This is a genomic window from Escherichia sp. MR (genome assembly GCF_005280595.1).
Taxonomy (GTDB): Bacteria; Pseudomonadota; Gammaproteobacteria; order Enterobacterales; family Enterobacteriaceae; genus Escherichia; species Escherichia ruysiae.
Genome location: NZ_SZVK01000025.1, coordinates 1 through 55,980, shown reverse-complemented (window position 1 = coordinate 55,980; position 55,980 = coordinate 1). Strand labels below are relative to the sequence as shown.

Genomic DNA, 55,980 nt, shown 5'->3' with positions numbered 1-55,980 from the left:
GAAAGCGTGCGTATTGCCTGAAAACACAACCCGCTACGGGGGAGACTTACCCGAAATCTGATTTATTCAACAAAGCCACAGTATGCGGGTAAAGGCCGCCCTTTTAATGTCAATACTGACAGTCGCGATGAACAATGGACTCCCAAACTGGGGTTGGTCTACAAACTGACGCCATCGGTATCCTTATTTGCTAATTATTCGCAAACATTTATGCCGCAATCGTCAATTGCCAGCTACATTGGCGATCTTCCACCGGAATCATCTAATGCTTACGAAGTCGGGGCAAAATTCGAGCTGTTCGATGGTATAACCGCAGATATTGCGCTGTTTGATATCCATAAACGTAACGTCTTGTATACCGAAAGTATTGGTGACGAAACCATCGCCAAAACGGCAGGCCGAGTTCGTTCAAGAGGGGTAGAGGTCGACCTTGCGGGAGCATTAACTGAAAATATTAATATAATTGCCAGCTACGGCTATACCGATGCTAAGGTTCTGGATGATCCTGATTATGCAGGAAAACCATTGCCGAATGTTCCTCGTCATACCGGTTCGCTATTCCTGACCTATGACATTCACAACATGCCAGGCAATAACACACTGACGTTTGGCGGTGGCAGACATGGCGTAAGCCGTCGTTCGGCAACCAATGGGGCTGACTATTATCTGCCAGGCTATTTCGTTGCCGATGCCTTCGCCGCATACAAAATGAAATTGCAGTATCCGGTCACTCTACAATTAAACGTCAAAAACCTGTTTGATAAAACGTATTACACCTCTTCCATCGCCACAAATAATCTGGGCAACCAGATTGGCGATCCTCGTGAAGTGCAATTCACGGTGAAAATGGAGTTTTGATAAAAAAGCCCGGTATACGATTGTATACCGGGCTATGTTTTATTCTCCTGACGGGAGGATTATCAGACCTCAATCTCCGCCATATCGCCTTTCTCTTGCAACCAGTTACGGCGGTCTTCCGAGCGTTTCTTCGCCAGCAGCATGTCCATCATCGCGTCAGTACGCTGATCGTCTTCATCATCAATGGTTAACTGCACCAGACGGCGAGTATTCGGATCAAGCGTAGTTTCGCGCAATTGCATAGGGTTCATTTCCCCCAGCCCTTTAAAACGCTGAACGTTCGGCTTGCCTTTCTTGCGTTTTAATTGCTCAAGTACGCCCTCTTTCTCTTCTTCTGTCAGCGCGTAATAGACCTCTTTACCCAGATCAATACGGTAGAGCGGTGGCAGAGCAACGTAAACGTGACCATGTTTCACTAGCGTGCGGAAGTGTTTTACAAACAGCGCGCAGAGCAGCGTGGCAATGTGCAGGCCATCGGAGTCCGCATCCGCGAGGATACAGATCTTGCCGTAACGTAGCTGGCTAAGATCATCGCTGTCAGGATCAATACCGATCGCAACCGAAATATCGTGCACTTCCTGCGAGGCCAGTACTTCATCGGAAGAGACTTCCCAGGTGTTAAGGATCTTACCTTTCAACGGCATGATCGCCTGATATTCACGATCGCGCGCCTGCTTGGCAGATCCGCCTGCAGAGTCCCCTTCCACGAGGAACAGTTCGGTACGGTTAAGATCCTGCGCGGTGCAGTCAGCCAGTTTGCCAGGCAGCGCCGGGCCGCTGGTCAGCTTTTTACGTACCACTTTTTTGGCGGCACGCATACGACGCTGGGCGCTGGAAATCGCCATCTCAGCAAGTAGTTCCGCCGCCTGGACGTTCTGGTTCAGCCACAGGGTGAAGGCATCTTTAACCACGCCAGAAACGAATGCCGCACATTGACGCGAAGAGAGACGCTCTTTGGTCTGCCCGGCAAACTGCGGATCCTGCATTTTTACTGACAACACATATGCGCAGCGATCCCAGATATCTTCCGCCGACAGTTTCACGCCGCGCGGCAGAATGTTGCGGTATTCGCAAAACTCACGCATCGCATCCAGCAAGCCCTGACGCAGACCGTTAACGTGCGTACCGCCCTGCATCGTTGGGATCAGGTTGACGTAGCTTTCGGTCAGCAGTTCACCGCCTTCCGGTAGCCACAGTAGCGCCCAGTCAACCGCTTCAGTATCGCCAGCGAAATTACCGATAAACGGTTTTTCCGGCAGTGTCGGTAAACCGTTTACCGCTTCCGCCAGGTAATCGTTCAGACCGTCCTGATAGCACCAGCGTTGCTCAGTGTTGTTGATCTCATCTTTAAAGGTGATCTCAACGCCGGGGCACAGTACTGCTTTGGCTTTCAGTACATGTGTAAGCCGGGAAACAGAAAAGCGCGGGCTGTCAAAGAAGGTTTCATCCGGCCAGAAGTGCACGCTGGTGCCGGTATTGCGTTTACCGCAAGTGCCGACGACCTGCAAATCCTGTACCTTTTCGCCATTTTCAAACGCGATGTTATAAATCTGGCCATCGCGGCGCACGTTGACTTCTACGCGCTTCGACAAGGCGTTAACCACCGAAATCCCCACGCCATGCAGGCCGCCAGAGAACTGGTAATTTTTGTTAGAGAATTTACCGCCTGCGTGCAGACGGCAAAGAATCAGTTCAACCGCCGGTACACCCTCTTCCGGGTGAATATCCACCGGCATCCCGCGCCCATCGTCAATCACTTCTAACGACTGGTCAGCATGTAAAATTACATCCACGCGTTTTGCGTGACCCGCCAGTGCTTCATCGACACTGTTATCAATAACTTCTTGCCCCAAATGGTTAGGGCGAGTGGTATCGGTATACATCCCCGGACGGCGGCGAACCGGCTCAAGCCCGGTGAGTACCTCAATGGCATCAGCGTTATAAGTTTGCGTCATGGTTTAAGTTAGCAATTCGAGTTGATCGTCAGAGATGGTGCAGACCAAGAAAATCGACGATCGGGTTGAAATAATCTTCGAAGCCCGTGAATGCGTGGTTGCCGCCTTCTATTACAGTCTGGCGGCAGGAAGCGTAGTACGCCACCGCCTGGCGGTAATCCAGCACTTCATCTCCCGTCTGTTGCAGCAGCCAGATAAGATCCGGCGCTTCCAGCGGGTCAATCTGCATGACTTTGAGATCGTAAATATGGCGTGACTCTAGCACATATTGCTGCCCGGTGTAGGGGTTCTCGTTCTGACCGAGATAGTCTGTTAGCAATTCAAACGGGCGCACCGCCGGGTTTACCACCACTGCGGGCAGCATAAAACATTGCGACAACCAGGTGGCGTAGTAACCCCCCAGTGATGAACCGACGATACCCAGCGAATCGCCGCCATGTTCCAGGACAATGGATTCCAGCAGTTCTGCCGCATCGGAAGGATACGGCGGCAACTGCGGAATAATCATCTCAACGTCAGGGTGATGTTCCGCCAGCCAGTTTTTCAACAAGCTCGCTTTTGCAGAACGCGGCGAGCTGTTGAAACCGTGTAAATAAAGAAGCGTAGACATCAGTAACCTTCTGAAGCGGTATCAGGTTGGAAACGCGTGTCCGCAAGGCGGTGCACTTCGGTAGTCAGCGTGCCATCAGCATGTAACTCCAGCGTACGCCAGCCGGGAGCAATGGTGTCCAGCGTGAAGTTGGAACAGTGTGGTTTAAATTGTACACAGGTCGACGGCGTTGCCATCAGGCGGCGCCCGTTCCAGTCGAGATCGAGTTCCTGATGAATATGACCACACAGCAGATATTTGACGTGCGGAAACTTCGCCAGCACATTATCCAGTTCACCTGCGTTACGCAGACTGTGTTGGTCGAGCCAGCTACAGCCTGCAGGCAGCGGATGATGGTGCAGTAGCAGCAACGTATGGCGCTCTGGCGCATCAGACAGCTTACGCTCCAGCCAATCAAGCTGAAACTCGCTCAATTCGCCGTGCGGTACGCCAAACACCTGGCTATCCAGCAACAGGATTTGCCATTGCTCACCAATAAACACCCGCTTCGCCGGGGAGATACCCGCATCCTGTAACGCGCTGTACATCGCGGGCTGGAAATCATGGTTTCCCGGCAGCCAGACGCAGGGCGCACGAAAGCTTGCGATGCCTTCCGCAAAGTGCAGATAGGCCGCAGCAGTTTGATCCTGCGCTAAATCACCTGTCGCGACAATCAGGTCGAATTCGTGCTGGTGTGGACGAATCGCCTCCAGCACAGCCTGGTAGCTCTCCCAGGTGTTTACCCCCAACAGGGCTTCGTGCTTTTGTGCAAACAGGTGAGTGTCGGTAATTTGTAAAATCCTGACTCTGGCCTCACCAGCCAGAGGAAGGGTTAACAGGCTTTCCAAATGGTGTCCTTAGGTTTCACGACGCTAATAAACCGGAATCGCCATCGCTCCATGTGCTAAACAGTATCGCAACCAATCCGCTAAAAACTGATTAATTTGATGCTTTTCGTCGCGTTGATGCAACTTTTTATTAGGATAATCATACCGCGCTTTGAAGCGAAAAATCTGCTGGCTTGAACACACTTCAGCCACCATCGCGTCATGATACAGACGCACCGTCATTGACGGAAGGCTCCAGTAACTGATCGCAGGCGCAGTCTGTTCTATTGTCACCAGGGTAGTGTATCGGGTCGATTCCACTATCGTTAGCCGATAATGTGCGTTTGCCACCTGATAGCTTATAGTTTCGCCGGGTGCATCATTGCGCGGTAACAAACGGCGCAATTGTGAAAAGTTCATCTCGCACAGGCGCATCATTTCAGGAAAGTCAGGTGTGTAACGCTTCATTTATGCCCACTCATTTTTTAACGCTTGATGATGCAGTTGCAGCCATTGCAAAGCGATGACTGACGCTGCGTTGTCGATTTTCCCCTCTTCTACCCACTGGTAGGCCTGTTCCCGGCTTACCACATGAACGCGAATATCTTCGTTTTCATCAGCCAGACCGTGAATACCGCTTGCGGTCGTGGCGTCCACTTCGCCCACCATAATTGACGAACGCTCACTGGTGCCGCCTGGGCTTGCCAGGAAACTTAACACCGGTTTGGTTCGTTTGACTATCAGCCCCGCCTCTTCAATCGCTTCGCGTCGGGCGACATCTTCCACACTTTCCCCCTCTTCAATCATCCCGGCAACCATTTCCAGTAGCCAGGGCGTTTCGCTGGTGTCATACGCGGCAATCCGTATCTGCTCAATCAACACGACTTCATCACGCACTGGGTCAAAGGGTAGCAAGACTGCGGCGTGACCGCGCTCAAAAATTTCTCTGCGGACTTCATGACTCATTTGCCCGTTGAATAGACGATGACGAAACCTATAAAGATCTAATGAAAAAAAGCCGCGATAAAGTGTTTCTCGTGCAATAATTTCTACATCGTTTTTGCCAAATGTAACGGGCAGGTTGTCTGGCTTAAGCATGGTTAATGTCCTGGCACTAATAGTGAATTAAATGTGAATTTCAGCGACGTTTGACTGCCGTTTGAGCAGTCATGTGTTAAATTGAGGCACATTAATGCCCTATGGCACGTAACGCCAACCTTTTGCGGTAGCGGCTTCTGCTAGAATCCGCAATAATTTTACAGTTTGATCAGCGCTAAATACTGCTTCACCACAAGGAATGCAAATGAAGAAATTGCTCCCCATTCTTATCGGCCTGAGCCTTTCTGGGTTCAGTACGTTGAGCCAGGCCGAGAACCTGATGCAAGTTTATCAGCAAGCACGCCTTAGTAACCCGGAATTGCGTAAGTCTGCCGCCGATCGTGATGCTGCCTTTGAAAAAATTAATGAAGCGCGCAGTCCATTACTGCCACAGCTAGGTTTAGGTGCAGATTACACCTATAGCAACGGCTACCGCGACGCGAACGGCATCAACTCTAACGCAACCAGTGCATCCCTGCAGTTGACTCAGTCCATTTTCGATATGTCGAAATGGCGGGCGCTGACCTTGCAGGAAAAGGCTGCCGGTATTCAGGACGTCACCTATCAGACCGATCAACAAACCTTGATCCTCAACACTGCGACCGCTTATTTCAACGTGTTGAATGCTATTGACGTGCTTTCCTATACCCAGGCGCAAAAAGAAGCGATCTACCGTCAGTTAGATCAAACCACCCAACGTTTTAACGTGGGTCTGGTGGCGATCACCGACGTGCAGAACGCCCGCGCACAGTACGATACCGTGCTGGCGAACGAAGTGACCGCACGTAACAACCTCGACAATGCCGTTGAACAACTGCGTCAGATCACCGGTAATTACTATCCGGAACTGGCGGCCCTGAATGTCGAAAACTTCAAAACCGACAAACCACAGCCGGTTAACGCGCTGCTGAAAGAAGCAGAAAAACGCAACCTGTCGCTGTTACAGGCACGTTTGAGCCAGGATCTGGCGCGCGAGCAAATTCGCCAGGCGCAGGATGGTCACTTACCGACGCTGGATTTAACGGCTTCTACCGGGATTTCTGACACCTCTTATAGCGGTTCGAAAACCCGTGGAGCGAACAGTGCCCAGTATGACGACAGCAATATGGGTCAGAACAAAGTGGGTCTGAGCTTCTCGCTGCCGATTTATCAGGGCGGGATGGTTAACTCGCAGGTGAAACAGGCACAGTACAACTTTGTCGGTGCCAGCGAACAACTGGAAAGCGCACACCGTAGCGTCGTGCAAACCGTGCGTTCCTCTTTCAACAACATTAATGCATCTATCAGTAGCATTAACGCTTACAAACAAGCCGTTGTTTCCGCCCAAAGCTCATTAGACGCGATGGAAGCGGGCTACTCGGTCGGTACGCGTACCATTGTTGATGTGTTGGACGCCACCACTACGCTGTACAACGCCAAACAAGAACTGGCAAATGCGCGTTATAACTACCTGATTAACCAGTTGAATATTAAATCAGCTCTGGGCACGTTGAACGAGCAGGATCTGCTGGCACTAAACAATGCGCTGAGCAAACCGGTTTCTACTAATCCGGAAAACGTTGCGCCGCCAACGCCAGAACAGAATGCTATTGCTGATGGCTATGCGCCTGATAGCCCGGCACCCGTCGTTCAGCAAACATCCGCACGCACTACCACCAGTAACGGTCATAACCCTTTCCGTAACTGATGACGACGACGGGGCTTCGGCCCCGTCTGAACGTAAGGCAACGTAAAGATACGGGTTATCTGCCGCATTCTTCCCCCTTCTCGCTTCAATTTCGACCAGCCATCCTCTATTCTGATGGGTATTTACCACTGGTCCCGGAAGACAAAAATGAAACGGACAAAATCCATACGCCACGCATCGTTCCGCAAAAACTGGAGCGCACGCCATCTGACACCTGTTGCTCTCGCGGTTGCCACTGTTTTTATGCTGGCAGGCTGTGAAAAGAGTGATGAAACAGTGTCTCTGTATCAAAATGCTGATGATTGTTCAGCGGCAAACCCAGGCAAAAGTGCAGAATGCACCACTGCGTACAATAATGCGCTGAAAGAAGCGGAACGTACTGCGCCGAAATACGCCACCCGTGAAGACTGTGTTGCTGAATTTGGCGAAGGTCAATGCCAGCAGGCACCTGCTCAGGCTGGCATGGCGCCAGAAAACCAGGCGCAGGCTCAGCAATCCAGCGGTAGCTTCTGGATGCCGCTGATGGCCGGTTACATGATGGGACGTCTGATGGGCGGCGGCGCGGGCTTTGCGCAACAACCGCTGTTCTCTTCGAAAAACCCGGCCAGCCCGGCTTACGGCAAATACACTGATGCCACCGGTAAAAACTATGGCGCAGCCCAGCCAGGCCGCACCATGACCGTACCGAAAACAGCCATGGCGCCGAAACCAGCCACCACCACCACCGTTACCCGTGGCGGCTTTGGTGAATCTGTTGCCAAACAAAGCACCATGCAGCGTAGCGCAACCGGCACTTCCTCTCGTTCAATGGGCGGCTGATACCGATGGAAAGAGTCAGTATTACCGAGCGCCCGGACTGGCGCGAGAAAGCTCACGAGTACGGTTTCAATTTCCATACCATGTACGGTGAGCCGTACTGGTGTGAAGATGCTTACTACAAATTGACTCTCGCCCAGGTTGAAAAGCTGGAAGAGGTCACCGCTGAACTACACCAGATGTGCCTGAAAGTGGTGGAAAAAGTGATCGCCAGCGACGAGCTGATGACCAAATTCCGCATTCCAAAACACACCTGGAGTTTTGTGCGTCAGTCATGGCTGACGCACCAGCCATCGCTTTATTCGCGTCTTGATCTGGCGTGGGATGGCACTGGCGAACCTAAACTTCTGGAAAATAACGCCGATACGCCAACGTCACTATACGAGGCGGCGTTCTTTCAGTGGATCTGGTTGGAAGATCAGCTTAACGCGGGCAACCTGCCGGAAGGCAGCGACCAGTTTAACAGTCTGCAAGAAAAGCTCATTGACCGTTTTGTCGAGTTGCGTGAGCAGTACGGCTTTCAGTTGCTGCATCTCACCTGCTGTCGCGACACAGTGGAAGATCGTGGCACCATTCAGTATTTGCAGGACTGCGCGACCGAAGCTGAAATCGCCACCGAGTTTCTGTACATCGACGATATCGGTTTAGGCGAAAAAGGTCAGTTCACAGATTTGCAGGATCAGGTCATCGCTAACCTGTTCAAACTGTATCCGTGGGAATTTATGCTGCGCGAAATGTTCTCCACTAAACTTGAAGATGCTGGCGTGCGTTGGCTGGAACCGGCGTGGAAGAGCATTATCTCCAACAAGGCGCTTCTGCCGCTGCTGTGGGAGATGTTCCCGAATCACCCGAACCTGCTGCCCGCTTATTTTGCGGAAGATGATCATCCGCAAATGGAAAAATATGTGGTTAAACCGATCTTCTCCCGTGAAGGCGCAAACGTGTCGATCATTGAGAACGGTAAAACCATTGAAGCAGCGGAAGGTCCGTATGGCGAAGAAGGGATGATTGTTCAGCAATTCCATCCACTACCGAAATTTGGCGACAGTTATATGCTGATTGGAAGTTGGCTGGTGAACGATCAACCTGCCGGAATTGGGATTCGTGAAGACCGAGCATTAATCACCCAGGACATGTCACGGTTTTATCCGCATATTTTTGTTGAATAATACTGTTCAAAATTGCCCCGTTTACTGGGGCAATTTATTATAATCCGCAAATCATCACTCCCACCTATATATAATCAACTACATCTATTATCTTTATTTAACATTAATTCCTAATTTAATATTAGATCGTCATATGTAAGCGATATTGTAATTAAATTAACTAATAAAACCACATAGTAACTTGTTGTTTTATATGTTTATTTATAACTTTTATTGCACCAAGAATAGATTTAATAATTAAAAAACAATGTCGCTGGGATCACACTACACAATATTGAATATTGTTATTGATATATTGCCCCCCTAGTATCGACTAAAAGAAAATATTTGTTACAGAGAAATACAAAAATCTAAATCAAGTAAAAAAGCATTTATAACAACTATTAGAAATACACTTTCATTCGTCAAATTAATTTATTAGTACCATCTCAACAGTCGATATTCATCATTATTATATATTTGCGTTATATAAGGAGATATATCCATGTTTGATAAATATAGAAAAACTCTGGTAGCCGGAGCTGTGGCGATAACTCTGGGTTTGTCAGCATCAGGGGTGATGGCAGCAGGTTTTAAACCTGCACCACCTGCCGGGCAACTCGGCGCAGTCATCGTTGATTCCTACGGTAATGCTCCTCTGACTGCTGTGGTTGATTTAGATAGCCATGCCATTTCTGACGTCAAAGTTACCGTCCACGGGAAAGGCGAAAAAGGCGTTGAAATCAGCTATCACGTGGGTCAGGAGTCACTAAAAACTTACGATGGTGTACCGATTTTTGGTCTTTACCAGAAATTTGCTAACAAAGTAACCGTTGAGTGGAAAGAAAACGGTAAGGCCATGAAAGATGATTACGTGGTGCAGACTTCCGCCATCGTCAATAATTACATGGATAACCGCTCCATCTCCGACCTACAGCAAACCAAAGTTGTTAAAGTCGCGCCAGGTTTTGAAGACCGCCTCTATCTGGTTAATACCCATACCTTTACTGCGCAAGGTTCCGACCTCCACTGGCATGGTGAGAAAGATAAAAATGCCGGGATCCTCGATGCGGGTCCGGCAACCGGCGCACTGCCTTTTGATATCGCGCCATTCACCTTTATCGTCGATACCGAAGGTGAATACCGCTGGTGGCTGGATCAAGACACCTTCTACGATGGTCGTGACCGCGATATCAACAAGCGTGGTTATCTGATGGGCATCCGCGAAACGCCACGCGGCACCTTTACCGCAGTACAGGGTCAGCACTGGTACGAGTTCGACATGATGGGTCAGGTGCTGGAAGATCATAAACTGCCGCGCGGATTCGCTGACGCCACTCATGAATCCATTGAGACGCCAAATGGCACGGTACTGTTGCGCGTAGGTAAGAGTAACTATCGTCGCGATGACGGCGTACACGTCACCACCATTCGTGACCATATCCTCGAAGTCGATAAATCTGGTCGCGTTGTCGATGTATGGGATCTGACGAAGATCCTCGATCCGAAACGCGATGCACTGCTCGGCGCGCTGGATGCAGGTGCAGTTTGCGTTAACGTTGACCTTGCCCATGCAGGACAACAGGCAAAACTGGAACCAGATACACCGTTTGGCGACGCTCTGGGTGTAGGGCCAGGCCGTAACTGGGCGCACGTTAATTCCATCGCTTATGACGCAAAAGATGACTCAATTATTCTCTCCTCTCGTCATCAGGGCGTAGTGAAGATTGGTCGTGATAAGCAAGTGAAATGGATCCTTGCGCCATCGAAAGGCTGGGAAAAACCACTGGCTAGCAAGCTGCTGAAACCAGTTGATGCTAACGGTAAACCTATTACGTGTAACGAAAACGGTCTGTGTGAAAACTCAGACTTCGACTTTACCTACACCCAGCATACCGCCTGGATTTCCAGTAAAGGTACGCTCACTATCTTTGATAATGGCGACGGTCGCCATCTGGAACAACCTGCCTTACCAACCATGAAATATTCCCGCTTTGTGGAATATAAGATTGATGAGAAGAAAGGCACCGTTCAGCAAGTTTGGGAATACGGTAAAGAACGTGGCTACGATTTCTATAGCCCAATCACCTCTATCATTGAATATCAAGCCGACCGCAACACCATGTTTGGCTTCGGTGGTTCTATTCATTTGTTCGATGTCGGGCAGCCAACCGTCGGTAAGTTGAACGAAATAGATTACAAAACCAAAGAAGTGAAAGTGGAAATCGACGTGCTGTCTGATAAACCCAACCAGACTCACTATCGTGCGCTGTTAGTCCGTCCACAGCAGATGTTTAAATAATTAAGAAGGGAATAAAAAATGTCGAAATTAGGGATCTCATCACTGTTTAAAAGTGTACTGCTGACCGCAGCTCTGGCGGTTTCATTTACCGCATCTGCATTCACCGAAGGCACGGATTATATGGTTCTGGAAAAACCGATTCCGAATGCTGATAAAACGCTGATTAAAGTGTTCAGTTATGCCTGCCCGTTCTGCTACAAGTATGACAAAGCAGTGACTGGCCCTGTCTCTGAAAAAGTGAAAGATGTCGTTGCTTTCACGCCTTTTCATCTGGAAACCAAAGGTGAATACGGCAAACAAGCAAGCGAAGTATTTGCAGTATTGATCAATAAAGATAAAGCAGCAGGCATTTCCTTATTTGATGCTAACTCTCAGTTTAAGAAGGCCAAGTTTGCCTACTACGCGGCATATCACGACAAAAAAGAACGCTGGTCTGACGGCAAAGATCCCGCTGCCTTTATCAAAACCGGTCTGGATGCCGCAGGTATGAGCCAGGCGGATTTTGAAGCAGCACTGAAAGAGCCAGCGGTACAAGAAACACTGGAAAAATGGAAAGCCTCTTATGAAGTCGCCAAAATCCAGGGGGTTCCGGCCTATGTCGTTAATGGTAAGTACTTGATCTACACCAAGAGTATTAAATCCATTGATGCGATGGCAGACCTTATCCGCGAGTTAGCAAGCAAATAACAGGGAAACAGGCTATGGGTATTAAGGGAATGTGGAAAGACCTACGCACATCACCGGTGAACACGCTGGTCAAATGGCAGGAACAACGCTTTTTGTGGTTGTTAATGGCCGCTGCGATGGGCGCGCTGATTATCCTCGCGCACTCGTTCTTCCAAATCTATCTCTACATGGCACCATGCGAACAATGCGTTTACATTCGCTACGCCATGTTTGTAATGGTTATTGGAGGATTGGTTGCGGCGATCAACCCGAAGAATATCGTCCTTAAGTTGATTGGCTGCGTGATGGCATTTTACGGCAGCATTATGGGACTGAAGTTTTCACTCAAACTGAACGATATCCACCATGCGGTGCATAACCCGGATCCCGATTCACTGTTTGGCGTACAGGGTTGCTCTACCGATCCCACTTTCCCCTTTAACCTGCCGCTTGCACAGTGGGCACCAAACTGGTTCAAACCGACCGGAGATTGTGGCTATGACGCGCCAATCGTTCCCGATGGCGTCACACTGAGTAGTATGCAGCAGTGGTTTGTAGAGATGTATCAGCAATCTGAAGGCTGGTATCTGCTACCGCCGTGGCACTTTATGAACATGGCACAGGCCTGTATGTTGGCTTTTGGTCTCTGTTTATTACTGCTGCTAGTGATGAGCGGCGCATGGGGACTCAAGCTGCTGCAAAAGTAAGGTAACGAGAACCGAAGCCAGCAATGTGGCTTCGGTTCTTCTCATCTTTTAGCCTACCTGCACCGACAACATGCTTAAACTGCCCATCTCTATACCATCAACCGGAACAGTCACCGGCTCCTGACCATCCCACGCACCTAACACATACAACAGTGGCAGAAAGTGTTCCGGTGTTGGGTTCGATAACGCCCCACCTTCATGGTCGAGGTAGTTCACTAGTGGATGCTCTTCAACCGCCCCTTGCCACGTCAGATTCGCTTTCACATACTCATTGAACGACATCGCCCACGGGTACGGTGAACTATCGCCATGCCACTTCACCGTGCGCAGGTTATGCACCACGTTGCCACTGGCAACTAACATTATCCCTTCATCGCGCAGCGCCGCCAGCTTACGTCCCATTTCGAAATGCCAGGCGGCGGGTTTAGTACTATCGATACTCAACTGCACCAGCGGGATGTCAGCGTCAGGATACATCTTAATCAGCACGCCCCAGGAACCGTGGTCAAAACCCCAGGCTTCTTTATCTAGGGTAACAGGTACTGGCGCCAGCAATTCGACCAGTCGCTGTGCCAAAGCAGGTGAACCCGGAGCCGGATAATGCGTTTCGTATAACGCCTGAGGAAAGCCGCCAAAGTCATGAATTGTCGGTGGCGTTTCCATTGCTGTTACTCCCGTGCCACGGGTAAACCAGTGCGCAGAAATAGCGACTATCGCTTTCGGGCGCGGCAATGTCTCGCCTAGCCGCTGCCAGGCCTGGGTATATAAATTATCTTCCAGCACGTTCATCGGGCTACCGTGACCTAAAAACAATGCTGGCATACGCGTTGAAGACATGATGATATCCTTAATTGAAGGTGTCATTTTGATATCCTCACAATACGCTTGTTCGGTGGGCGAAGAACCCAGATAACCATGATGATCATCATCAGTTATTTTGAAGCTCCACCTGAAGTTGAAGAATTATAAGGAGTTGTCGATGTCAGTACCTCTCATTCTGACCATACTGGCGGGGGCAGCCACGTTTATTGGCGCGTTTCTCGGCGTTCTTGGACAAAAACCCTCAAACCGACTGCTGGCGTTTTCGCTGGGATTTGCGGCGGGAATTATGTTGCTCATCTCATTAATGGAGATGCTTCCTGCCGCATTAGCCGCCGAAGGGATGTCGCCTGTGCTGGGCTACGGTATGTTTATCGTTGGTTTGCTGGGCTATTTTGGCCTGGACCGCATGTTGCCACATGCTCACCCGCAGGATTTAATGCAAAAATCAGTGCAGCCGCTACCAAAATCAATCAAGCGCACTGCTATTCTGCTCACTCTGGGTATCAGCCTGCATAACTTCCCGGAAGGGATTGCCACCTTTGTCACAGCGAGCAGTAACCTGGAGCTGGGCTTTGGTATCGCTCTGGCAGTGGCGTTGCATAATATTCCTGAAGGTCTGGCGGTTGCAGGCCCGGTTTACGCGGCAACGGGGTCTAAACGCACCGCAATTCTGTGGGCAGGGATTTCTGGACTGGCAGAGATTCTCGGTGGTGTTCTGGCGTGGTTAATCCTCGGTAGCATGATTTCTCCAGTGGTAATGGCAGCAATCATGGCGGCGGTTGCAGGTATTATGGTCGCACTTTCCGTTGATGAGTTAATGCCATTGGCTAAAGAAATTGATCCCAATAATAACCCCAGCTATGGCGTTCTATGTGGAATGTCAGTGATGGGGTTCAGTTTAGTACTGCTACAAACGGCAGGAATTGGTTAAAAACGGCTTCAGATGTTGTCCGGCGCATGGACAACATCTGCAAACATCACAAAAGCCCTATTCCAGCTTTTCTGCTGCCTCTTCTCTCGCACTGTTTAAGTATTTGTTCCGCGCTTCCAGCAGTGCGTCTCTGTCCTGGCGGAACGCCCGACAATAACGTTTCAGATGCAGGAAATAACCCACCACAGCCAGCGCAATCAATACAATCCAGTACCAGGCGATAAACATCCTTTTTACCCTTAACATTTAACATTACTAAACATTTGGCGCATAAATTTCACATATCCTTTTTCGGATATATTCATATGGTCGCATAATAACGAAACAATTATATGATTTTGATCATAATGAAAAAGGTTGCCTGATATTAATGAAATTTTCTCATAGAAAGAGAAGCGGAATTAACATATTGCATAATGAAGGCAAAATAAAAACCGAAGCCAGCAACAACTTCGGTTTCTTGATTAACGCGGTAAATTAAGCAGCGATTTTCAGCTGGCTTTACGCTCATGTGCCTGACGATAAGCCACCAAATCTTCGATGGTAACCAGTGCCATATTGTGTTTATTCGCAAACTCGATGCACTCTGGCGCACGCGCCATGGTGCCATCATCATTCGTCAACTCACACAGTACACCTGCCGGTTTAAAGCCTGCCAGCGTCATCAGATCAATAGTCGCTTCAGTATGACCACCGCGAGTCAGTACACCACCTGCCTGCGCGCGAAGTGGGAAAACGTGGCCCGGACGATTCAGATCTGACGGTTTCGCGCCATCGGCAATAGCAGCACGAACGGTTGTAATACGATCAGCGGCAGAAACACCGGTAGTCACACCTTCAGCAGCTTCAATGGTCACGGTAAAACCGGTGCCATAGGCACTGGTGTTATTTTCCACCATCATCGGCAGATCAAGCTGTTTACGACGATCTTCGGTGATACACAGGCAAACAATACCGCTACCGTGGCGAATGGTCAGCGCCATCTGCTCAACGGTCATCGTTTCTGCCGGGAAGATCATATCGCCTTCGTTTTCACGGTCTTCATCATCAAGCACCATTACACCGCGTCCTTCACGCAGCGCAGCCAGTGCATTTTCAACACGTTCGAAAGGCGTACCAAAAGAGGAAAGTAGCGTCTGATTCATGGTAAAAAAACCTCACTAAAATTATGGTTACCAGAATCAGGGCAGTCTTAGGAGTGGCGGCTTATAGCCAAAATAACGTGAGCGGGTCCATGCCCGACAGAATCGTTACTCTCTCCCATCCGGACTTTAACCGTCGGCCCCGGAATTACACCGGATCTGCTGTCCTTTGAGTTTGCACCCAAAGCGCTCGCGGGCTTTCAACTATGTTCATAAGCAATGTTCATACGTTGATTTACCGCCGGTGGGGAATTTCGCCCCGCCCTGAGAATAAGCGGATTCACTATAACGCTAATGATTAGCGGCGGCAACGCATAGGTTCACATAATTCTGGTTTATGCCTTACCCTTATCGCACTACAATGGCACTTAACACCTATCAGTACAGGGAAACTACAATGATTGACCCGAAAAAAATTGAGCAAATCGCTCGCCAGGTTCACGAATCAATGCCTAAAGGAATCAGGGAGTTCGGGGAAGATGTGGAGAAAAAAATCCGCCAAACCCTCCAGGCGCAGCTGACGCGTCTCGATCTTGTGAGCCGTGAAGAATTCGACGTTCAGACGCAGGTTCTGTTACGGACCCGTGAGAAACTGGCGTTACTGGAACAGCGCATCAGTGAATTGGAAGCGCGCAATAACCCGGTAGCAGAAGTTCAGTCTCCTCCAGCTATCCCACCCGTTGATAAAGCAGAATAAAGCAACACAAAAACGGGCCAAATGGCCCGTAATATCAATGTTCTAATTCCAGTTCTTTTGACTGTGTCATCCGCTGGCAATACCAGGCATAGCGGGCGCAAAACCAGGTCCGATGTTCTTCATCCATATTACCGGTGACGGCCAGAATATCGACCGGGCGGCCTTCAGAATGCATTCTGGCAAAACTACGCGCCAGGAAATCGAAATTATTTAAAGAATTAAGACTATGATCCATAAGCACATCCTCCGGTTATCGCATACCTTTTAAGGCTATATGCTTTTTCTGATTTCAGTATTCCCTAATCAGTGTAGTGCCTTTAAACATAACGTGCGTAAATATATTGTTTAGGATCACACTTTTTCTAAAAATAAAAAATAACATTAAAGGACTTCTCCTTTTAAGAACTCACTAACATATGTTATTATTAGTCATAGCAAATGTAAGCAAGGAAACCATACCATAATAAACAATGCGTCACTGAATGGACGATGGAGTGACTGATGATTTTATTTGCCGACTATAACGCACCTTATCTTTTCGCTATTTCCTTTGTACTATTAATCGGTCTGTTGGAAATTATTGCCATTATCTGTGGCCATATGCTCTCTGGCGCTCTTGATGCACATCTTGATCATTACGATTCCATAACCACAGGTAATATTAGTCAAGCGTTTCATTATCTCAATATCGGAAGGCTGCCAGCCCTCGTCGTCCTCTGCCTGTTAGCCGGTTTCTTTGGACTGCTTGGCGTTTTGCTACAGCACACCTGCATCTTGCTCTGGCAAGCCCCACTCTCGAATCTGTTCGTTGTTCCAGTCAGTTTACTGCTCACCATTATCATGGTGCATTATACCGGCAAGATAATTGCCCCCTGGGTTCCACGTGACCATAGCTCTGCTATTACCGAAGAAGAATATATTGGCTGCATGGCATTAATTACCGGTCATCAGGCAACTTCAGGTCACCCCTGTGAAGGAAAACTCACCGATCAATTCGGTCAAACACACTATTTATTACTGGAACCTGAAGAAGGTGATTTTTTTAATAAAGGTGACAAGGTGTTAATTATTTGCCGGCTTTCTTCAACGCGGTATTTAGCTGAAAAAAACCCCTGGCCAAATATATTATAAACATTTAATTAAAAGGAAATTTAGTAATGGATGATATTGTTAATTTAGTGCCTTCCTGGATGTTTATGGCGATTGTTGCCGTATGCGTTCTATTTATTATTGGTATTATTTTCGCGCGACTTTATCGTCGGGCATCTGCCGAGCAGGCATTTGTCCGTACCGGATTAGGCGGACAAAAAGTGGTTATGAGTGGCGGCGCAATTGTTATGCCGATCTTCCATGAAATAATCCCTATCAATATGAATACATTGAAACTGGAAGTCAGTCGCTCGACGATTGATAGTTTAATTACGAAAGATCGTATGCGTGTCGATGTCGTGGTCGCTTTCTTCGTGCGGGTAAAACCGTCGGTAGAAGGCATCGCCACCGCCGCTCAGACGTTAGGGCAACGAACCTTATCGCCGGAAGATTTACGGATGCTGGTCGAAGATAAATTCGTCGATGCTCTGCGTGCCACCGCAGCACAAATGACCATGCATGAGTTACAGGATACACGCGAAAACTTCGTTCAGGGGGTGCAAAATACCGTTGCAGAAGACTTGTCGAAAAACGGTCTGGAACTGGAAAGCGTGTCACTTACCAACTTTAACCAGACCTCTAAAGAACATTTTAATCCGAACAACGCCTTTGACGCCGAAGGTTTAACCAAGCTGACGCAGGAAACAGAACGCCGTCGCCGCGAGCGTAACGAAGTTGAACAGGATGTGGAAGTCGCAGTACGTGAGAAAAACCGTGATGCGCTGTCGCGGAAGCTGGAAATTGAACAGCAAGAAGCGTTTATGACACTTGAGCAGGAGCAGCAGGTTAAAACCCGCACCGCAGAGCAGAATGCGAAAATTGCGGCTTTTGAAGCTGAACGTCGTCGTGAAGCAGAGCAGACGCGTATTCTGGCTGAACGGCAAATTCAGGAAACAGAAATCGACCGCGAACAGGCCGTGCGCTCAAGAAAAGTTGAGGCCGAACGCGAAGTTCGCATTAAAGAAATCGAACAGCAGCAGGTCACCGAAATCGCCAACCAGACGAAATCGATCGCTATTGCGGCCAAATCGGAACAGCAGTCACAAGCGGAAGCGCGTGCCAACCTCGCACTTGCAGAAGCGGTAAGCGCCCAGCAAAACGTGGAAACAACCCGTCAGACCGCCGAAGCCGATCGTGCCAAGCAGGTTGCTCTGATTGCCGCAGCACAAGACGCGGAAACCAAAGCGGTCGAACTGACCGTCCGCGCGAAAGCTGAAAAAGAAGCCGCAGAGATGCAGGCGGCAGCAATCGTAGAGTTAGCTGAGGCAACACGTAAAAAAGGCCTGGCGGAAGCGGAAGCACAACGTGCATTGAACGACGCTATCAACGTACTTTCTGACGAACAAACCAGTCTTAAGTTCAAGCTGGCGCTGTTGCAGTCTCTTCCTGCAGTAATCGAGAAATCCGTAGAACCGATGAAGTCTATCGACGGTATTAAAATAATTCAGGTGGATGGACTGAATCGTGGAGGCGCTACGGGTGATGCGACATCAGGCTGCGTTGGTGGGGGTAATCTGGCAGAACAGGCGTTATCAGCCGCCCTTTCTTACCGCACACAGGCACCGCTTATTGACTCTCTCCTCAATGAAATCGGCGTTTCAGGCGGTTCGCTGGCGGCATTGACTTCACCATTGACTCCATCGATACCCATCGCAGATAACGTAGAGTAAATCTTCTTATATCCACATCCCTGGCTCAAAAAGCCGGGGATTTTTTATATCTGCGTTCCGCTAAAAAGTGCAAATGATCAGCTTGTTACAGCGTTTTGCGAGTCGACTCGGGGAAGGTAAAACTGCATCAGAAAAAGCATTGCGCGGGGTCTGCCGCTCATCAACAATCGGGGAGTCAGTAAGGGGCTGAAACGGGAAAGCCCCTCCCGAGGAAGGAGCCTTACAGAAGGAAAGGGTTATGATGAAGTTCGTCATCATACTGGTTGTGTTGTTACTGTTAAGTTTCCCGACTTACTAACAACTCATCAGAGGAGGGAGAAATCCTCCCTTACCCTTGTTCCTTTACTTTAGGTTGAAAAAACAACAGCGTCAATAGGCCTGCCAGGTACGAAACGAGATCTGTGAACCGCTTTCCGGTTAGCCTTTTTTATCCTGTTGGATCTTCTTGATGATATTGGTCGTCGAGCAACCGTCTTCAAAGTTGAGCACCAGCACTTCACCGCCGTTGGCCCAGACTTCTTCACTCCCGGCGATCTCTTCCGGTTTATAGTCGCCGCCTTTCACCAGCAGATCTGGCAAGATGCCGGCGATCAGGCGCTGCGGCGTGTCTTCTTCAAACGACACCACCCAGTCGACAGCTTCCAGTGCGCCCAGCACAATCATACGCTGTTCGAGCGGGTTAACCGGACGAGAATCCCCTTTCAGTCGTTTGGTGGAAGCATCGCTGTTCACTGCGACAATCAGGCGGTCACCCAGTTTGCGGGCGTTTGCCAGATAGGAGACATGCCCGGCATGTAGGATGTCGAAGACACCGTTGGTCATCACCACTTTTTCGCCGCGTTTACGCGCCGCCGCTACAGCCAGCTTCAGTTCCTCTTCGGTCATCACGCCAAAGCCGGTGTCCGCACGTCCACGCACCGCGTTTTCCAGCTCAATGGGAGAAACCGTGGATGTCCCCAGTTTGCCGACCACTACGCCCGCCGCCGCATTGGCAAAGAAGCAAGCTTCTTCCAGCGAATTACCCGCCGCCAGCGTTGCCGCCAGTACGCCAATTACCGTGTCACCCGCACCGGTAACGTCATACACTTCCTGCGCCTGGGTTGGCATATGCAGCGGCGCTTTACCCGGTTGCAGCAGCGACATACCCTGCTCTGAACGGGTCACCAGCAGCGCAGAAAGTTCGTAATCGGCAATCAGTTTCATGCCACGTTCAACAATCTCTTCTTCGGTCTTACATTTACCGACAACGGCTTCAAATTCTGAGAGATTTGGCGTCAGCAGCGTAGCGCCACGGTAACGTTCAAAATCGGTGCCTTTTGGATCAATCAGCACCGGAACGCCCGCCTTACGCGCCAGTTGGATCATCTGCTGCACGCTTGCCAGCGCACCTTTGGCGTAGTCAGAAAGCACCAGCGCGCCAATCGAACTTAGCGCCTGATTAATCCGCTCATGCAGCGGCTGCGGATCAACACCTTCGAAACCTTCTTCGAAATCCAGGCGGATCAACTGTTGGTTACGGGAAAGCACCCGCAGTTTGGTGATGGTCGGATGCGTTGGCACAGAAACGAAGTCGCATTTTACGTTGACGTCCGCCAGTGATTTACTCAGCGCACGCGCCGCATCATCAATACCGGTCAACCCGACCAGGCGAGCGTTAGCACCAAGAGAAGCGATGTTCATCGCCACGTTGGCTGCGCCGCCCGGACGTTCTTCAATGGTATTAACTTTAACCACGGGCACCGGCGCTTCCGGCGAGATACGGCTGGTGGGACCGTACCAGTAACGATCCAGCATCACATCACCAACCACCATCACTCCTGCACGTTCAAACTCTGGCAGCGTTACTTTCATTCCTGTCTCCTGAGAGATTCAAAATTTGCGCGCGATAATATCACACTTCATTCCTCCACCAGCCACTTCTGCCAGCTTGCCCGCACCAGTTCACGCTCTGCGGTGAAGCACTCATCCGGCACATGACCCGGTAATTCCTGTAACGCCAGATGATGAAGTTCATCGCGCAGCGTCGTGTAAGCACGGGTCAGCGCCATCGCTTCCTGCTCTTCCATAATGTCGTTTTGCGCCAGCAGTTCCAGAATGCGCACGTTGTCTGACCAACGCGTTAACTTCGGTTTTTCATGAGCGTAGCGCAACACCAGATATTGAGTAATAAATTCGATATCGGTAATTCCGCCTTCATCGGCTTTGATATCAAAGCGATCGCGATGTTTATTGCCGAGATGAGCGCGCATTTTCTCACGCATTTCCCGTACTTCCGTTTGCAGAGTTTTACTTTCACGCGGCAGCATCATAATTTCCCGACGCACCGCGTCAAAGTGCGCAGTGAGCTGTGGATCGCCATATACCACACGCGCACGAACCAGTGCCTGATGTTCCCACGTCCAGGCCTCGCTTTTCTGATAATCGGCAAACGCTTCAGCGGATGTCACGAGCATTCCCGCCGCCCCGGACGGACGCAGCCGCGCATCCACTTCGTACAAAATGCCGGAAGAAGTACGCGTACTGAACAGATGCATAATGCGTTGCGCCAGACGCAGATAAAATTGCCGCCCGTCGATTTCCCGCTCGCCGTCGGTCATCACATCCATCGGGCAATCATGGAGGAAGATAAGGTCAAGATCGGAACTGTAACCTAACTCCCAGCCACCCAGCTTACCGTAGCCGACCACCGCAAAACCACGACCTTCGCGTTCGTTCAGGTGATTCGGTTTACCGTAGCGGGCGACCATTTGAACCCACGCCTGCTGAACGACAGCACCTATCATGGCTTCCGCCAGCCAGGTTAAGTGATCGCTCACTTTCATCACCGGTAGCGTACCGGCGATATCCGCTGCGGCGATGCGTAACAGCTGCGCCTGTTTGAACTGACGCAGCGCCTCAAGCTGTTGCTCTTCGTCATCTTCCGGCACGCGCAGCAAATACTGGCGCAACTCATCGCGGTAGGCATCGGTCGCCGTCGGTTGGTAGAGGGTATTTGGATCGAGCAGTTCATCCAGTAATAATGGATAACGCGCCAGTTGGCTGGCAATCATCGGCGATGCGGCACACAGAGAAATCAAATGCTTAAGTGCCGCCGGAAATTCACTAAGCAACTCAAGATAAGTGGTGCGAGTAACAATCCCCACCAACAAGGCGGTAATACGCGACAGCGTGACAGCAGCGTCTTCACGCGCACAGACATCACTTAGCAAATGTGGCATCAGATGGTCGAGCACCTGACGTCCTCGCGGCCCGATGGTGCGCTTATCCAGCTCTTTGCGGAAATCGGCAATCAGCGTTAGCACCTGTTTGCGATCATCCTCGCTAAGATGCGCCAGCACTGGCGTGGTGTCATCTTCCTGCAACGCATCCTGCCACAGCTCACGCCACTGTTCCGACAGCGACTCTTCCTGAGTTTCACTTTCGTCGTCGCCAATCAATTCATTAAACACCCGGCGCACATTGGTCATATGTGCGGTCAGCGCCCCGGTCAGTTGCGGCCAGTCAGCAAAGTCCATCGCCCACGCCAGCCGCGCACGGTTAAGCTCATCAGCGGGAAGCGTCTGGGTTTGTTCGTCGTTAATGCTTTGCAGTAGGTTTTCCAGACGCCGCAGGAACAGATATGCCACTCGCAATTGTTCGGCATCATTTTCAGAAAGCAGATGCAGTGCGGCAATCGCGCTGAGTGTCGGCAGTAAAGAGCGCGATTGCAGCGACGGTTCACGTCCGCCGCGAATGAGCTGGAACACCTGGACGATAAATTCAATTTCGCGAATACCGCCCGCGCCAAGTTTGATGTTGTCGGTCAAACCGCGTCGACGCACTTCACGGGCAATCATCCCTTTCATGTTGCGCAGCGACTGGATGACGCTGAAATCGATGTAACGGCGGAAAACAAACGGACGCAGCATCGCACGCAATTCGTTAGCATAGACGCCATCGCTATCGCCCATAATCCGCGCCTTGACCATCGCATAACGCTCCCAGTCGCGCCCCTGCTCCTGGTAATAATCTTCCAGCGCCGCAAAACTCAACACCAGCGGGCCGCTTTCGCCAAACGGACGCAGACGCATATCCACGCGATAGACAAAGCCATCTTGCGTCGGTTGATCCAACACTTTAATCAGCCGCTGGCCCATGCGGGTAAAGAACTGAGCGTTATCCAGTTCGCGGCGTCCGCCCTGCGTACAGCCATGTTCCGGCCAGGCAAAAATCAGATCGATATCTGAGGAGAAATTCAGTTCCCCACCGCCCAGCTTACCCATGCCTAAAATCAGCAGCGGTTGCGCTTCGCCCTGCGTATTGCACGGCGTTCCCCACTCGCGGCAGCAGGCTTCATATAGCCAGTCACGCGCCGTGACAATCAGCGTCTCCGCCAGATGGCTGAGCTGCTGCAAAATGCTCTCTTCAGTCACCAGCGCCAGAGTTTGCGCCCAGGCGATGCGCACCATAATGCGCCGCCGGAATAGCCGCAGCTCGCGCATTAAACTGACTTCATCGCTTACATCACTGAGCGCCTTCTGCAACCATGCAGCGTAATGCTGCCATTCGTCGGCCTGCGGCGGCTGGCTTTCCAGTTCCGTTAGCCACTCTGGATGCGCAATTACGCTGTCCTGCACAAAATCACTAAAAGTAAGTACTGACTTCGCCTGTGTGCTAAGTGATTCCTCGGCTAAAGGCGCTGGCAGCCGCTCAACAACGGTCTGCCAGTACTGCTGTAACGGTGAAGAGAGCGGCTTCATAAGCGATTTTATCCTTGCCTGATTAACGTTTTCCGCTGTGCAACCAGAACGGTTCCTGATTGTTTGCCTCATTACGGAAATGTTCAATTTCGATGCGTTGCCCGGTCGCAATAGCGTGATGCAGCCCCTGCCAGTTCTCCAGCCAGGCTTGCGCGACGACAGGATTGTAGTAACCCGCCAGCAACAGTATTGAGTCAATATCTCGTGTCAGGCGTGGCAACTGGTCACGGTAGCGATCGCCCAACGGCTGGCAGAAAACGCATTTCAGTTCAGCGGCATGGCGGGAAAGATGGATATCGGCAAAGCGTTTGAAGGAATCGCTCATTTTACTCTGCGCTTTGGCATCTAAAAACGGCTGCCAGGCTTTGCTTACCAGCCATTCGGTCAACGCCAGTTTCGCCATCGCCGTTTCGGTAGAGTAGACCGCCGTCACGGCAGAAACCGCAGACGCAATCGTCGCTTCGCATTGGGTCAGCAGGTCACGTAAGTGAGTGCTCGCTTTTCTTGGCACAATACCACCGAACAGCATCAGCGTATGGCGAACAAGACCGATGGCTGCCAGCACCTGCTCTTTCGCCGCATCGTTGCCGCGCACCCACAGCTCTTCATGATATTGCCATTGCGCTAACGCCAGCTCCAGCGCCGCTTCCAGCCCCTGTTCCACATCGGCTTTTGCCGCAACATGCAGAATGGTGGTGGGTTTGATTTCACGCGTGGGATTGCCCTGCGCCAGATGATAGCCACGCGCTGCTTTACTCAGGCTGCCCTGGCGTAATCCGGTTTGCGATACCAGTTGGTTCGCCAGTTTCAGCACCGCGCGCGTTTCACCGCTAAGCAGCTCCAGTTCCAGCTCACAGATAGGTTCAGCAAATTCACCGGCTTTCACCTCGCCCTGATCGAGAGCGATTTCAATCTGGCTGCCATCGACCTCCACCAGCCATTTTTCGCGATAAAAATCGGTGCTGAACAGCGGCTGCACGCAGGACGCGAGATCGGCAGGTAACTCACCGTTTGGCCAGACTTCCGTCGGTAACTGCGCCAGATCGAGCGTCGGTTCACTCAACGCCACGTTATATTCCGGGCGCTGGTGCAATCCGCCCGTTACCCGTCCGGCAACTTTCATGGTCATCTCATAGCGACCGTTTTCGCCACGAATACGCAGCCCCATGTCGTGCCCACGCAGCCAGTTATCCGGCGTTTCGTAGTAAATGTTCAGTAACTGCACGGGATCATGATGCTCGCCGCCCAGCGTATTGAGATGGTCACGCAACGCCTCAACGGCACTGTGATTAACAATAAACTTTAATTCGATTTCCTGAGCCATGGCCTTTACTTATCGGTTATGTCACATAAGTGACGATGAACGGCGAACTAAATGCGATCTTTTTTGTCAGTAGATAGTATTTTGCGCCAAATTGCCATGCAACGAGCATTTTGACGGGCGTAAAAGTTTGAGACAGTGGCAAAAGCTGACACAGAGGATTCTGATTGATACCGAATGCTTTGCGCAGCAACACTGATGCCACTACTATCGTTCCACTTTCCATGACAATAACGACAGCCTGATGCCAAAATTACGCCTGATCGCACTAACTTTACTCGCGCTTAGCGCCACTGCCGTCTCTCACGCGGAAGAAAAACGCTATGTTTCTGACGAACTGAATACCTGGGTTCGCAGTGGTCCGGGAGATCATTATCGCCTCGTGGGCACCGTGAACGCCGGTGAAGAAGTGACATTATTACAAACTGACGCCAACACCAATTATGCCCAGGTGAAAGACAGCTCCGGCCGTACCGCCTGGATCCCGTTGAAACAACTGAGTACTGAGCCAAGCCTGCGCTCCCGCGTGCCAGATCTGGAAAATCAGGTCAGAACTTTGACCGATAAGCTCACCAATATCGATAACACCTGGAATCAGCGCACCGCAGAAATGCAGCAAAAAGTGGCGCAGAGCGACAGTGTGATCAACGGGTTAAAAGAAGAAAATCAGAAGCTGAAAAACGAACTGATTGTCGCGCAGAAAAAAGTCGATGCCGCCAGCGTTCAGCTGGATGACAAACAGCGCACCATCATCATGCAGTGGTTTATGTATGGTGGCGGCGTGCTGGGACTTGGCTTGCTGCTCGGTCTGGTACTGCCGCACCTGATCCCAACGCGCAAACGTAAAGATCGCTGGATGAACTAAATCGCCTTCTTCGTTGCACTGTCTTATTATTAGGAATTGTGTATTTGACGAAGGGATGATGGCGTGAAGATTTATCTGGTCGGTGGTGCTGTTCGGGATGCATTGTTAGGGCTACCGGTCAAAGACAGAGATTGGGTGGTGGTCGGCAGTACGCCACAGGAGATACTCGACGCGGGCTACCAGCAGGTAGGCCGCGATTTTCCTGTTTTTCTGCATCCGCAAACGCATGAAGAGTATGCGCTGGCACGTACCGAACGGAAATCCGGTTCCGGTTACACCGGTTTTACCTGCTATGCCGCACCGGATGTCACGCTGGAAGATGATCTTAAGCGTCGCGATCTGACCATTAATGCGCTGGCCCAGGACGATAACGGCGAGATTATCGACCCGTACAACGGTCTGGGCGATCTGCAAAATCGTCTGTTGCGCCATGTTTCCCCCGCTTTTGGCGAAGATCCGTTACGCGTACTGCGCGTGGCGCGTTTTGCTGCGCGTTATGCCCACCTTGGTTTTCGTATTGCCGATGAAACTCTGGCGCTGATGCGCGAGATGACCCACGCGGGTGAACTGGAACACCTGACACCTGAACGGGTATGGAAAGAGACGGAAAGCGCCCTCACCACACGCAATCCGCAAGTTTTCTTCCAGGTATTGCGTGATTGCGGCGCACTACGCGTTTTATTCCCGGAGATCGACGCGTTGTTTGGTGTCCCCGCTCCGGCGAAATGGCACCCGGAAATCGATACCGGTATTCACACCTTAATGACGCTCTCAATGGCGGCGATGCTGAGTCCGCAGATCGATGTCCGTTTCGCAACTTTATGCCACGATCTCGGTAAAGGACTGACGCCCCCAGAGCTTTGGCCGCGTCATCACGGTCACGGTCCGGCTGGCGTGAAGTTAGTGGAGCAACTGTGTCAGCGTCTGCGCGTGCCTAATGAAATCCGCGACTTAGCTAAACTGGTGGCGGAGTTTCACGATCTCATCCACACCTTCCCAATGCTGAACCCAAAAACCATCGTCAAATTATTTGATTCCATTGACGCCTGGCGTAAACCGCAGCGTGTCGAGCAACTGGCGCTGACCAGCGAGGCTGACGTGCGCGGCAGAACCGGTTTTGAATCGGCGGACTACCCGCAAGGCCGCTGGTTGCACGAGGCCTGGGAAGTGGCACAGTCAGTACCAACAAAAGCCGTCGTTGAAGCGGGATTTAAAGGTGTGGAGATTCGCGAGGAGCTGACCCGACGGAGGATTGCGGCGGTAGCCAGCTGGAAGGAACAACGTTGCCCAAAGCCTGAATGAGTATAAAACTAAACGTTAGCACGAACCGTCCCCTCGCCCCTTCGGGGAGAGGGTTAGGGTGAGGGGAACAGACCAGCACCGGTGCGAACAATCACCCTCACCCCGGCCTTCTCCCTACAGAGCGAGGGAGAAAACCAGGCCTGCTCCCGAACCTTTTCTCAATCAAAAGAACACAACGTACACCGCAGCCGCCACAATAAAGCGATAAATGGCGAACGGGATAAACGAAATGCGCTTAATCAATTGCAGGAAGGTTTTAATCGCTATCAGCGCCACCACAAAAGCGGTGATAAACCCAACGGCAAACATCGGGATATCGCCGGTTGTCAGGAAGCCCCAGCTTTTGTAGAGATCGAGCGCCGTTGCGCCCATCATCATAGGCACCGCCAGCAGGAACGAGAACTCGGAAGCAGCGTAACGGCTCACCCCCATCAGCATCCCACCTGAAATGGTCGCCCCGGAACGGGAGAAACCCGGCCACAGCGCCAGACACTGGAAACAGCCAATCATAAACGCCTGACGATACGTCATATCATCCAGACCCGGCGCACGCGGCTCTTTCGGCTTCAGGCATTCAGCGGCAATCAGCAACAGACCGCCAACAACCAGCGCATACATCACATTTATCGGGTTAAACAACGACTTAATCGTATCGTGGAACAATAGCCCCAGTACCACCGCCGGGATCATCCCCAGCAAAATGTGGATCAGCGTTAACCGACCTTTGCTTTCTCCTTCGTGCTGCAACGGACGCCCAAAGTGAATGCCAATCAGACCAAACAGACGCCGCCAGAACATCACTACTACCGCCAGAATTGATCCTAACTGGATCACGACTTCAAAGGTTTTCGCCGTGTCGCCCTCAAATCCCAACAAATGACCGACAATAATCATATGGCCCGTGCTGGATACCGGCAGAAATTCTGTCAATCCTTCGACCACACCCAATATTGCCGCTATCAGCAGCGAGTGCATATCGCTCATCAATAAACCCCTAAATTATAAAAATGTACCGCTTGTCCGAACTACTGCAGTATGACCAGGTTATAACCGTTTGGTTTAACAGCTGTAAAATTAATTATTTTCTTTCAGATTATTGCCACGCTCAATGATGACGCCAACATTCGCCGCACGCGCCACTGCGCCTGGCTTGCTGAGTTTGATACGCACCCACGGCGAGTTAAAGCGAGTCAACAGCAGCTCCGCCACCTCTTCCGCCACGCGTTCCACCAGTGCAAAACGCGCGCCCTCGACGTGGCTGACCACCGTTTCGGCAATGTCAGCGTAGCTGAGACAATCCGCCACATCATCGCTTTTCGCCGCTTTACGGTTATCCCACGCCATTTCGATATCGAACACCAACTTCTGTTCGATGGTCTGTTCCCAGTCGTAAACACCAATAGTGGTGATTACCGAAAGTTGCTCTATAAATACAATATCCATCACGTCCTGCCTGCTTTTTGGCTAACCGGATACCACTTCCGGCGAAATGTGCGTATTATCCACAGATTCATCGTTGAACACGAATTTTCAAAACGGAACAGCTTATGAGTGCAATCGCGCCTGGAATGATCCTCATCGCGTACCTCTGCGGCTCCATTTCCAGTGCCATTCTGGTTTGCCGCTTGTGTGGGCTGCCCGATCCGCGAACCAGCGGCTCCGGCAATCCCGGCGCCACCAATGTGTTACGTATCGGTGGCAAAGGAGCAGCCGTAGCAGTGCTGATTTTCGACGTTCTGAAAGGAATGTTACCCGTCTGGGGCGCGTATGAATTAGGTGTCAGCCCCTTCTGGCTAGGCTTAATTGCCATCGCCGCCTGTCTTGGACACATCTGGCCGGTTTTCTTCGGTTTTAAAGGGGGAAAAGGCGTTGCCACCGCTTTTGGCGCAATCGCACCAATTGGCTGGGATTTAACGGGTGTGATGGCGGGAACCTGGCTGTTAACCATTTTACTCAGCGGTTATTCGTCGCTGGGAGCGATTGTCAGCGCACTGATTGCTCCGTTTTATGTCTGGTGGTTTAAGCCACAATTCACCTTTCCGGTTTCTATGCTCTCTTGCCTGATCTTGCTGCGTCATCATGACAACATCCAGCGTCTGTGGCGTCGCCAGGAGACAAAAATCTGGACGAAATTTAAAAGAAAGCGCGAAAAAGATCCGCAGTGATTTCTGGCAGGTTTACAAAACCTGATAGCCTTCGGCGGGCTTGCCCAGCCGTTGCTGGCACCACGCCGCCAGAAACTCTACGCAGACGCGCAACTTCATACTGCGATAGAGTGGCTCCCGATAGACAGCCCAGATATTGGCGCTTTGTGCATATTCCGGCAATACTCGCACCAGTTTACCACTCTCCAGAAACGGCAGCACATCCCATTCGGAACGCAGCATAATCCCTTTACCTTCCAGCGCCCATTGCAGCACAATCTCACCGCTGTTGGAGGAAAGATGCCCGCTTACCTTCACCGATTTTTTCTCCTGACCGTTCCCCAACTCCCATATTCCGTGGGTCATATCGCGCTCTTTGGTCACCAGACAGTCATGACGACTTAATTCCTGTAAGGATTGTGGCTGGGAATATTTTTGCAGATACTCAGGTGCTGCGCATAATATTCTTTTATTTTTTGTCAAAAGATGCGCAATATAATAATCAGGGATTTCATCATTAATACGAATATCCAGATCAATATTATCCTGCACTAAATCAATTTGCCGATCGAACAATTCAAAATGCACCTGTAACTCAGGGTAATTGCGCATCAGTTCGGTAATGGCTGGTGCAATATAACTGCGCCCAAAACCAAAACTACAGCCAATACGAATCATCCCCTCCGGGCGCGTTTTGATTTGCGTGACGTCATCGACCAGTCGCTGATATTGGGTGAGGATTTCCAGCGCATGTTCGTAACAACGTTGGCCACTTTCAGTCAGTGCCACGCCGCGAGCGGAGCGGTTAAGTAGCGTCGTTGCCAGCGTGTTTTCAAGGATTTGGATTCGTTTGGTGACAAATGCGGGCGTCTGCCCAAGCGTCGCCGCTGCGGCACTAAAACTGCCGCTATGGACGATTTCTACCAATACCTGCAAGTCTTTGGCTAAAGGCCAACTATTCAGCATCGTTAACTATCCGCAATTTTGACTGGCTCAGTGTATTTCGCAAAACATTTCCATTCCCTGCTCTGGCGCAATATTCATTCTTATTTTCGTGTTGATTCACGAACTGTTAATTACATTTTCACGGCGGCAAGAAATATAAAACCACATTTTTAGTGGTAGTTTGTGGTGGTGAATTTTTCCAGACAAATAGAAAAACTGGAGTTGCCATGATGAGCGAATGTAATAAACAACAGGCAGTGAATAAGTTGACGGATATTGTCGCTAACTTTACCGCCATGATTTCTACCCGAATGCCTGATGACGTAGTGGATAAACTAAAACAGCTTCGGGACGCCGAAACGTCGTCGATGGGGAAAATCATCTACCACACGATGTTCGATAACATGCAAAAAGCGATCGACCTGAATCGCCCGGCCTGTCAGGACACCGGCGAAATCATGTTTTTTGTTAAGGTCGGTTCCCGTTTCCCGCTGCTTGGCGAACTGCAAAGCATTCTTAAGCAAGCCGTGGAAGAGGCGACCGTCAAAGCGCCACTGCGCCACAACGCGGTGGAAATTTTTGACGAAGTGAACACCGGCAAAAATACCGGTAGCGGCGTACCGTGGGTTACCTGGGATATCGTCCCCGACGGTGACGACGCGGAAATTGAAGTTTACATGGCTGGCGGCGGCTGCACGCTACCTGGCCGCTCAAAAGTGTTAATGCCATCGGAAGGCTACGAAGGCGTGGTGAAATTCGTCTTCGAAAATATCTCCACCCTCGCCGTAAACGCCTGTCCACCGGTACTGGTAGGTGTAGGCATCGCCACCTCGGTGGAAACCGCCGCCGTGCTCTCACGTAAAGCCATTTTGCGCCCGATTGGCAGCCGCCATCCCAATCCGAAAGCGGCAGAGCTGGAGCTACGCCTGGAGGAAGGACTCAACCGTCTGGGGATTGGTCCACAAGGGCTGACTGGCAACAGTTCAGTGATGGGCGTGCATATCGAATCTGCCGCTCGCCATCCGTCTACCATCGGCGTCGCTGTCTCTACCGGCTGCTGGGCGCATCGTCGCGGTACGCTGCTGGTTCATGCCGATCTCTCCTTTGAAAACCTTTCTCACACCCGGAGCGCGTTATGAAAAAGATCCTGACAACCCCGATCAAAGCTGAAGATCTGCAAGATATTCGCGTCGGCGATGTGATCTACCTGACCGGTACGCTGGTGACTTGCCGCGACGTTTGTCACCGCCGCCTGATCGAACTGAAACGTCCGATCCCTTACGATCTCAACGGCAAAGCGATTTTCCACGCTGGCCCCATCGTGCGCAAAAATGGCGACAAATGGGAGATGGTATCCGTCGGCCCAACAACCAGTATGCGGATGGAAAGTTTTGAACGTGAATTTATCGAACAGACCGGCGTGAAACTGGTGGTCGGCAAAGGCGGAATGGGGCCGCTGACTGAAGAAGGTTGCCAGAAATTCAAGGCGCTGCATGTGATTTTCCCAGCAGGCTGCGCAGTACTGGCGGCAACCCAGGTGGAAGAGATTGAAGAGGTGCACTGGACAGAACTCGGAATGCCGGAGTCGTTGTGGGTCTGCCGGGTTAAAGAGTTTGGGCCGCTGATTGTCTCTATTGATACCCACGGCAACAACCTGATAGCCGAAAACAAAAAGCTGTTCGCCGAACGCCGCGATCCCATCGTGGAAGAGATCTGCGAGCACGTCCACTACATCAAATAACCCTCACGGAGAGGTTCGCCCCCTCTCCTTTTTCGCAGGCATAACACGATGAAACCTTCCACTGAATGGTGGCGATATCTCGCACCGCTGGCGGTCATCGCCATTATTGCTCTACTTCCGGTTCCCGCAGGGCTGGAGAGTCATACATGGCTCTACTTTGCTGTTTTTACTGGCGTGATCGTTGGACTGATCCTCGAACCCGTGCCGGGTGCCGTGGTGGCGATGGTGGGTATATCCATCATCGCCATACTCTCTCCCTGGCTGCTGTTCAGCCCGGAGCAGCTCGCTCAGCCAGGCTTTAAATTCACTGCAAAATCCCTCTCGTGGGCCGTTTCCGGTTTTTCTAATTCGGTTATCTGGCTGATTTTCGCCGCCTTTATGTTTGGCACTGGCTATGAAAAAACCGGACTTGGACGTCGCATTGCGCTGATTCTGGTGAAAAAGATGGGGCATCGCACGCTGTTTCTCGGCTATGCGGTGATGTTCTCCGAGTTAGTCCTTGCACCTGTAACACCTTCCAACTCAGCGCGCGGTGCGGGGATTATCTATCCCATCATCCGTAACCTGCCGCCGCTCTATCAATCACAGCCGAACGACAGCAGTTCGCGCAGCATTGGCTCCTACATCATGTGGATGGGGATTGTTGCCGATTGTGTGACCAGCGCCATTTTCCTGACGGCGATGGCACCTAACTTGCTGCTAATTGGACTGATGAAAAGCGCATCTCACGCCACGCTGAGTTGGGGCGACTGGTTCCTCGGGATGTTGCCGCTCAGTATTTTACTGGTTCTGCTGGTTCCCTGGCTGGCTTACGTGCTATACCCACCGGTACTGAAGTCTGGTGATCAGGTGCCGCGTTGGGCAGAGACGGAGCTGCAAGCGATGGGGCCACTCTGTTCGCGTGAAAAACGGATGCTGGGGCTGATGGTGGGCGCGCTGGTTCTGTGGATTTTCGGCGGTGATTATATCGATGCTGCGATGGTCGGTTACAGCGTGGTGGCACTGATGCTGCTTCTGCGCATTATCAGCTGGGACGATATTGTCAGTAATAAAGCAGCGTGGAACGTTTTCTTCTGGCTGGCCTCGCTAATCACCCTCGCCACCGGACTCAACAACACCGGTTTTATTAGCTGGTTTGGCAAACTGTTAGCAGGCAGCTTAAGCGGTTATTCGCCGACGATGGTGATGATGGCGTTGATTGTGGTGTTTTATCTGCTGCGCTACTTTTTTGCCAGCGCCACGGCGTATACCTCCGCTCTCGCGCCGATGATGATTGCCGCCGCGCTGGCGATGCCGGAAATCCCGCTGCCGGTGTTCTGCCTGATGGTTGGCGCGGCGATTGGTCTGGGGAGCATTCTTACGCCATACGCCACCGGGCCCAGTCCGATTTACTACGGTAGTGGTTATCTGCCAACGGTGGATTACTGGCGACTGGGGGCGATTTTTGGGCTGATATTCCTCGTGTTGCTGGTGATTACCGGCTTACTGTGGATGCCCGTGGTGTTGCTTTAAGTGAGGACGGTGCCGGAAATTGCTCTCCGGCACCCGAGAGTTTTACGCAGCCGGTAACTCCGCCAGCGGCCAGCGCGGACGCACGCTAACGCCGAGATCCGCCGTCGCGCCTGCTTTAAACCGCACCATTCCGGCATAGGCGATCATCGCGCCGTTATCAGTACAAAATTCCGGACGCGCGTAGAACACTTCGCCGCGACGCTTTTTCATCATTTCCGCCAGTTTCGCCCGCAGCGTGCGGTTAGCACTCACGCCGCCTGCCATTACCAGTCGCTTAAAGCCCGTCTGATCCAGCGCACGCTTACACTTAATCATCAGCGTATCGACCACCGCATCTTCAAAAGCGCGGGCGATATCAGCACGCGTCTGGTCGTCGGTGCCGTTATCACGAATCGTGTTCGCGGCGAAGGTTTTCAGACCAGAAAAGCTGAAATCCAGCCCCGGACGGTCGGTCATCGGACGCGGGAAGACAAAGCGCCCGGCAGTACCCTGAGCCGCCATTTTCGACAGCAGCGGCCCGCCTGGATAATCCAGCCCCAGCAGCTTCGCGGTTTTATCAAACGCTTCACCAGCGGCATCATCAATGGACTCGCCGAGCAGCTCATACTGACCAATGCCGGTAACGCTGATTAACTGCGTATGACCGCCGGAAACCAGCAATGCGACAAACGGAAATTCCGGCGGGTTATCTTCCAGCATCGGTGCTAACAGATGCCCTTCCATATGGTGCACAGGAATCGCCGGAACGTTCCAGGCAAACGCCAGAGAACGTCCCACGGTCGCACCAACCAGCAGCGCGCCGACTAATCCTGGGCCTGCGGTATAGGCCACGGCATCAATATCTTTTGCCGTCAAACCAGACTCTTTCAGCGCCGCCTGGATCAACGGTACGGTTTTACGCACGTGATCGCGGGAGGCCAGCTCAGGCACCACGCCGCCGTAGTCAGCGTGTAATTTCACCTGACTATACAATTGGTTGGCTAACAAACCTTTTTCATCGTCGTAAATGGCGATGCCGGTTTCATCGCAGGAAGTTTCAATACCCAGTACACGCATGACTTGTTTTACCTCGCTTTATTACCGCGCAGTGTAGGACCAATGCGGGTTGATGTAAAACTTTGTTCGCCCCTGGAGAAAGCCTCGTGTATACTCCTCACCCTTATAAAAGTCCCTTTCAAAAGAGGTCGCGGTGCTTTACAAAGCAGCAGCAATTGCAGTAAAATTCCGCACCATTTTGAAATAAGCTGGCGTTGATGCCAGCGGCAAACCGAATTAATCAAAGGTGAGAGGCACATGCCGGTAATTAAAGTACGTGAAAACGAGCCGTTCGACGTAGCTCTGCGTCGCTTCAAGCGTTCCTGCGAAAAAGCAGGTGTTCTGGCGGAAGTTCGTCGTCGTGAGTTCTATGAAAAACCGACTACCGAACGTAAGCGCGCTAAAGCTTCTGCAGTGAAACGTCACGCGAAGAAACTGGCTCGCGAAAACGCACGCCGTACTCGTCTGTACTAATTCCCTGAGAGCGTTGCTCTCCGATCAGACCGAGTTGTAGTTGTAAGGCCGTGCTTCCGAAAGGAATGCGCGGCTTATTTTCGTTTATGAATTGCTAAAAATCGGGGCCTATGGCTGGACGAATCCCACGCGTATTCATTAATGATCTGCTGGCACGCACTGACATCGTCGATCTGATCGACGCCCGTGTGAAGCTGAAAAAGCAGGGCAAGAATTTTCACGCGTGTTGTCCATTCCACAACGAGAAAACCCCGTCATTCACCGTCAACGGTGAGAAACAGTTTTACCACTGCTTTGGATGTGGCGCGCACGGCAACGCGATCGACTTTCTGATGAACTACGACAAGCTTGAGTTCGTCGAAACGGTCGAAGAGTTGGCAGCAATGCACAATCTTGAAGTGCCATTTGAAGCAGGCAGCGGCCCCAGCCAGATAGAGCGCCATCAACGGCAAACGCTTTATCAGTTGATGGACGGTCTGAATACGTTTTACCAACAATCTTTACAACAACCTGTTGCCACATCTGCGCGCCAGTATCTGGAAAAACGCGGATTAAGCCACGAGGTCATCGCCCGCTTTGCGATTGGTTTTGCGCCCCCCGGCTGGGACAACGTCCTGAAACGGTTTGGCGGCAATCCAGAAAATCGCCAGTCATTGATTGATGCGGGGATGTTGGTCACTAACGATCAGGGTCGCAGTTACGACCGTTTCCGCGAACGGGTGATGTTCCCCATTCGCGATAAACGCGGTCGGGTGATTGGTTTTGGCGGGCGCGTGCTGGGCAACGATACCCCCAAATACCTGAACTCACCGGAAACTGATATTTTCCATAAAGGCCGCCAGCTTTACGGTCTTTATGAAGCGCAGCAGGATAACGCTGAACCCCAGCGTCTGTTGGTGGTCGAAGGCTATATGGACGTGGTGGCTCTGGCGCAATACGGTATTAATTACGCCGTTGCATCGCTGGGTACGTCAACCACTGCCGATCACATTCAGTTATTGTTCCGCGCGACCAACAATGTCATTTGCTGTTATGACGGCGACCGTGCAGGTCGCGATGCCGCCTGGCGGGCGCTGGAAACTGCGCTGCCTTATATGACAGACGGCCGTCAGTTACGCTTTATGTTTTTACCCGATGGCGAAGACCCAGACACACTGGTGCGCAAAGAGGGTAAAGAGGCGTTTGAAGCGCGAATGGAGCAGGCAATGCCGCTCTCCGCGTTTCTGTTTAACAGCCTGATGCCGCAGGTTGACCTGAGTACCCCTGACGGGCGCGCACGTTTAAGTACGCTGGCGCTGCCACTGATTTCTCAGGTGCCAGGAGAAACGCTGCGCATCTATCTTCGTCAGGAATTAGGCAACAAGTTAGGCATACTTGATGACAGCCAGCTTGAACGATTAATGCCGAAAGCAGCAGAGAACGGCGTTTCTCGTCCTGTTCCGCAGCTAAAACGCACGACCATGCGTATACTTATAGGGTTGCTGGTGCAAAATCCAGAATTAGCGACGTTAGTCCCGCCGCTTGAGAATCTGGATCAAAATAAGCTTCCTGGACTTGGCTTATTCAGAGAACTGGTCAACACTTGTCTCTCTCAGCCAGGTCTGACCACCGGGCAACTTTTAGAGCACTATCGTGGTACAAATAATGCTGCCACCCTTGAAAAACTGTCGATGTGGGACGATATAGCAGATAAGAATATTGCTGAGCAAACCTTCACCGACTCACTCAACCATATGTTTGATTCGTTGCTTGAACTGCGCCAGGAAGAGTTAATCGCTCGTGAGCGCACCCATGGTTTAAGTAATGAAGAACGCCTGGAACTCTGGACATTAAACCAGGAACTGGCGAAAAAGTGATTTAACGGCTTAAGTGCCGAATAGCGATCGGGAAGCCCCCGACAGCCGCACTGAGAGGCAGCGGCAATGATATAAGTACGCCCTCGTAATTATCGTTGGCGGTAAATAACCGTTGGATTTCAGTATTAACGTCTGAATGATATCCGGTCAATCGCCCAACACCAACCTCATGAAATAAGTGTGGATACCGTCTTATGGAGCAAAACCCGCAGTCACAGCTGAAACTTCTTGTCACCCGTGGTAAGGAGCAAGGCTATCTGACCTATGCCGAGGTCAATGACCATCTGCCGGAAGATATCGTCGATTCCGATCAGATCGAAGACATCATCCAAATGATCAATGACATGGGCATTCAGGTGATGGAAGAAGCGCCGGATGCCGATGACCTGATGCTGGCTGAAAACACAGCAGACGAAGATGCTGCCGAAGCCGCCGCGCAGGTGCTTTCCAGCGTGGAATCTGAAATCGGGCGCACGACTGACCCGGTACGCATGTACATGCGTGAAATGGGCACCGTTGAACTGTTGACCCGCGAAGGCGAAATTGACATCGCTAAACGCATCGAAGACGGGATCAACCAGGTTCAATGCTCCGTTGCTGAATATCCGGAAGCGATCACCTATCTGCTGGAACAGTATGATCGTGTTGAAGCAGAAGAAGCGCGTCTGTCAGATCTGATCACTGGCTTTGTTGACCCGAACGCAGAAGAAGATCTGGCACCAACCGCCACTCACGTCGGTTCTGAGCTTTCCCAGGAAGATCTGGACGATGACGAAGATGAAGACGAAGAAGATGCCGACGACGACAGTGCCGACGATGACAACAGCATCGACCCGGAGCTGGCTCGCGAAAAATTTGCTGAACTGCGCGCTCAGTACGTTGTAACGCGTGACACCATTAAAGCGAAAGGCCGCAGCCACGCTGCCGCTCAGGAAGAGATCCTGAAACTGTCTGAAGTATTCAAACAGTTCCGCCTGGTGCCGAAGCAGTTTGACTACCTGGTCAACAGTATGCGCGTCATGATGGATCGCGTTCGTACACAAGAGCGTCTGATCATGAAGCTCTGCGTTGAGCAGTGCAAAATGCCGAAGAAAAACTTCATCACCCTGTTTACCGGCAACGAAACCAGCGATACCTGGTTCAACGCGGCAATTGCGATGAACAAGCCGTGGTCGGAAAAACTGCACGATGTCTCTGAAGAAGTGCATCGCGCCCTGCAGAAACTGCAGCAGATTGAAGAAGAAACCGGCCTGACCATTGAGCAGGTTAAAGACATTAACCGTCGCATGTCCATCGGTGAAGCGAAAGCCCGCCGTGCGAAGAAAGAGATGGTTGAAGCGAACTTACGTCTGGTTATTTCTATCGCTAAGAAATACACCAACCGTGGCTTGCAGTTCCTCGATCTGATTCAGGAAGGCAACATCGGTCTGATGAAAGCGGTTGATAAATTCGAATACCGTCGTGGTTACAAGTTCTCCACCTACGCAACCTGGTGGATCCGTCAGGCGATCACCCGCTCTATCGCAGATCAGGCGCGCACCATCCGTATTCCGGTGCATATGATTGAGACTATCAACAAGCTCAACCGTATTTCTCGCCAGATGCTGCAAGAAATGGGTCGTGAACCAACGCCGGAAGAACTGGCTGAACGTATGCTGATGCCGGAAGACAAAATCCGCAAAGTGCTGAAGATCGCCAAAGAGCCAATCTCCATGGAAACGCCGATCGGTGATGATGAAGATTCGCATCTGGGGGATTTCATCGAGGATACCACCCTCGAACTGCCGCTGGATTCTGCGACCACCGAGAGCCTGCGTGCGGCAACGCACGACGTACTGGCTGGCCTGACCGCGCGTGAAGCAAAAGTTCTGCGTATGCGTTTCGGTATCGATATGAACACCGACCACACGCTGGAAGAAGTGGGTAAACAGTTCGACGTTACCCGCGAACGTATCCGTCAGATCGAAGCGAAGGCGCTGCGCAAACTGCGTCACCCAAGCCGTTCTGAAGTACTGCGTAGCTTCCTGGACGATTAATCGGTAAGCCGGATAGGCGTTTACGCCGCATCCGGCACTTATCCCTCTGCACAAACGCCACCTTTTCGGTGGCGTTTTTATCGCCCACGCACGACCAGCGCCTGATCCAGTTCCCGATACGCCTCAACCAGTTTCTCCAGTGAAACGCGGCTTAAACCGCTGGGATTCGGCAACACCCAAATCTGCGTCGAACCAATGGTGAGCGTTTGTTTCCCCCATTGTGCACCGCGCTGGCTGAATCCCTGTTCATATGCTTGTTTGCCCAGAATCGCCAACGCTTGCGGCTGATAATCTTCAATTTTTTCAATCAGCTTGCGCCCGCCTGCGTGCAACTCCTGCTTTGAAACTTCATTGGCTTGCACCGTTGGACGATCTACCAGTTTGGTAACACCGCAACGATAATCCAGCAGATGCTGCGCTTCCTGTGGCTTCAACTGACGGTCGGTAAATCCGGCCTGATAAATCACCTTCCAGAAGCGATTTGCCGGATGGGCAAACGGAAAGCCAGACTCTGCGGAAGAAAGGCCCGGATTGATGCCACAAAACACCACACGCAATCCTGGCGCAAGAATATCGTCAACCATATTAACTCCTGAACAACACAACCCGCAGGAAGTATAACGAATTGAAAACACGTTGTTTATAAAAACAGCAGCCGCACGCTAATGGCTGGATCGCGGCACGGAGTTACTTTATAATCCGCTACCATGGCCCCTTAGCTCAGTGGTTAGAGCAGGCGACTCATAATCGCTTGGTCGTTGGTTCAAACCCAACAGGGGCTACCATATACAACAAAGGGTTAGCTAATAAATCAGCTAACCCTTTTTCTTTTGCCTTTGAATTGGGTCAGGTAATGGGTCAGGTAAGCTTTTTCTCCATCTGATTCAGATGGCTGATAGTTGCTCCGGATAATGCTTCGCAATGATGTCATTCAGTCTGTCAACCAGTTCTGGTTTTCTGAACGTGATATGCGCGGAGCCCTTCTTAAAGTATCTGATGCTGAACATCTCATCTTCATAGTCCTCTTTACCCTGAACAGACTGGATGTGGTCATCCAGATGAATGGTGATGTTTTCCCGGTTGTCGGGGATCGGTTTGCCGCTGAACAGGTGCAGCATTCTTTCCAGATCGGCAAGTCGATCGGCCTGTTGCCCGGTGATAAGATGAAACCCCCACCGGTCCCATCTCACCAGATTGTTGACGATAATTTTATTACCAAATTTACAGGGGGAGTTGGTTTTGTAATTCCAGTTCAGCCCTCTGAAGACGTTGATCACCCCTCGCTCAAACACCTCATCCTTATTCTGGTGCAGTTGTTCAAATGTGCTCAGGATGTTCGCTTCGCTGATTTCCGGAAAATTATCGTACTCCAGTGACCGGTACCATGTCTCACGGGCCTGTGCATCCATTAAGGAAAGCATCCCGGAACGTTGCATCAAGTCACGCCAGATTTCACGATCGAGATTGTGTGTGATGGCTTTCATTGCCGTTTCAGGTTTCTCCATGAGCCAGCAGCCACAGCGAAAATCCTGTTTCATCGCCCAGTCCAGTGCGGTTTTACCGCCAATACTTTCTGTCATTGCTGAGATTTCAGCCAGTTGCCGGATAAGTGTGTCGATTTGCAGCAGCGTACTCTTTCGTACAGTCAGAATGTGGCTGACTGAGGTTGAGCAGATAACGTCCGTATGCCCGTTGGCCACTTCCGGACGGGAGATTGTGATGTCTGACATTATCGGTTTTCCTTTTGGTTTATAAACGAAAACGCCAGCTGTATTCAGGCTGGCGTCAGGGGAATGAAGTATGGTGAGTGATATTCACCGGTTCTGGTGCAGAAGCTGCAGATGACGAAGAGCACGGACATCCTTCCGGGCCTGTTCGATGCAGGGCAACAGTGCTGCTGAATCCGTTCTATCCTCATCGTTGTCAAAGATAATTCCCGATTCGCAGTCGATATTGTCCTGTAGCCACGCAATCAGAATATCCAGTGCGGTTTCCGTGGTTAATGATTTCATGTTGTTTCTGGTTACCAGTCGAAAGTGGGCTGGTCCGGCAGACATTCAGCGCTGGCATCCAGATGAATGAGACTGACGCCATAACGTTGGATGAGTGTGACAACCAGACGACGGAACGTTTTTGACAACCCCAGGCGTTTAAGCCGCAGAACCGGATATGACCACGCATCGGTACGTAACAGATATCCGCTACCTGTGAAATGAATCCATTCTGATTCACCGAAGTCACTGGTCTGGTGTGACAGCGAGTACAGCCAGGCGTTATCCTTTTCCGTGATATGTGCGGTACTGCAGCGTATGCCGGCAAGGGTTGCAAACGGTGGTAGTGTGCAGGTTGACTGTTGGTCGGATTCCTCCACCACGCGGAGTGAATAACCGTTTTCAACGACCTTGTTAATCAGTTCAGTGAGATTAACACCATCGACGTCAGCGACAATTCGCCCCATGTTCAGTGCCTGCACGTTAATGCTGTCGGCTTCCAGCGTCAGGGCCAGTTTCATTGTTTCGCCCCCGGATGTTTACCCAGGGTAATGTTATTTACCGTTCTGTAATTGTCGCGGGTCATCAGGCCTGTCGCCCGGCGGGCCCGGAGGATATCGATGCTGTTTATTAACTGAGAGTGGGTACAGGCGCTGAATCCCGGCTGGTCGGTACGCACCAGTGCGTATTTTTCCACGAGAAAGTTCACCGCATCACACAGTGAAATGCCAGCTTCAATATGCTGCTCAATCACACGTTCATCGGCAAACGGTGTGTCATTCAGTGTGAGGCCGTAGTGCTGGTCCAGCAGTTGGGACAGCAGTATCTGCCAGATTTCAACAGGAGACGGGCGAGAACTGGCCGCCTGCCCGGGTAATACAGGTAATGTTTTCATACTGAAGATTTTCCTGATATGCAGAGATGAGAAATGGAAAAGTGGCGTGGTGAAAGCACCAGGCCGGAGCAGAGGGTTATTCCGGTGGTTTACTTTTTCGTTTCGGGCGTCGGATAAACAGCCAGATAAACGTAACCACAGGAGCCGAGGGTGTCGGCTTCACAGGTCACCCCCTTCGCATACAGTGTCACGGTATGCTGATGGCGGGGATTCAGTTCACCACTGGTGAGCATGAGCTCCAGTTGTTTCATCAGCAGCGGAAAGGCCTGGTCCAGGTGGTACGCATCCGCGTCGCTGAACCGGCCTCTGATACCGGCGCGGTCGGCAAGGTAATGCAACTGATTGCCCTCCTGCACCAGACGGGCGCCGAAACAGGGCGTCACGGTGCAGGGTAGTCCCCACCAGGGACGGTCATGATTGTCATCGGGATGCGTTGTCCCGGAGAGTGTGTCTGACACGATAAAATCCTCACAGAAAATCGGTGAATGATAGTTTAACGATGACGAGTCAGCCGGCGCGCAGACCGGCTTCGGTGAAGGTGTATTCGTTGATGAGTAGGGCCTCATCCACAGCGGCGTCTGAGGTCAGCCAGTCGTACTCGTTTTCCAGTTGACGGTACAACCAGAAGGCCAGGTCGCGCAGGGCTTCACTGACTGCGGCTTCCGCATCGGCTGTCATAGCCTGACCAGTCGGACTGTTCCTGGTAACAGTGATATCCATGCTGTACGGATGGCAGTAACGTCCCCGGTGACTGATTTCAGCCTGTAATTGCCAGAAGTTACGTTTCTGCACCGCCTGCAGGGCATCCGCGATACGATGGAGTTCATGCTCCTGTGGGGCATACTTCCGGATTCTTCTGACTGTCGCTGGCTGCCAGTGCCAGCGTCCTTCAAAACAGGCTCCGTCCCCCTGGCGGCAGAATCCGCTGAACCAGATGCTCGGCTCTTCCATAAACCTGCCGTTGCTGAGCCGGAAAACGCGCTGGCGGAGGTCAATTCCGAAAATGCCACAGACCTCCCTGAAGTCTTCATACACGTTTTCATACCAGTTGCTGTCAGCATGATGCTGACGGTACCAGTCGCGGGCTTTTTCCTGTGCCGGGCAGGAAAGCTCATCCAGCGTATACACGGTGGTGGTGATAATTCTGCTCATCAGAATGCCCTGATTCAGTTCAGTGTGACGCTCATCAGCCGGACATACGGGCCAAAACTGTCCTTACGACGTTCAGCAAACACGGCCAGCACACCGGGAATATCCTGCACTTCACGACCGGTATACGCTTCAGTGCTGCCGTGCCAGCGGTACTTACCGATACAGAACGGAAAAAGACGGGATGCAGGATGCTGACGGTGAATACGCATGGCTTCACCACGGGTGATGATTTTCATAATGGGATACCTCTGAAGACAGAAGATAAAAGTGAAAACAGGTGTGATGTGGTTGTGGCGGTGACGGGTTAAAGCAGGCCGTGTTCCGCAAAGGAGAAAACCTGGCTGCCACCGACTATCAGATGGTCCGGCACCCGGATATCCACCAGGGCCAGCGCCTGTACCAGACGCTCAGTGATAAGCCGGTCAGCCTTACTGGGGGTGACTTCACCGGACGGGTGGTTGTGTGCCAGCACCACGGCAGCGGCATTGTGGTACAGGGCACGTTTAATCACTTCCCGGGGATGGACTTCCGTGCGGTTGATGGTGCCGGTGAAGAGGGTTTCACCGGCAATCAGCTGATTCTGGTTGTTCAGATACAGCACCCGGAACTCTTCCCGCTCCAGTCCCGCCATGTTCAGAATCAGCCATTCCCGTGCCGCACGGGTGGAGGTGAAGGCCACGCCGGGTTCATGAAGATGGCGGTCCAGGGTTTTCAGGGCCCGCAGAATGAGACTGCGCTCGCCGGGCGTCATCTCTCCGGGCAGAAAGGAAAGTTGCTGCATTGTCCCTGCCTCCATTCAGTCGATAATGCGCATAATGGCGCTGCATTCCGGATGCTGCAGGGCGTAATCCCGTAACCGGTAATAATGGACCGTCATGGCATAATTCTCCGTACGACAGGCATGATGGCTGTACGTCATCAGACAGGCAGCAATACCGGCGGCTTCCGGGCTCATTTCAGCGCGGTTACCGTTCATGGCACTGAACAGTACCCATGTTTCGTCATCATCGTCATCCGGTTCGGGTGCCATAAATGCCCCGCCGTTGTTCAGGGTGTACAGATTCCAGATACCACCACAGTAGTCTTCGCACAGACGGTCCATCCAGCCGAAGACACGGGGCTCCAGGGTCACCCACTGTGGAATGAGGCCAAAATGCTGCGGCCAGAAGCTGATGCGCTGTTCATCAGGGACGAGAGTAGCAACCAGCTGAGGTGGGTTATTCCCTGATGCAGCGGTTACGGAAACAGAAGGTGTGGTGGAATTATGCGTAACGGTTGTCATGAGATTATTCCTTATAAAAAGTAAATGAATGGAAGATGTCGCGGGGCAGGGACGGACATGAGTCAGAACTGCGCTTTCAGGGAAAAGGCATCAGCGCATACTCTTCAGCAGTGTTTCTGCCATCACCCACAATGCGCGATTGAGCTTAATGTCCGTGTCGATGCTGTGAATGGCACGGGTATGGATACGTTTTCCTCTGGCACTGCGACCGGAAATCCCGCCTTTCAGCATATTCTCCTGGATGGTCTGATAAGCACTCCACAGGTCCTTACCGTAATCCTCCCGGCGTCGCGGTGTCAGAATGTCAGCAGTGGTGACGGGCTGATGTTCGTCACCATAACGGTAAGTCAGTGCCGCCTGTGCCAGCGCCTGGCGTGCCGGTGGCGGCAGGACCAGCGACTGCATGGCATCACGCTTCTCCTCAATCCGGTCAAAAACCCCCACCACCTCGTAAGCCCCTTCGATAACTTTCTCCACTACGTCTCCCCGGTGTGGAACACGCACTTCCCCCAGAGACTGACCACAGACGCATCCGTTCTGGCAGACGAACCTGAAGTAACCCGGCAGCATCTGGTAGCTGGAGGTACCGTCATGGGAGTTCAGCAGGATGATTTCAGGGACATGTTGTCCGTTTATCTCCCCGTCACGGCGCAGACGCAGCATGTGTTTGGTGTATCCCCGGCGGCCCGGGTCGCGCACGCGGGTCTGGCAGGCGAAGAATGGCTGGAAGCCTTCCCGCTGCAGGCTTTCCAGCACGGTGATGGTGGGGATCCAGGTATAGTTCTCGCTTCTGGATGTGTGTTTCTCTTCCCCGAATACGCTGGGGACGACCTGCATCAGTTCTTCACGGGTTAAGGGGCGGTCACGGCGTATCTGGTTCGCATAACCAAAACGACTGGCTAATCGCATGATTTATTCCTTATGAATGAGTTAGCGGTATAAATGAAAAAGCCGCGTCTCCCGGAGAAGACGCGGCCTGATGGACGAAATGAATGACGTTTATTGTCTGAGAAGCCCTTCACTGGCGAGCTGCGTATTTTTATGGAAGGAGATCATCCAATAACCCCCATCGGGATCGGGCAATAACCGGCCAGACTGTGATCGATTCAGATGCCATTTGGCAGCAAAAGAGCCTTCGGCAATAAACGTGATGTACAACCCGGCATATCTGTTGCTCCCTGAAAGTAAAAAGCCCCGGTCATGATAACCGGGGCCTGAAGGGGAGTGACCTGATTATCAGAAAGTCACATTCAGCGTGGCCTGACCGTTATAACCTTCAGCGCTGCTGCCGCTGACACTGTGGGCATAACCGGCCTGAACGCCCAGGGTGATATTTTCCCGGACACGGGCTTCCAGTCCGGCCTGCAGGTCCAGTGTCGTGCCATTCTGGGACGGTGAGAACGTCATGTTACTGCCGGCTGCGGCTGTACCCATGCTCATGTCCCCCCGGGAGCTGAAGGTGCGGATAACAGAAGGCTGTACCCACCAGTTCACCGGCAGTTCACGCACACTGTGTTTTGCACTGTCGCGCAGGGTGTCACGGGATGAGGTGCCTTCACCAAAGCTCATATCGTTGTGGCTGCCCAGACGGAAACCGGCACGCACATGTTGTGCACTGCCATGCCCGAACTTCACATAACCGGCGTTATCCTGGCCGTCATCCAGGGAGAGTCCCTGCCAGGTATACTGCAGTTGTGGTTCCAGCATCAGGTTGTCAGTGATACTGAAGGGCAGACCAGTTTCCAGTGAGCCCAGCCAGCCCCAGCCCCGGGCGCGGAAGTCGTTATTGTCCGATGACGCTTTCATGCTGTGGCGTGTTCCCTGTGCCACAATGTCAGCCCACAGGCCGGAGGACGTGTGTACCAGATTCAGGTATCCGCCCAGACTGCCGGCATCATCCCGGACCGTGCCGGCACGGGAGCCGTCATCATCCTTAACATCAACGGAAGAATGGCCTGCAGCACCATACACTCCTGTCGTCAGTGACATACCGGCAACCTCTGTTCTCAGCAGGTCACCCTCCAGACGGACGAAGCCATAGCTGCCGCTGCTTTCCGGCGTGGCCCCACGGGCAATACCGCCGTTGTTATCGTGACCGAGATGACCGCCCTGAATGCTGAGACGGACGCTGTTATTTTCACCGCTTACACCGGTCTGATGGCTGCGGGAGCCTGCCAGGATCCGGTCATAGTCCATTGCCTGTGTCAGCATGGAGGCATACAGGGGGACTTCAGCACGATAAGCATTTTCACTGCGCAGGTACCAGTCTTCATCGCTGTCACGGTTCAGGGTGTAGTTAAAGACACCGGCCTGAAGAGGGCGACTCAGGGCAAACGCACCTTCTTCTGTGGTGGCACCATTCTGTGCATCCACAACCCGGATACCCTGTCCGGAGGTTGCCACCCCGAGGTTACTGTTTCCGACATTTGTAAACGCAAGCCAGGTTTTGCCGGTTGCCTGACCACCATTAATCACCAGCTGGTCAGAGGCATTGCTGCCATCAAGGCGAACACGCATATTGATGGTGCCACCCTGACCGGTGAGGTTACTGGTGGTCAGTTTATGGAACGTTACCGGGGAGTCGCCTTTTGCAACAGCACGGCTCAGCACGACATCCGGTGTCGTCTGATTATCAAAGTGAATCTCCCCTGCGTTAACAATATCGCCGGTACTGACCACATCACCATTCAGTACCATGCTGGCACCTTTACTGAGCTGTGTTCTGCCACTCAGACTTCCCCCGGCAGCCAGCGTCAGTGTTCCACGATGTCCGACCGTGGTGTTGCTGGCCTGTCCCCCGGCATTAATCGTAAAGCTGCCGCCATTTTCCAGCAGCAGGCCGCTGGCCTGACCGGATATGCCGTCAATACTGAACTTACCGCTGGCATTGGTCCCCTCAACAGTGGCACCACTGTCTGCAATCAGGGCACCACCGGATGTCATGGTGACACCTGTTGCCTTACCACCGGCAGACACTGCCAGGGTACCGCCGTCATCCACCCGTGTTTTCTGCGCTGAATGGCCCTCCAGTACATCCAGACGACCGCCGGACTCCAGAACAACGCCGTCAGCCTTACCGTTTTCCACCGTGAAATTGCTCAGACGGTTGCTGCCGGTGACGGTTGCCGCCGTACTGGTGACCAGTGCGCCGCCCTGCTTCAGGGTGACATTCGTGGCTGTACCACCGGCGTTCACCTGCAGTTTGCCTTTCTGGTTAACGGTGGTGAAATCCGCCAGACCACCTTCCTTGATAATCTGCCAGCCGTCACTGTTTACAACAGTGCCAGACGCTGTACCGCCGTTGTGCACATACTGGTACCCCCCATTCAGCGTGGTATCCAGTGCGTGACCATGTACAGTCTGGTCGCCGCCGGCATAAACCTCAGTGGTATTTGCCGTTCCTTCAGCAGCCACAATCTGACGACCATTTTTATTGATGGTGGTGCGTACGGCATTTCCGCGAACAAACTGCCCGGTATCACCATTTTCTGCATCCGGTCCCCCTTCAGCGCCGGTATTCACAACGGTATCTGTTGCCACTGCGCCGGATTTGACGGCCTGCCAGCCCTTCTCATTAATGACGGTACCCGTTGCAATCCCGCCTTCATGTACCCACTGCTCACCGCCGTTCAGCGTGGTGTTCACTGCCTGCCCCTGAAGGCTCTGTCCGCCTCCGGCACTGATAACCGTGTCTGAAACGCTTCCTCCGGCATTTACTCTCTGAAGACCACCACCGGTGACAGTAGTGTTGTTGGCGACACCGCCATTTTGTATCCATTGTCCGCCGGTATTGGCCTCGTTATCCGGCCCATACTCCAGACCGGTACTGATGGTCATTCCGTTGGCCGTACCGAGGACAATCTGGTTGTCATGATTTGTCAGTGTTCCGTCGTTCACGGTTTCTCCCGCCTGTACAACCGTGTCAGCAGCCAGTGCCGGGACTGATGTGACAGCAGCAAGAGACATCGCAACCGCCACACCGGCGCGTTTTCCCCGTGAGCGGGCCAGTTCGGAGGCCACCACCAGGGTGCCCGTAATGTGATTCCATACCAGCCTGTAGCTGGTGTTCAGATGTCGTTTCATCAGCTTTTCCTTACAGAGGGTGAATAAAAAAGCCGGTACCCACAAAAGTGGATACCGGCAGGTACAAAACAGCATGGTCAGATAAAGTGGTTTTTCCCGGACATAAATGCTTCCCCTCTCTCATCCGCCAGAGAAGTATCAGTCCGTTGTGTGCAATTCCGTTCTGCATGATGAAGAGATTCAGCTGCCTTTTCGCAGACCATTAACCACTATAAACGATCGATAGCAACGATCGATACCTGTTTTATCGATCGTTTTATTCTATTAATGGCAGGACAGTCACGCAAGAGAAACAGGAGGGGTATGAGGTGTTTGCGTCATGTTTTCAGTTGGTTAACGCAATGTAATCAGGCATTTCCCCTGACAGACTGTTCAGAAGAAAATCCAGTTCCATACAGCGCGGGCAACAGAGACCACCGTGTCACGGACGGCACGCAGAACCGTACGAGCCACAGAGGCAACACAGACGCTCTCCGCCGTGTCAAATATCCGGTCCACCGCACCGGTAAACTGTTCACGGGCCTGCCCCCGGACAGACTCCGTGCGCAGCTCGTCCTGCAGGCGGGTCATCAGGGGGCTGGCGGCATGGTCGGGAAGCGCTGTCATGAGCGCACTGACCAGTGTATCCAGTTCCCAGCCGGTGCGGGCCGATACGGCAACAACCGGATGTACGGGCCGGAACAGCCGGAATACCGCCTCCGTTTTTTCGCGAATGTTCTGTGCCTGTGCGGGAGAAGGCTGAATACCGGCCATATCCCATTCATGGCAGGGCTCCGTTTTGTCGGCCTGCGTCACCACAAACAGTACCTGCTGATGTCCCCGGTGCAGGATGTGTCGCCAGAAATACTCATCCACAGACAGGGCACGGTCATCGGCTTTAATCAGCCACAGTACCAGGTCAAGTTCAGGCAGAATGTCACGGTACAGGGCTTCATACTCTGCATCCCTGTCCCGGCTCTCGCCCACCCCGGGCAGGTCAGTGATAACCATGCTGTGACCGTGGCCACTCAGACGGAAGCGCTGCACTTCCCGGGTGCCGGCGTGAACATCACTGACCGGGGTGACCTCCCCCTGAAACAGTGCATTACAGAGTGAGGATTTACCGGCCCCGCTTTTCCCCATAATGCCAATCACGGGTTCGTGGCTGGTGAGTTTGCGCAGATGTTCCAGGATGTGACGGGAAAGTGAGTAAGGCAGGGAAGAAAGTGGTTTTTCAATTGCCTCAATGGCATCAGACGGATTCATACATGTATTCCCGGTAAAAAAAGACAAAACCCCGCGCACCGGAAAGGTGGCGGGGGATTCACGGAGATAATATCTGTCTGAAATTATTTAGAATGCACCTGGTGCACTGCAAAGGAAAGGCAATATTCCGTTCCTCCTCCTTGTCGTGAATACCCCAGGTATCTCACAATGTACACCGACTTACTCCGGGGCTGCCTGAACCACAAGATTGCTGTAGAATTGCCCTCAATGATTCAGGTCCAAACCAGGAAAATGGATTAAAAATGACAAGTATTCAACAACGAGCAGAACTGCACCGCCAGATATGGCAAATTGCCAATGATGTCAGAGGTTCTGTTGACGGATGGGATTTTAAGCAATACGTTCTGGGCGCACTTTTCTACCGTTTTATCAGCGAAAATTTTTCCAGTTATATTGAAGCCGGTGATGACAGTATCTGTTATGCGAAACTGGATGACAGCGTAATTACTGATGACATTAAAGACGATGCCATCAAAACTAAAGGCTACTTCATCTACCCCAGTCAGCTTTTCTGCAACGTAGCTGCGAAAGCAAATACTAATGACAGGCTGAATGCAGATTTAAACAGCATCTTCGTTGCTATCGAAAGTTCTGCTTACGGTTATCCTTCAGAAGCTGACATCAAAGGTTTGTTTGCTGATTTCGATACCACCAGTAACCGCCTGGGTAACACCGTTAAAGATAAAAATGCCCGCCTGGCTGCGGTTCTGAAAGGGGTTGAAGGGTTAAAACTTGGTGACTTCAACGAACATCAGATTGACCTGTTCGGCGATGCCTATGAGTTCCTGATTTCTAACTATGCGGCGAATGCTGGTAAGTCAGGCGGCGAGTTCTTTACACCGCAGCACGTCTCCAGGCTGATTGCACAACTGGCTATGCACGGGCAGACCAGCGTTAACAAAATCTACGACCCGGCAGCGGGTTCCGGCTCACTGTTGTTGCAGGCGAAAAAACAGTTTGATAACCACATCATCGAAGAAGGCTTTTTCGGTCAGGAAATCAACCATACGACCTATAACCTGGCGCGTATGAACATGTTTTTGCACAATATCAACTACGACAAGTTTGATATCAAGCTGGGCAATACGCTGACTGAGCCGCACTTCAGAGATGAAAAACCGTTTGATGCCATCGTTTCTAACCCGCCGTATTCGGTGAAATGGATTGGCAGCGATGACCCGACGCTGATTAACGATGAACGTTTTGCCCCGGCTGGCGTCCTGGCCCCCAAATCCAAAGCTGACTTCGCCTTTGTACTACATGCGCTGAACTATCTTTCGGCCAAAGGTCGTGCTGCGATTGTCTGCTTCCCGGGTATTTTTTACCGTGGCGGCGCAGAGCAGAAAATCCGTCAGTATCTGGTCGATAATAACTATGTCGAAACCGTAATTTCACTGGCTCCGAACCTGTTCTTTGGCACCACCATTGCCGTCAATATTCTGGTGCTGTCTAAACATAAAACGGATACCAAAGTTCAGTTTATTGACGCCAGCGAACTGTTCAAAAAAGAGACTAATAACAACATCCTGACCGATGCTCATATCGAACAGATTATGCAGGTATTTGCCGGCAAGGAAGATGTTGCTCATCTGGCGAAATCTGTCACGTTTGAGACTGTTGTCGCGAATGACTATAACCTGTCGGTGAGCAGCTATGTGGAAGCGAAAGATAACCGCGAAGTGGTGGACATTGCTCAGCTCAACGCCGAGCTGAAATCTACTGTCGCCAGGATTGACCAGCTTCGCAGGGATATTGATGCCATCGTCGCTGAAATTGAAGGCGAGGAGCAGGAGGCATGAGTAGCGTGAACTTCTTGGAAAAGCTGTTGGATGGCGTTGAGGTCGAGTGGAAGACACTTGGGCAAACTTGCAAAATTGAAACAGGAAAGCTTAATGCGAATGCGGCTGTTGATGATGGAGAGTATATGTTCTTCACGACAGCCAAAGAGACAAGCAAAATTGATAAATTCCGCTGGGATACAGAGGCATTGCTGATTGCAGGCAATGCGAATGTTGGTGAGGTGAAGCATTACATCGGCAAGTTTGAGGCTTATCAGCGCACCTATGTTCTGACAAATTTCGACGAAAATGTAAGTGTTAGATTTTTGTATTTTGTGCTTAGCCATAGCCTGAAGAAATATCTCGAGGAAAGAACAAATAGCGCGGCAATGACATATATCGTGCTATCAACCTTAGAGAATTTCCCTATCCCCATCCCCTGCCCAGGCAACCCCCAAAAATCCCTTGCCATCCAGTCTGAAATCGTTCGGATTCTGGATAAATTTACTGCACTTACCGCTGAGCTTACCGCTGAGCTTAACATGCGTAAAAAACAGTACAACTACTATCGCGACCAGTTGTTGAGTTTTAAAGAGGGTGAGGTTGAGTGGAAGACTTTGGGGGAAATTGGAGATTTTACATATGGATATGCAGCCAAAGCCATGGATTCAGGAGATGCCCGTTTCGTGAGAATTACTGACATAAATAAAGACGGGAAGCTATCGAAAGAAAACCCAATGTACGTTGAATTAAATGAGGAAAATGAGAAATATACCTTAGACAAAAATGATTTACTCATGGCAAGAACTGGGGCAACCTTTGGTAAAACAATGATTTTTGAAGAAGATTATCCAGCAGTATACGCTGGTTTTTTAATAAAGTTGAACCTAAATAAAACGATTATTAATGCCAAATATTACTGGCACTTTGCACAAAGTGATTTTTTTTGGGAACAGGCTAATAAATTAGTATCTGGTGGTGGGCAACCACAGTTTAATGCTAATGCACTGAAACAAGTCAGAGTACCTATTCCATACCCATCTCACCCTCAAAAATCTTTAGACGAACAGGGGCGTATTGTGGATATTCTGGATAAGTTTGATGCAATCGCAGCTTCCATCACCGAAGGTCTCCCGCGTGAAATCGAGTTACGTCAAAAACAATACGAATACTATCGTGATTTACTGCTCAGTTTCCCAAAACCTGAAACTGTCAGTAAATAATTGACCATTGCTACCGACCGGGCCTCCTTAACATCCGGTCAGTATATAGACTATTTTTTACGCGCCGGAAGTCACTCTTAACGCCCTTCCGGCTCTTGCCAGGCGGCACAAAGGATGCGCTATGACTCATCAAACACACACCATTGCTGAATCCAATAACTTTATCGTCCTTGATAAGTACATCAAAGCTGAGCAAACAAGCGACAGCTACCAGAGCGAATCGGACCTGGAACGTGAACTGATTCAGGACCTGCGGAATCAGGGTTATGAATTTATTTCCGTAAAATCACAGTCGGCAATGCTGTCTAATGTTCGGGAACAGCTTCAGAGCCTCAATGGTGTGATGTTTAATGACAGCGAGTGGCGGCGCTTCACGGAGCAGTATCTGGACAACCCCAGCGATGGTATTCTGGATAAAACCCGTAAAATCCATATCGACTATATCTGCGACTTTATTTTTGACGACGGGCGACTTGAGAACATCTATTTGATAGATAAAAAGAATCTCATGCGCAATAAGGTGCAGATTATCCAGCAGTTTGAACAGACGGGTTCTCATGCTAACCGTTATGACGTCACGATCCTGGTTAATGGTTTACCGCTGGTGCAAATCGAACTAAAAAAACGCGGGGTGGCGATTCGTGAGGCTTTCAACCAGATACATCGTTACAGTAAAGAGAGTTTTAACAGCGAAAATTCCCTGTTTAAGTATCTGCAACTGTTTGTCATTTCTAACGGCACCGATACCCGTTATTTTGCCAACACGACAAAGCGCGATAAAAACAGTTTTGACTTCACCATGAATTGGGCGAAATCAGACAACACGCTGATTAAAGACCTCAAAGACTTTACCGCTACCTTTTTCCAGAAACATACTCTGCTGAATGTTCTGGTGAACTACAGCGTGTTTGACAGTAGTCAGACACTACTGGTGATGCGACCGTACCAGATTGCCGCCACCGAACGAATCTTATGGAAAATCAACAGCTCCTATAAAGCGAAAAACTGGTCTAACCCCGAAAGCGGTGGCTTTATCTGGCACACCACTGGTTCCGGTAAAACACTGACCAGCTTTAAAGCCGCGCGTCTGGCAACAGAGCTGGACTTTATTGATAAAGTCTTCTTTGTGGTCGACAGGAAAGACCTCGATTACCAGACCATGAAGGAATATCAGCGTTTTTCGCCAGACAGCGTCAACGGCTCGGAAAATACCGCAGGCCTTAAACGAAATCTGGATAAGGACGATAACAAAATTATCGTCACTACTATTCAGAAACTCAATAATCTGATGAAAGCAGAAAGCGACCTGCCTGTATATAATCAGCAAGTGGTGTTTATATTTGATGAATGTCACCGCAGCCAGTTTGGAGAAGCGCAGAAAAACCTGAAGAAGAAATTCAAACGCTATTATCAGTTTGGTTTTACCGGCACCCCTATTTTCCCGGAAAACGCCTTAGGCTCAGAAACAACCGCCAGCGTATTTGGTCGTGAATTGCATTCGTATGTAATTACCGATGCGATTCGTGACGAAAAAGTGCTCAAATTCAAGGTGGACTACAACGATGTGCGGCCACAGTTTAAGTCTTTAGAGACAGAAACTGACGAGAAAAAACTGAGTGCGGCTGAAAATCAGCAGGCGTTTCTTCATCCCATGCGTATTCAGGAAATCACGCAATATATCCTGAACAACTTCCGCCAGAAAACCCACCGTACCTTCCCTGGCTCAAAAGGTTTTAATGCTATGTTGGCAGTGAGCAGCGTGGATGCCGCGAAAGCCTATTATGCGACGTTTAAACGGTTACAAGAAGAAGCCGCTAATAAATCGGCTACCTATAAACCGCTGCGTATTGCGACAATCTTCTCCTTTGCCGCCAATGAAGAACAAAATGCCATTGGTGAAATTTCCGATGAAACTTTTGATACCAGCGCAATGGACAGCAGTGCTAAAGAGTTTCTGGACGCTGCAATTCGTGAATATAACAGCCATTTTAAAACTAACTTCAGCACCGACAGTAACGGTTTTCAGAACTACTATCGTGATTTAGCCCAGCGGGTTAAAAATCAGGATATCGATCTGCTAATTGTCGTGGGGATGTTCTTAACCGGCTTCGATGCTCCAACATTGAACACGCTATTCGTCGATAAAAACTTACGTTTTCACGGCCTGATGCAGGCATTTTCCCGCACCAACCGCATTTATGACGCCACTAAAACCTTCGGTAATATCGTCACTTTCCGGGATCTGGAACGCTCAACTATTGATGCCATAACGCTGTTTGGTGACAAAAACACCAAAAATGTGGTGTTAGAAAAGAGTTATACAGAGTATATGGAAGGCTTTACTGATGCTGCTACAGGTGAAGCTAAACGCGGCTTCATGACAGTAGTTTCAGAACTGGAACAACGGTTCCCTGACCCTACCAGTATTGAAAGTGAAAAAGAGAAGAAAGACTTCGTTAAACTGTTTGGCGAATACCTGCGTGCCGAGAACATCCTGCAAAACTATGATGAATTTGCCACGCTAAAAGCCCTGCAAAAAATCGATCTTAGCGATCCTGTTGCGGTAGAAAAATTCAAAGCAGAACATTATGTGGATGATGAAAAGTTCGCTGAATTGCAAACAATTCGTCTCCCTGCTGATCGCAAGATTCAGGATTATCGTTCTGCCTATAACGATATTCGCGACTGGCAGCGCCGTGAGAAAGAAGCTGAGAAAAAAGAGAAATCAACCACTGACTGGGATGACGTAGTTTTTGAGGTCGATTTGCTGAAATCTCAGGAAATAAACCTGGATTATATCCTTGGTCTGATTTTCGAGCACAACAGACAAAACAAAGGTAAGAGCGAAATGATCGAAGAGGTCAAACGCTTAATTCGTTCAAGCCTGGGGAACCGTGCTAAAGAGGGCCTGGTGGTCGATTTTATTCAGCAAACGAACCTGGATGATTTACCGGACAAAGCCAGCATCATTGACGCATTCTTTACGTTTGCTCAACGCGAACAGCAACGTGAAGCAGAAGCCTTGATCAAAGAAGAAAATCTCAATGAAGAGGCGGCGAAACGCTATATTCGCACATCTTTAAAACGCGAATACGCCACCGAAAATGGCACGGAATTAAACGAGACACTGCCCAGACTCAGTCCTTTAAATCCGCAATATAAAACGAAAAAACAGACTGTTTTTCAAAAAATTAGCGCATTTAGGTGATGCTGCCAACTTACTGATTTAGTGTATGATGGTGTTTTTGAGGTGCTCCAGTGGCTTCTGTTTCTATC

General features: G+C 51.1%; 52 protein-coding genes, 1 tRNA gene, 1 pseudogene and 1 riboswitch. Of the genes and pseudogenes, 25 read left to right on the top strand and 29 right to left on the bottom strand.

The genetic code is table 11. The features are described 5' to 3' along the window. Nucleotides 1-78: 78 nt before the first annotated feature. Nucleotides 79-858 (top strand): annotated as a pseudogene (locus FC814_RS12600) (TonB-dependent siderophore receptor); the annotation flags it as partial. 62 nt (nucleotides 859-920) lie between these two features. Here FC814_RS12600 and parE read toward each other — a convergent pair. From parE to nudF, 5 genes are read right to left on the bottom strand one after another with little or no spacing between them, the layout of a single operon-like run. After that, nucleotides 921-2,813, bottom strand: coding sequence for a DNA topoisomerase IV subunit B (gene parE, locus FC814_RS12595; protein WP_000195277.1), 1,893 nt, complete (start codon nucleotides 2,811-2,813; stop codon nucleotides 921-923). Between the two features lie 28 nt (nucleotides 2,814-2,841). Next, nucleotides 2,842-3,423 carry an esterase YqiA gene (gene yqiA, locus FC814_RS12590; RefSeq protein WP_000105733.1) on the bottom strand — a complete coding sequence of 194 codons (582 nt, stop codon included), beginning with the start codon at nucleotides 3,421-3,423 and terminating at the stop codon, nucleotides 2,842-2,844. Next, entirely contained in the window at nucleotides 3,423-4,250 is an 828-nt protein-coding gene (gene cpdA, locus FC814_RS12585) for a 3',5'-cyclic-AMP phosphodiesterase (RefSeq protein ID WP_000444758.1), read from the bottom strand. Before cpdA ends, yqiA begins: the two co-directional genes overlap by 1 nt. A gap of 24 nt (nucleotides 4,251-4,274) precedes the next feature. Further along, nucleotides 4,275-4,697 (bottom strand): DUF1249 family protein, encoded by a 423-nt coding sequence (locus tag FC814_RS12580; RefSeq protein WP_000833387.1) that lies wholly within the window; start codon nucleotides 4,695-4,697, stop codon nucleotides 4,275-4,277. After that, nucleotides 4,698-5,327, bottom strand: a complete 630-nt coding sequence (gene nudF, locus FC814_RS12575; RefSeq protein WP_000917117.1) for an ADP-ribose diphosphatase — start codon at nucleotides 5,325-5,327, stop codon at nucleotides 4,698-4,700. 205 nt (nucleotides 5,328-5,532) lie between these two features. Between nudF and tolC the strand changes: the two genes are divergently transcribed. The 6 genes from tolC (at nucleotide 5,533) to dsbI (ending at nucleotide 12,653) form a co-directional block, all read left to right on the top strand. Continuing rightward, on the top strand, nucleotides 5,533-7,014 hold the full coding sequence (gene tolC / locus FC814_RS12570; RefSeq protein ID WP_000735301.1) for an outer membrane channel protein TolC: 1,482 nt from the start codon (nucleotides 5,533-5,535) through the stop codon (nucleotides 7,012-7,014). 147 nt (nucleotides 7,015-7,161) lie between these two features. After that, nucleotides 7,162-7,833, top strand: coding sequence for a DUF1190 family protein (locus FC814_RS12565; RefSeq protein WP_000831543.1), 672 nt, complete (start codon nucleotides 7,162-7,164; stop codon nucleotides 7,831-7,833). 5 nt (nucleotides 7,834-7,838) lie between these two features. Continuing rightward, a complete protein-coding gene (locus FC814_RS12560; protein ID WP_000442852.1) occupies nucleotides 7,839-8,999 on the top strand; it encodes a glutathionylspermidine synthase family protein in 1,161 nt (386 codons plus the stop codon). 484 nt (nucleotides 9,000-9,483) lie between these two features. Further along, complete coding sequence (locus tag FC814_RS12555) at nucleotides 9,484-11,280, top strand: aryl-sulfate sulfotransferase (RefSeq protein ID WP_137326011.1); 1,797 nt, start codon at nucleotides 9,484-9,486, stop codon at nucleotides 11,278-11,280. A gap of 18 nt (nucleotides 11,281-11,298) precedes the next feature. After that, complete coding sequence (locus FC814_RS12550; protein WP_000040018.1) at nucleotides 11,299-11,967, top strand: thiol:disulfide interchange protein DsbA/DsbL; 669 nt, start codon at nucleotides 11,299-11,301, stop codon at nucleotides 11,965-11,967. A 14-nt stretch (nucleotides 11,968-11,981) separates the two neighbouring features. Continuing rightward, a complete protein-coding gene (dsbI, locus tag FC814_RS12545; protein WP_000511509.1) occupies nucleotides 11,982-12,653 on the top strand; it encodes a protein-disulfide oxidoreductase DsbI in 672 nt (223 codons plus the stop codon). A gap of 48 nt (nucleotides 12,654-12,701) precedes the next feature. Here dsbI and ygiD read toward each other — a convergent pair whose 3' ends face one another. Further along, entirely contained in the window at nucleotides 12,702-13,490 is a 789-nt protein-coding gene (gene ygiD / locus FC814_RS12540) for a 4,5-DOPA dioxygenase extradiol (RefSeq protein ID WP_010347856.1), read from the bottom strand. Nucleotides 13,491-13,632: 142 nt separating this feature from the next. Here ygiD and zupT point away from each other — a divergent pair, with 142 nt between their 5' ends. After that, complete coding sequence (gene zupT / locus FC814_RS12535) at nucleotides 13,633-14,406, top strand: zinc transporter ZupT (RefSeq protein WP_000115866.1); 774 nt, start codon at nucleotides 13,633-13,635, stop codon at nucleotides 14,404-14,406. A 57-nt stretch (nucleotides 14,407-14,463) separates the two neighbouring features. On the opposite strand, the gene yqiD is transcribed toward zupT, so the two are convergent. Then, nucleotides 14,464-14,634, bottom strand: coding sequence for a protein YqiD (yqiD, locus tag FC814_RS22850; protein ID WP_000469260.1), 171 nt, complete (start codon nucleotides 14,632-14,634; stop codon nucleotides 14,464-14,466). 263 nt (nucleotides 14,635-14,897) lie between these two features. Then, nucleotides 14,898-15,551 (bottom strand): 3,4-dihydroxy-2-butanone-4-phosphate synthase, encoded by a 654-nt coding sequence (gene ribB / locus FC814_RS12530; protein ID WP_001076997.1) that lies wholly within the window; start codon nucleotides 15,549-15,551, stop codon nucleotides 14,898-14,900. 103 nt (nucleotides 15,552-15,654) lie between these two features. Further along, nucleotides 15,655-15,824, bottom strand: a riboswitch (FMN riboswitch). A 121-nt stretch (nucleotides 15,825-15,945) separates the two neighbouring features. On the opposite strand from ribB, the gene ubiK reads away from it, so the two are divergent. Further along, the gene (gene ubiK / locus FC814_RS12525) at nucleotides 15,946-16,245 is read left to right on the top strand and encodes a ubiquinone biosynthesis accessory factor UbiK (protein ID WP_010347865.1); all 300 of its coding nucleotides are present in this window, start codon (nucleotides 15,946-15,948) and stop codon (nucleotides 16,243-16,245) included. A gap of 34 nt (nucleotides 16,246-16,279) precedes the next feature. On the opposite strand, the gene glgS is transcribed toward ubiK, so the two are convergent. Then, nucleotides 16,280-16,480, bottom strand: coding sequence for a cell surface composition regulator GlgS (gene glgS, locus FC814_RS12520; protein ID WP_010348753.1), 201 nt, complete (start codon nucleotides 16,478-16,480; stop codon nucleotides 16,280-16,282). Nucleotides 16,481-16,746: 266 nt separating this feature from the next. Between glgS and FC814_RS12515 the strand changes: the two genes are divergently transcribed. The 3 genes from FC814_RS12515 to ibsE all read left to right on the top strand — a co-directional run bounded on the left by FC814_RS12515 (nucleotide 16,747) and on the right by ibsE (nucleotide 19,362). Beyond that, complete coding sequence (locus tag FC814_RS12515; protein WP_000599919.1) at nucleotides 16,747-17,376, top strand: OB-fold-containig protein; 630 nt, start codon at nucleotides 16,747-16,749, stop codon at nucleotides 17,374-17,376. Between the two features lie 26 nt (nucleotides 17,377-17,402). Further along, entirely contained in the window at nucleotides 17,403-19,064 is a 1,662-nt protein-coding gene (locus FC814_RS12510; RefSeq protein WP_000341010.1) for a flotillin family protein, read from the top strand. A 238-nt stretch (nucleotides 19,065-19,302) separates the two neighbouring features. After that, the gene (ibsE, locus tag FC814_RS12505) at nucleotides 19,303-19,362 is read left to right on the top strand and encodes a type I toxin-antitoxin system Ibs family toxin (protein ID WP_001387082.1); all 60 of its coding nucleotides are present in this window, start codon (nucleotides 19,303-19,305) and stop codon (nucleotides 19,360-19,362) included. A gap of 119 nt (nucleotides 19,363-19,481) precedes the next feature. On the opposite strand, the gene hldE is transcribed toward ibsE, so the two are convergent. The 3 genes from hldE to ygiF are packed head-to-tail and all read right to left on the bottom strand — an operon-like array spanning nucleotide 19,482 to nucleotide 25,127. Next, complete coding sequence (gene hldE / locus FC814_RS12500; RefSeq protein ID WP_000869176.1) at nucleotides 19,482-20,915, bottom strand: bifunctional D-glycero-beta-D-manno-heptose-7-phosphate kinase/D-glycero-beta-D-manno-heptose 1-phosphate adenylyltransferase HldE; 1,434 nt, start codon at nucleotides 20,913-20,915, stop codon at nucleotides 19,482-19,484. Between the two features lie 47 nt (nucleotides 20,916-20,962). Continuing rightward, on the bottom strand, nucleotides 20,963-23,803 hold the full coding sequence (gene glnE, locus FC814_RS12495; protein ID WP_137326010.1) for a bifunctional [glutamate--ammonia ligase]-adenylyl-L-tyrosine phosphorylase/[glutamate--ammonia-ligase] adenylyltransferase: 2,841 nt from the start codon (nucleotides 23,801-23,803) through the stop codon (nucleotides 20,963-20,965). 22 nt (nucleotides 23,804-23,825) lie between these two features. Next, nucleotides 23,826-25,127: an inorganic triphosphatase gene (gene ygiF / locus FC814_RS12490; protein ID WP_137326009.1), complete on the bottom strand. Its 1,302-nt coding sequence runs from the start codon at nucleotides 25,125-25,127 to the stop codon at nucleotides 23,826-23,828. Nucleotides 25,128-25,368: 241 nt separating this feature from the next. On the opposite strand from ygiF, the gene FC814_RS12485 reads away from it, so the two are divergent. Beyond that, nucleotides 25,369-25,989, top strand: a complete 621-nt coding sequence (locus FC814_RS12485) for a TIGR04211 family SH3 domain-containing protein (protein ID WP_001125317.1) — start codon at nucleotides 25,369-25,371, stop codon at nucleotides 25,987-25,989. A gap of 63 nt (nucleotides 25,990-26,052) precedes the next feature. Next, nucleotides 26,053-27,291, top strand: a complete 1,239-nt coding sequence (gene cca / locus FC814_RS12480) for a fused tRNA nucleotidyltransferase/2',3'-cyclic phosphodiesterase/2' nucleotidase/phosphatase Cca (RefSeq protein WP_137326008.1) — start codon at nucleotides 26,053-26,055, stop codon at nucleotides 27,289-27,291. A 162-nt stretch (nucleotides 27,292-27,453) separates the two neighbouring features. Here the strand turns inward: cca and bacA are convergent, their stop codons facing one another. Both bacA and folB read right to left on the bottom strand, forming a co-directional pair. Next, nucleotides 27,454-28,275, bottom strand: a complete 822-nt coding sequence (bacA, locus tag FC814_RS12475; protein WP_001305111.1) for an undecaprenyl-diphosphate phosphatase — start codon at nucleotides 28,273-28,275, stop codon at nucleotides 27,454-27,456. A gap of 90 nt (nucleotides 28,276-28,365) precedes the next feature. Then, entirely contained in the window at nucleotides 28,366-28,734 is a 369-nt protein-coding gene (folB, locus tag FC814_RS12470) for a bifunctional dihydroneopterin aldolase/7,8-dihydroneopterin epimerase (RefSeq protein ID WP_010347879.1), read from the bottom strand. Between the two features lie 104 nt (nucleotides 28,735-28,838). Here folB and plsY point away from each other — a divergent pair, with 104 nt between their 5' ends. Continuing rightward, on the top strand, nucleotides 28,839-29,456 hold the full coding sequence (gene plsY, locus FC814_RS12465; RefSeq protein WP_001272794.1) for a glycerol-3-phosphate 1-O-acyltransferase PlsY: 618 nt from the start codon (nucleotides 28,839-28,841) through the stop codon (nucleotides 29,454-29,456). A 12-nt stretch (nucleotides 29,457-29,468) separates the two neighbouring features. Here the strand turns inward: plsY and ttdR are convergent, their stop codons facing one another. Further along, on the bottom strand, nucleotides 29,469-30,401 hold the full coding sequence (gene ttdR, locus FC814_RS12460; protein ID WP_000935221.1) for an L-tartrate utilization transcriptional activator TtdR: 933 nt from the start codon (nucleotides 30,399-30,401) through the stop codon (nucleotides 29,469-29,471). Between the two features lie 206 nt (nucleotides 30,402-30,607). Here ttdR and ttdA point away from each other — a divergent pair, with 206 nt between their 5' ends. Genes ttdA through ttdT form a run of 3 tightly spaced genes read left to right on the top strand, consistent with a single transcriptional unit; the run spans nucleotide 30,608 to nucleotide 33,633 of the window. Continuing rightward, nucleotides 30,608-31,519, top strand: coding sequence for a L(+)-tartrate dehydratase subunit alpha (ttdA, locus tag FC814_RS12455; RefSeq protein WP_000986723.1), 912 nt, complete (start codon nucleotides 30,608-30,610; stop codon nucleotides 31,517-31,519). Continuing rightward, nucleotides 31,516-32,121 (top strand): L(+)-tartrate dehydratase subunit beta, encoded by a 606-nt coding sequence (gene ttdB / locus FC814_RS12450; RefSeq protein ID WP_000722957.1) that lies wholly within the window; start codon nucleotides 31,516-31,518, stop codon nucleotides 32,119-32,121. Before ttdA ends, ttdB begins: the two co-directional genes overlap by 4 nt. A 48-nt stretch (nucleotides 32,122-32,169) precedes the next feature. Beyond that, nucleotides 32,170-33,633, top strand: a complete 1,464-nt coding sequence (gene ttdT, locus FC814_RS12445) for an L-tartrate/succinate antiporter (protein WP_105290049.1) — start codon at nucleotides 32,170-32,172, stop codon at nucleotides 33,631-33,633. A gap of 42 nt (nucleotides 33,634-33,675) precedes the next feature. Here the strand turns inward: ttdT and tsaD are convergent, their stop codons facing one another. After that, the gene (gene tsaD / locus FC814_RS12440; protein ID WP_001264365.1) at nucleotides 33,676-34,689 is read right to left on the bottom strand and encodes a tRNA (adenosine(37)-N6)-threonylcarbamoyltransferase complex transferase subunit TsaD; all 1,014 of its coding nucleotides are present in this window, start codon (nucleotides 34,687-34,689) and stop codon (nucleotides 33,676-33,678) included. 237 nt (nucleotides 34,690-34,926) lie between these two features. Here tsaD and rpsU point away from each other — a divergent pair, with 237 nt between their 5' ends. The 3 genes from rpsU to rpoD all read left to right on the top strand — a co-directional run bounded on the left by rpsU (nucleotide 34,927) and on the right by rpoD (nucleotide 39,034). Then, the gene (gene rpsU / locus FC814_RS12435; RefSeq protein ID WP_001144069.1) at nucleotides 34,927-35,142 is read left to right on the top strand and encodes a 30S ribosomal protein S21; all 216 of its coding nucleotides are present in this window, start codon (nucleotides 34,927-34,929) and stop codon (nucleotides 35,140-35,142) included. 110 nt (nucleotides 35,143-35,252) lie between these two features. After that, on the top strand, nucleotides 35,253-36,998 hold the full coding sequence (dnaG, locus tag FC814_RS12430; RefSeq protein ID WP_000918843.1) for a DNA primase: 1,746 nt from the start codon (nucleotides 35,253-35,255) through the stop codon (nucleotides 36,996-36,998). 194 nt (nucleotides 36,999-37,192) lie between these two features. Further along, entirely contained in the window at nucleotides 37,193-39,034 is a 1,842-nt protein-coding gene (gene rpoD / locus FC814_RS12425; protein WP_000437367.1) for an RNA polymerase sigma factor RpoD, read from the top strand. Nucleotides 39,035-39,111: 77 nt separating this feature from the next. Here rpoD and mug read toward each other — a convergent pair whose 3' ends face one another. Then, entirely contained in the window at nucleotides 39,112-39,618 is a 507-nt protein-coding gene (mug, locus tag FC814_RS12420; protein WP_000227303.1) for a G/U mismatch-specific DNA glycosylase, read from the bottom strand. A gap of 125 nt (nucleotides 39,619-39,743) precedes the next feature. On the opposite strand from mug, the gene FC814_RS12415 reads away from it, so the two are divergent. Then, nucleotides 39,744-39,819, top strand: a tRNA-Ile gene (locus FC814_RS12415). 99 nt (nucleotides 39,820-39,918) lie between these two features. On the opposite strand, the gene FC814_RS12410 is transcribed toward FC814_RS12415, so the two are convergent. From FC814_RS12410 to FC814_RS12350, 12 genes are all read right to left on the bottom strand, one after another. Next, nucleotides 39,919-40,764, bottom strand: coding sequence for a DUF4942 domain-containing protein (locus FC814_RS12410; RefSeq protein WP_044325567.1), 846 nt, complete (start codon nucleotides 40,762-40,764; stop codon nucleotides 39,919-39,921). Between the two features lie 84 nt (nucleotides 40,765-40,848). Then, the gene (locus FC814_RS12405; RefSeq protein WP_000839269.1) at nucleotides 40,849-41,046 is read right to left on the bottom strand and encodes a DUF957 domain-containing protein; all 198 of its coding nucleotides are present in this window, start codon (nucleotides 41,044-41,046) and stop codon (nucleotides 40,849-40,851) included. 11 nt (nucleotides 41,047-41,057) lie between these two features. After that, nucleotides 41,058-41,546 carry a DUF5983 family protein gene (locus FC814_RS12400; protein WP_109866405.1) on the bottom strand — a complete coding sequence of 163 codons (489 nt, stop codon included), beginning with the start codon at nucleotides 41,544-41,546 and terminating at the stop codon, nucleotides 41,058-41,060. Further along, nucleotides 41,543-41,920 (bottom strand): type IV toxin-antitoxin system cytoskeleton-binding toxin CbtA, encoded by a 378-nt coding sequence (gene cbtA / locus FC814_RS12395; RefSeq protein WP_000854801.1) that lies wholly within the window; start codon nucleotides 41,918-41,920, stop codon nucleotides 41,543-41,545. The genes FC814_RS12400 and cbtA overlap by 4 nt, the downstream gene beginning before the upstream one ends. An 89-nt stretch (nucleotides 41,921-42,009) precedes the next feature. Next, nucleotides 42,010-42,378, bottom strand: a complete 369-nt coding sequence (locus tag FC814_RS12390) for a type IV toxin-antitoxin system YeeU family antitoxin (RefSeq protein ID WP_001360188.1) — start codon at nucleotides 42,376-42,378, stop codon at nucleotides 42,010-42,012. A gap of 49 nt (nucleotides 42,379-42,427) precedes the next feature. Beyond that, entirely contained in the window at nucleotides 42,428-43,072 is a 645-nt protein-coding gene (locus FC814_RS12385; RefSeq protein ID WP_000086744.1) for a hypothetical protein, read from the bottom strand. A gap of 14 nt (nucleotides 43,073-43,086) precedes the next feature. After that, entirely contained in the window at nucleotides 43,087-43,308 is a 222-nt protein-coding gene (locus tag FC814_RS12380; protein WP_000692334.1) for a DUF987 domain-containing protein, read from the bottom strand. 68 nt (nucleotides 43,309-43,376) lie between these two features. Continuing rightward, complete coding sequence (gene radC, locus FC814_RS12375) at nucleotides 43,377-43,853, bottom strand: DNA repair protein RadC (RefSeq protein ID WP_001186725.1); 477 nt, start codon at nucleotides 43,851-43,853, stop codon at nucleotides 43,377-43,379. Between the two features lie 15 nt (nucleotides 43,854-43,868). After that, nucleotides 43,869-44,354 (bottom strand): antirestriction protein, encoded by a 486-nt coding sequence (locus FC814_RS12370; protein ID WP_000214418.1) that lies wholly within the window; start codon nucleotides 44,352-44,354, stop codon nucleotides 43,869-43,871. Between the two features lie 90 nt (nucleotides 44,355-44,444). After that, entirely contained in the window at nucleotides 44,445-45,263 is an 819-nt protein-coding gene (locus tag FC814_RS12365) for a DUF932 domain-containing protein (RefSeq protein ID WP_001234702.1), read from the bottom strand. A gap of 327 nt (nucleotides 45,264-45,590) precedes the next feature. Continuing rightward, complete coding sequence (locus tag FC814_RS12355) at nucleotides 45,591-48,437, bottom strand: Ag43/Cah family autotransporter adhesin (RefSeq protein ID WP_137326007.1); 2,847 nt, start codon at nucleotides 48,435-48,437, stop codon at nucleotides 45,591-45,593. 372 nt (nucleotides 48,438-48,809) lie between these two features. Beyond that, on the bottom strand, nucleotides 48,810-49,682 hold the full coding sequence (locus FC814_RS12350) for a GTPase family protein (protein WP_001322100.1): 873 nt from the start codon (nucleotides 49,680-49,682) through the stop codon (nucleotides 48,810-48,812). A 263-nt stretch (nucleotides 49,683-49,945) separates the two neighbouring features. On the opposite strand from FC814_RS12350, the gene FC814_RS12345 reads away from it, so the two are divergent. From FC814_RS12345 to FC814_RS12335, 3 genes are all read left to right on the top strand, one after another. Further along, on the top strand, nucleotides 49,946-51,502 hold the full coding sequence (locus FC814_RS12345) for a type I restriction-modification system subunit M (RefSeq protein ID WP_059239976.1): 1,557 nt from the start codon (nucleotides 49,946-49,948) through the stop codon (nucleotides 51,500-51,502). Beyond that, nucleotides 51,499-52,704: a restriction endonuclease subunit S gene (locus tag FC814_RS12340; protein ID WP_059239974.1), complete on the top strand. Its 1,206-nt coding sequence runs from the start codon at nucleotides 51,499-51,501 to the stop codon at nucleotides 52,702-52,704. Before FC814_RS12345 ends, FC814_RS12340 begins: the two co-directional genes overlap by 4 nt. 121 nt (nucleotides 52,705-52,825) lie before the next feature. Next, nucleotides 52,826-55,912, top strand: a complete 3,087-nt coding sequence (locus FC814_RS12335; RefSeq protein ID WP_137326006.1) for an HsdR family type I site-specific deoxyribonuclease — start codon at nucleotides 52,826-52,828, stop codon at nucleotides 55,910-55,912. Nucleotides 55,913-55,980 lie beyond the last annotated feature (68 nt).

Coding starts and splice junctions, on each gene's coding strand:
- parE (WP_000195277.1), bottom strand. CDS start 2,813: ATGACGCAAACTTATAACGCTGATGCCATTGAGGTACTCACCGGGCTT.
- yqiA (WP_000105733.1), bottom strand. CDS start 3,423: ATGTCTACGCTTCTTTATTTACACGGTTTCAACAGCTCGCCGCGTTCT.
- FC814_RS12580 (WP_000833387.1), bottom strand. CDS start 4,697: ATGAAGCGTTACACACCTGACTTTCCTGAAATGATGCGCCTGTGCGAG.
- nudF (WP_000917117.1), bottom strand. CDS start 5,327: ATGCTTAAGCCAGACAACCTGCCCGTTACATTTGGCAAAAACGATGTA.
- tolC (WP_000735301.1), top strand. CDS start 5,533: ATGAAGAAATTGCTCCCCATTCTTATCGGCCTGAGCCTTTCTGGGTTC.
- FC814_RS12565 (WP_000831543.1), top strand. CDS start 7,162: ATGAAACGGACAAAATCCATACGCCACGCATCGTTCCGCAAAAACTGG.
- FC814_RS12560 (WP_000442852.1), top strand. CDS start 7,839: ATGGAAAGAGTCAGTATTACCGAGCGCCCGGACTGGCGCGAGAAAGCT.
- FC814_RS12555 (WP_137326011.1), top strand. CDS start 9,484: ATGTTTGATAAATATAGAAAAACTCTGGTAGCCGGAGCTGTGGCGATA.
- FC814_RS12550 (WP_000040018.1), top strand. CDS start 11,299: ATGTCGAAATTAGGGATCTCATCACTGTTTAAAAGTGTACTGCTGACC.
- dsbI (WP_000511509.1), top strand. CDS start 11,982: ATGGGTATTAAGGGAATGTGGAAAGACCTACGCACATCACCGGTGAAC.
- ygiD (WP_010347856.1), bottom strand. CDS start 13,490: ATGTCTTCAACGCGTATGCCAGCATTGTTTTTAGGTCACGGTAGCCCG.
- zupT (WP_000115866.1), top strand. CDS start 13,633: ATGTCAGTACCTCTCATTCTGACCATACTGGCGGGGGCAGCCACGTTT.
- yqiD (WP_000469260.1), bottom strand. CDS start 14,634: ATGTTTATCGCCTGGTACTGGATTGTATTGATTGCGCTGGCTGTGGTG.
- ribB (WP_001076997.1), bottom strand. CDS start 15,551: ATGAATCAGACGCTACTTTCCTCTTTTGGTACGCCTTTCGAACGTGTT.
- ubiK (WP_010347865.1), top strand. CDS start 15,946: ATGATTGACCCGAAAAAAATTGAGCAAATCGCTCGCCAGGTTCACGAA.
- glgS (WP_010348753.1), bottom strand. CDS start 16,480: ATGGATCATAGTCTTAATTCTTTAAATAATTTCGATTTCCTGGCGCGT.
- FC814_RS12515 (WP_000599919.1), top strand. CDS start 16,747: ATGATTTTATTTGCCGACTATAACGCACCTTATCTTTTCGCTATTTCC.
- FC814_RS12510 (WP_000341010.1), top strand. CDS start 17,403: ATGGATGATATTGTTAATTTAGTGCCTTCCTGGATGTTTATGGCGATT.
- hldE (WP_000869176.1), bottom strand. CDS start 20,915: ATGAAAGTAACGCTGCCAGAGTTTGAACGTGCAGGAGTGATGGTGGTT.
- glnE (WP_137326010.1), bottom strand. CDS start 23,803: ATGAAGCCGCTCTCTTCACCGTTACAGCAGTACTGGCAGACCGTTGTT.
- ygiF (WP_137326009.1), bottom strand. CDS start 25,127: ATGGCTCAGGAAATCGAATTAAAGTTTATTGTTAATCACAGTGCCGTT.
- FC814_RS12485 (WP_001125317.1), top strand. CDS start 25,369: ATGCCAAAATTACGCCTGATCGCACTAACTTTACTCGCGCTTAGCGCC.
- bacA (WP_001305111.1), bottom strand. CDS start 28,275: ATGAGCGATATGCACTCGCTGCTGATAGCGGCAATATTGGGTGTGGTC.
- folB (WP_010347879.1), bottom strand. CDS start 28,734: ATGGATATTGTATTTATAGAGCAACTTTCGGTAATCACCACTATTGGT.
- plsY (WP_001272794.1), top strand. CDS start 28,839: ATGAGTGCAATCGCGCCTGGAATGATCCTCATCGCGTACCTCTGCGGC.
- ttdR (WP_000935221.1), bottom strand. CDS start 30,401: ATGCTGAATAGTTGGCCTTTAGCCAAAGACTTGCAGGTATTGGTAGAA.
- ttdA (WP_000986723.1), top strand. CDS start 30,608: ATGATGAGCGAATGTAATAAACAACAGGCAGTGAATAAGTTGACGGAT.
- ttdB (WP_000722957.1), top strand. CDS start 31,516: ATGAAAAAGATCCTGACAACCCCGATCAAAGCTGAAGATCTGCAAGAT.
- ttdT (WP_105290049.1), top strand. CDS start 32,170: ATGAAACCTTCCACTGAATGGTGGCGATATCTCGCACCGCTGGCGGTC.
- tsaD (WP_001264365.1), bottom strand. CDS start 34,689: ATGCGTGTACTGGGTATTGAAACTTCCTGCGATGAAACCGGCATCGCC.
- rpsU (WP_001144069.1), top strand. CDS start 34,927: ATGCCGGTAATTAAAGTACGTGAAAACGAGCCGTTCGACGTAGCTCTG.
- dnaG (WP_000918843.1), top strand. CDS start 35,253: ATGGCTGGACGAATCCCACGCGTATTCATTAATGATCTGCTGGCACGC.
- rpoD (WP_000437367.1), top strand. CDS start 37,193: ATGGAGCAAAACCCGCAGTCACAGCTGAAACTTCTTGTCACCCGTGGT.
- mug (WP_000227303.1), bottom strand. CDS start 39,618: ATGGTTGACGATATTCTTGCGCCAGGATTGCGTGTGGTGTTTTGTGGC.
- FC814_RS12410 (WP_044325567.1), bottom strand. CDS start 40,764: ATGTCAGACATCACAATCTCCCGTCCGGAAGTGGCCAACGGGCATACG.
- FC814_RS12405 (WP_000839269.1), bottom strand. CDS start 41,046: ATGAAATCATTAACCACGGAAACCGCACTGGATATTCTGATTGCGTGG.
- FC814_RS12400 (WP_109866405.1), bottom strand. CDS start 41,546: ATGAAACTGGCCCTGACGCTGGAAGCCGACAGCATTAACGTGCAGGCA.
- cbtA (WP_000854801.1), bottom strand. CDS start 41,920: ATGAAAACATTACCTGTATTACCCGGGCAGGCGGCCAGTTCTCGCCCG.
- FC814_RS12385 (WP_000086744.1), bottom strand. CDS start 43,072: ATGAGCAGAATTATCACCACCACCGTGTATACGCTGGATGAGCTTTCC.
- FC814_RS12380 (WP_000692334.1), bottom strand. CDS start 43,308: ATGAAAATCATCACCCGTGGTGAAGCCATGCGTATTCACCGTCAGCAT.
- radC (WP_001186725.1), bottom strand. CDS start 43,853: ATGCAGCAACTTTCCTTTCTGCCCGGAGAGATGACGCCCGGCGAGCGC.
- FC814_RS12370 (WP_000214418.1), bottom strand. CDS start 44,354: ATGACAACCGTTACGCATAATTCCACCACACCTTCTGTTTCCGTAACC.
- FC814_RS12365 (WP_001234702.1), bottom strand. CDS start 45,263: ATGCGATTAGCCAGTCGTTTTGGTTATGCGAACCAGATACGCCGTGAC.
- FC814_RS12355 (WP_137326007.1), bottom strand. CDS start 48,437: ATGAAACGACATCTGAACACCAGCTACAGGCTGGTATGGAATCACATT.
- FC814_RS12350 (WP_001322100.1), bottom strand. CDS start 49,682: ATGAATCCGTCTGATGCCATTGAGGCAATTGAAAAACCACTTTCTTCC.
- FC814_RS12345 (WP_059239976.1), top strand. CDS start 49,946: ATGACAAGTATTCAACAACGAGCAGAACTGCACCGCCAGATATGGCAA.
- FC814_RS12340 (WP_059239974.1), top strand. CDS start 51,499: ATGAGTAGCGTGAACTTCTTGGAAAAGCTGTTGGATGGCGTTGAGGTC.
- FC814_RS12335 (WP_137326006.1), top strand. CDS start 52,826: ATGACTCATCAAACACACACCATTGCTGAATCCAATAACTTTATCGTC.